At 65.3% G+C, this 56,341-nt stretch carries 53 protein-coding genes (2 of these 53 cut by a window edge); 26 read left to right on the top strand and 27 right to left on the bottom strand.

The window, feature by feature from the left end; all coding sequences use genetic code 11:
- The 5 genes from J8I26_RS11345 to J8I26_RS11365 form a co-directional block, all read left to right on the top strand.
- Positions 1-615: the 3' portion of an aldose 1-epimerase gene (locus tag J8I26_RS11345; RefSeq protein ID WP_209607205.1), read on the top strand. 312 nt of this gene lie to the left of the window's left edge; only the last 615 of its 927 coding nucleotides appear in the window; its start codon lies beyond the left edge, outside the window; it ends in the stop codon at positions 613-615.
- Between the two features lie 49 nt (positions 616-664).
- Entirely contained in the window at positions 665-1,627 is a 963-nt protein-coding gene (locus J8I26_RS11350; protein WP_209607207.1) for a 2-dehydro-3-deoxygalactonokinase, read from the top strand.
- A 33-nt stretch (positions 1,628-1,660) separates the two neighbouring features.
- Positions 1,661-2,299 carry a 2-dehydro-3-deoxy-6-phosphogalactonate aldolase gene (locus J8I26_RS11355; RefSeq protein WP_209607208.1) on the top strand — a complete coding sequence of 213 codons (639 nt, stop codon included), beginning with the start codon at positions 1,661-1,663 and terminating at the stop codon, positions 2,297-2,299.
- A gap of 65 nt (positions 2,300-2,364) precedes the next feature.
- Positions 2,365-3,513 carry a galactonate dehydratase gene (gene dgoD, locus J8I26_RS11360; protein ID WP_209607211.1) on the top strand — a complete coding sequence of 383 codons (1,149 nt, stop codon included), beginning with the start codon at positions 2,365-2,367 and terminating at the stop codon, positions 3,511-3,513.
- A gap of 318 nt (positions 3,514-3,831) precedes the next feature.
- Positions 3,832-5,034 (top strand): MFS transporter, encoded by a 1,203-nt coding sequence (locus tag J8I26_RS11365; RefSeq protein WP_209607213.1) that lies wholly within the window; start codon positions 3,832-3,834, stop codon positions 5,032-5,034.
- Between the two features lie 42 nt (positions 5,035-5,076).
- Here the strand turns inward: J8I26_RS11365 and J8I26_RS11370 are convergent, their stop codons facing one another.
- A complete protein-coding gene (locus J8I26_RS11370) occupies positions 5,077-6,030 on the bottom strand; it encodes a LysR substrate-binding domain-containing protein (RefSeq protein ID WP_209607215.1) in 954 nt (317 codons plus the stop codon).
- A 219-nt stretch (positions 6,031-6,249) separates the two neighbouring features.
- On the opposite strand from J8I26_RS11370, the gene J8I26_RS11375 reads away from it, so the two are divergent.
- The 6 genes from J8I26_RS11375 to groL all read left to right on the top strand — a co-directional run bounded on the left by J8I26_RS11375 (position 6,250) and on the right by groL (position 14,917).
- Positions 6,250-6,843: a cupin gene (locus J8I26_RS11375; RefSeq protein ID WP_209607217.1), complete on the top strand. Its 594-nt coding sequence runs from the start codon at positions 6,250-6,252 to the stop codon at positions 6,841-6,843.
- Between the two features lie 108 nt (positions 6,844-6,951).
- The gene (gene map, locus J8I26_RS11380; protein ID WP_209607219.1) at positions 6,952-7,749 is read left to right on the top strand and encodes a type I methionyl aminopeptidase; all 798 of its coding nucleotides are present in this window, start codon (positions 6,952-6,954) and stop codon (positions 7,747-7,749) included.
- 181 nt (positions 7,750-7,930) lie between these two features.
- A complete protein-coding gene (locus tag J8I26_RS11385; protein ID WP_209607221.1) occupies positions 7,931-9,454 on the top strand; it encodes a methyl-accepting chemotaxis protein in 1,524 nt (507 codons plus the stop codon).
- 794 nt (positions 9,455-10,248) lie between these two features.
- On the top strand, positions 10,249-12,525 hold the full coding sequence (locus tag J8I26_RS11390; protein ID WP_209607222.1) for an NADP-dependent malic enzyme: 2,277 nt from the start codon (positions 10,249-10,251) through the stop codon (positions 12,523-12,525).
- Between the two features lie 336 nt (positions 12,526-12,861).
- The gene (gene groES, locus J8I26_RS11395; protein ID WP_209607223.1) at positions 12,862-13,152 is read left to right on the top strand and encodes a co-chaperone GroES; all 291 of its coding nucleotides are present in this window, start codon (positions 12,862-12,864) and stop codon (positions 13,150-13,152) included.
- Positions 13,153-13,258: 106 nt separating this feature from the next.
- Entirely contained in the window at positions 13,259-14,917 is a 1,659-nt protein-coding gene (gene groL / locus J8I26_RS11400; RefSeq protein WP_209607224.1) for a chaperonin GroEL, read from the top strand.
- Positions 14,918-15,211: 294 nt separating this feature from the next.
- Here the strand turns inward: groL and J8I26_RS11405 are convergent, their stop codons facing one another.
- The 6 genes from J8I26_RS11405 to J8I26_RS11430 form a co-directional block, all read right to left on the bottom strand.
- Positions 15,212-15,637: a DUF6691 family protein gene (locus J8I26_RS11405; RefSeq protein WP_209607225.1), complete on the bottom strand. Its 426-nt coding sequence runs from the start codon at positions 15,635-15,637 to the stop codon at positions 15,212-15,214.
- A gap of 1 nt (position 15,638) precedes the next feature.
- Positions 15,639-16,073, bottom strand: a complete 435-nt coding sequence (locus J8I26_RS11410) for a YeeE/YedE family protein (protein WP_209607226.1) — start codon at positions 16,071-16,073, stop codon at positions 15,639-15,641.
- Between the two features lie 205 nt (positions 16,074-16,278).
- Positions 16,279-17,469, bottom strand: a complete 1,191-nt coding sequence (locus J8I26_RS11415) for a porin (protein ID WP_209607227.1) — start codon at positions 17,467-17,469, stop codon at positions 16,279-16,281.
- A 557-nt stretch (positions 17,470-18,026) separates the two neighbouring features.
- On the bottom strand, positions 18,027-18,281 hold the full coding sequence (locus tag J8I26_RS11420) for a type II toxin-antitoxin system YoeB family toxin (protein WP_209607228.1): 255 nt from the start codon (positions 18,279-18,281) through the stop codon (positions 18,027-18,029).
- On the bottom strand, positions 18,278-18,520 hold the full coding sequence (locus J8I26_RS11425; protein WP_209607229.1) for a type II toxin-antitoxin system Phd/YefM family antitoxin: 243 nt from the start codon (positions 18,518-18,520) through the stop codon (positions 18,278-18,280). The genes J8I26_RS11420 and J8I26_RS11425 overlap by 4 nt, the downstream gene beginning before the upstream one ends.
- Before the next feature lie 104 nt (positions 18,521-18,624).
- Positions 18,625-19,011: a DUF4148 domain-containing protein gene (locus tag J8I26_RS11430; RefSeq protein ID WP_209607230.1), complete on the bottom strand. Its 387-nt coding sequence runs from the start codon at positions 19,009-19,011 to the stop codon at positions 18,625-18,627.
- Positions 19,012-19,636: 625 nt separating this feature from the next.
- Here J8I26_RS11430 and J8I26_RS11435 point away from each other — a divergent pair.
- The 3 genes from J8I26_RS11435 to J8I26_RS11445 all read left to right on the top strand — a co-directional run bounded on the left by J8I26_RS11435 (position 19,637) and on the right by J8I26_RS11445 (position 22,188).
- Positions 19,637-20,674: a methionine ABC transporter ATP-binding protein gene (locus J8I26_RS11435; protein WP_209607231.1), complete on the top strand. Its 1,038-nt coding sequence runs from the start codon at positions 19,637-19,639 to the stop codon at positions 20,672-20,674.
- Complete coding sequence (locus tag J8I26_RS11440) at positions 20,664-21,317, top strand: methionine ABC transporter permease (RefSeq protein ID WP_209607232.1); 654 nt, start codon at positions 20,664-20,666, stop codon at positions 21,315-21,317. Before J8I26_RS11435 ends, J8I26_RS11440 begins: the two co-directional genes overlap by 11 nt.
- A 73-nt stretch (positions 21,318-21,390) precedes the next feature.
- Positions 21,391-22,188, top strand: coding sequence for a MetQ/NlpA family ABC transporter substrate-binding protein (locus J8I26_RS11445; protein ID WP_209607233.1), 798 nt, complete (start codon positions 21,391-21,393; stop codon positions 22,186-22,188).
- Positions 22,189-22,280: 92 nt separating this feature from the next.
- Here J8I26_RS11445 and ylqF read toward each other — a convergent pair whose 3' ends face one another.
- Positions 22,281-23,240 carry a ribosome biogenesis GTPase YlqF gene (gene ylqF, locus J8I26_RS11450; RefSeq protein WP_209607234.1) on the bottom strand — a complete coding sequence of 320 codons (960 nt, stop codon included), beginning with the start codon at positions 23,238-23,240 and terminating at the stop codon, positions 22,281-22,283.
- Positions 23,241-23,392: 152 nt separating this feature from the next.
- Entirely contained in the window at positions 23,393-24,814 is a 1,422-nt protein-coding gene (locus J8I26_RS11455; protein ID WP_209607235.1) for an MFS transporter, read from the bottom strand.
- 196 nt (positions 24,815-25,010) lie between these two features.
- Here J8I26_RS11455 and J8I26_RS11460 point away from each other — a divergent pair, with 196 nt between their 5' ends.
- Entirely contained in the window at positions 25,011-25,877 is an 867-nt protein-coding gene (locus tag J8I26_RS11460; RefSeq protein WP_209607380.1) for a LysR family transcriptional regulator, read from the top strand.
- A 43-nt stretch (positions 25,878-25,920) separates the two neighbouring features.
- Here the strand turns inward: J8I26_RS11460 and J8I26_RS11465 are convergent, their stop codons facing one another.
- Complete coding sequence (locus J8I26_RS11465; protein WP_209607236.1) at positions 25,921-26,862, bottom strand: histone deacetylase family protein; 942 nt, start codon at positions 26,860-26,862, stop codon at positions 25,921-25,923.
- Positions 26,863-27,051: 189 nt separating this feature from the next.
- Between J8I26_RS11465 and mltB the strand changes: the two genes are divergently transcribed.
- The 3 genes from mltB to J8I26_RS11480 are packed head-to-tail and all read left to right on the top strand — an operon-like array spanning position 27,052 to position 31,688.
- Positions 27,052-28,293: a lytic murein transglycosylase B gene (mltB, locus tag J8I26_RS11470; RefSeq protein ID WP_209607237.1), complete on the top strand. Its 1,242-nt coding sequence runs from the start codon at positions 27,052-27,054 to the stop codon at positions 28,291-28,293.
- Between the two features lie 51 nt (positions 28,294-28,344).
- Positions 28,345-30,516, top strand: a complete 2,172-nt coding sequence (locus tag J8I26_RS11475) for a TonB-dependent siderophore receptor (RefSeq protein ID WP_209607238.1) — start codon at positions 28,345-28,347, stop codon at positions 30,514-30,516.
- A gap of 5 nt (positions 30,517-30,521) precedes the next feature.
- On the top strand, positions 30,522-31,688 hold the full coding sequence (locus tag J8I26_RS11480; protein WP_209607239.1) for a phosphotransferase: 1,167 nt from the start codon (positions 30,522-30,524) through the stop codon (positions 31,686-31,688).
- Between the two features lie 287 nt (positions 31,689-31,975).
- Here J8I26_RS11480 and J8I26_RS11485 read toward each other — a convergent pair whose 3' ends face one another.
- Positions 31,976-32,518: a YaeQ family protein gene (locus tag J8I26_RS11485; protein ID WP_209607240.1), complete on the bottom strand. Its 543-nt coding sequence runs from the start codon at positions 32,516-32,518 to the stop codon at positions 31,976-31,978.
- A gap of 128 nt (positions 32,519-32,646) precedes the next feature.
- On the opposite strand from J8I26_RS11485, the gene J8I26_RS11490 reads away from it, so the two are divergent.
- Positions 32,647-33,234 (top strand): DUF1415 domain-containing protein, encoded by a 588-nt coding sequence (locus J8I26_RS11490; RefSeq protein ID WP_209607241.1) that lies wholly within the window; start codon positions 32,647-32,649, stop codon positions 33,232-33,234.
- 338 nt (positions 33,235-33,572) lie between these two features.
- On the top strand, positions 33,573-33,923 hold the full coding sequence (locus tag J8I26_RS11495; protein WP_209607242.1) for a hypothetical protein: 351 nt from the start codon (positions 33,573-33,575) through the stop codon (positions 33,921-33,923).
- 123 nt (positions 33,924-34,046) lie between these two features.
- On the opposite strand, the gene cysM is transcribed toward J8I26_RS11495, so the two are convergent.
- Positions 34,047-34,949 (bottom strand): cysteine synthase CysM, encoded by a 903-nt coding sequence (gene cysM / locus J8I26_RS11500; protein ID WP_209607243.1) that lies wholly within the window; start codon positions 34,947-34,949, stop codon positions 34,047-34,049.
- Positions 34,950-35,176: 227 nt separating this feature from the next.
- Here cysM and J8I26_RS11505 point away from each other — a divergent pair, with 227 nt between their 5' ends.
- Complete coding sequence (locus J8I26_RS11505; RefSeq protein ID WP_209607244.1) at positions 35,177-36,829, top strand: isovaleryl-CoA dehydrogenase; 1,653 nt, start codon at positions 35,177-35,179, stop codon at positions 36,827-36,829.
- Between the two features lie 16 nt (positions 36,830-36,845).
- Here the strand turns inward: J8I26_RS11505 and J8I26_RS11510 are convergent, their stop codons facing one another.
- Together J8I26_RS11510 and J8I26_RS11515 are read right to left on the bottom strand one after the other, a co-directional pair.
- Positions 36,846-37,793 (bottom strand): PDR/VanB family oxidoreductase, encoded by a 948-nt coding sequence (locus J8I26_RS11510; RefSeq protein WP_209607245.1) that lies wholly within the window; start codon positions 37,791-37,793, stop codon positions 36,846-36,848.
- A gap of 46 nt (positions 37,794-37,839) precedes the next feature.
- Positions 37,840-38,769: a pyridoxamine 5'-phosphate oxidase family protein gene (locus J8I26_RS11515; RefSeq protein ID WP_209607246.1), complete on the bottom strand. Its 930-nt coding sequence runs from the start codon at positions 38,767-38,769 to the stop codon at positions 37,840-37,842.
- A 133-nt stretch (positions 38,770-38,902) separates the two neighbouring features.
- On the opposite strand from J8I26_RS11515, the gene J8I26_RS11520 reads away from it, so the two are divergent.
- Positions 38,903-39,802 carry a LysR family transcriptional regulator gene (locus J8I26_RS11520; RefSeq protein ID WP_209607247.1) on the top strand — a complete coding sequence of 300 codons (900 nt, stop codon included), beginning with the start codon at positions 38,903-38,905 and terminating at the stop codon, positions 39,800-39,802.
- A 76-nt stretch (positions 39,803-39,878) separates the two neighbouring features.
- The gene (locus J8I26_RS11525; protein ID WP_209607248.1) at positions 39,879-40,250 is read left to right on the top strand and encodes a DsrE family protein; all 372 of its coding nucleotides are present in this window, start codon (positions 39,879-39,881) and stop codon (positions 40,248-40,250) included.
- A gap of 43 nt (positions 40,251-40,293) precedes the next feature.
- Here J8I26_RS11525 and J8I26_RS11530 read toward each other — a convergent pair whose 3' ends face one another.
- Genes J8I26_RS11530 through J8I26_RS11545 form a run of 4 tightly spaced genes read right to left on the bottom strand, consistent with a single transcriptional unit; the run spans position 40,294 to position 44,573 of the window.
- Positions 40,294-41,643 carry a four-carbon acid sugar kinase family protein gene (locus J8I26_RS11530; RefSeq protein ID WP_209607249.1) on the bottom strand — a complete coding sequence of 450 codons (1,350 nt, stop codon included), beginning with the start codon at positions 41,641-41,643 and terminating at the stop codon, positions 40,294-40,296.
- A gap of 27 nt (positions 41,644-41,670) precedes the next feature.
- On the bottom strand, positions 41,671-42,960 hold the full coding sequence (locus tag J8I26_RS11535; RefSeq protein WP_209607381.1) for a ribulose-bisphosphate carboxylase large subunit family protein: 1,290 nt from the start codon (positions 42,958-42,960) through the stop codon (positions 41,671-41,673).
- A gap of 2 nt (positions 42,961-42,962) precedes the next feature.
- On the bottom strand, positions 42,963-43,502 hold the full coding sequence (locus J8I26_RS11540; protein WP_209607250.1) for a VOC family protein: 540 nt from the start codon (positions 43,500-43,502) through the stop codon (positions 42,963-42,965).
- Positions 43,503-43,535: 33 nt separating this feature from the next.
- Positions 43,536-44,573: a TRAP transporter substrate-binding protein gene (locus J8I26_RS11545; RefSeq protein ID WP_209607251.1), complete on the bottom strand. Its 1,038-nt coding sequence runs from the start codon at positions 44,571-44,573 to the stop codon at positions 43,536-43,538.
- Between the two features lie 249 nt (positions 44,574-44,822).
- Here J8I26_RS11545 and J8I26_RS11550 point away from each other — a divergent pair, with 249 nt between their 5' ends.
- On the top strand, positions 44,823-45,917 hold the full coding sequence (locus J8I26_RS11550) for a LacI family DNA-binding transcriptional regulator (protein WP_209607252.1): 1,095 nt from the start codon (positions 44,823-44,825) through the stop codon (positions 45,915-45,917).
- Between the two features lie 9 nt (positions 45,918-45,926).
- Here J8I26_RS11550 and J8I26_RS11555 read toward each other — a convergent pair whose 3' ends face one another.
- The 8 genes from J8I26_RS11555 to J8I26_RS11590 form a co-directional block, all read right to left on the bottom strand.
- Positions 45,927-47,774, bottom strand: coding sequence for a hypothetical protein (locus tag J8I26_RS11555; protein WP_209607253.1), 1,848 nt, complete (start codon positions 47,772-47,774; stop codon positions 45,927-45,929).
- Positions 47,775-47,947: 173 nt separating this feature from the next.
- Positions 47,948-48,682 (bottom strand): amino acid ABC transporter ATP-binding protein, encoded by a 735-nt coding sequence (locus J8I26_RS11560; protein WP_209607254.1) that lies wholly within the window; start codon positions 48,680-48,682, stop codon positions 47,948-47,950.
- Positions 48,679-49,362, bottom strand: coding sequence for a glutamate/aspartate ABC transporter permease GltK (gene gltK / locus J8I26_RS11565; RefSeq protein WP_209607255.1), 684 nt, complete (start codon positions 49,360-49,362; stop codon positions 48,679-48,681). Before gltK ends, J8I26_RS11560 begins: the two co-directional genes overlap by 4 nt.
- A 10-nt stretch (positions 49,363-49,372) precedes the next feature.
- On the bottom strand, positions 49,373-50,098 hold the full coding sequence (locus J8I26_RS11570) for an amino acid ABC transporter permease (protein WP_209607256.1): 726 nt from the start codon (positions 50,096-50,098) through the stop codon (positions 49,373-49,375).
- A 28-nt stretch (positions 50,099-50,126) separates the two neighbouring features.
- On the bottom strand, positions 50,127-50,702 hold the full coding sequence (locus tag J8I26_RS11575; protein ID WP_209607257.1) for a carboxymuconolactone decarboxylase family protein: 576 nt from the start codon (positions 50,700-50,702) through the stop codon (positions 50,127-50,129).
- 46 nt (positions 50,703-50,748) lie between these two features.
- Positions 50,749-51,654, bottom strand: a complete 906-nt coding sequence (locus J8I26_RS11580; protein WP_209607258.1) for a transporter substrate-binding domain-containing protein — start codon at positions 51,652-51,654, stop codon at positions 50,749-50,751.
- A gap of 73 nt (positions 51,655-51,727) precedes the next feature.
- The gene (locus J8I26_RS11585) at positions 51,728-53,050 is read right to left on the bottom strand and encodes an aspartate aminotransferase family protein (protein ID WP_209607259.1); all 1,323 of its coding nucleotides are present in this window, start codon (positions 53,048-53,050) and stop codon (positions 51,728-51,730) included.
- 332 nt (positions 53,051-53,382) lie between these two features.
- Positions 53,383-54,282: a MurR/RpiR family transcriptional regulator gene (locus tag J8I26_RS11590; RefSeq protein WP_209607260.1), complete on the bottom strand. Its 900-nt coding sequence runs from the start codon at positions 54,280-54,282 to the stop codon at positions 53,383-53,385.
- A gap of 433 nt (positions 54,283-54,715) precedes the next feature.
- Here J8I26_RS11590 and J8I26_RS11595 point away from each other — a divergent pair, with 433 nt between their 5' ends.
- Positions 54,716-55,105: a hypothetical protein gene (locus J8I26_RS11595; RefSeq protein WP_245200269.1), complete on the top strand. Its 390-nt coding sequence runs from the start codon at positions 54,716-54,718 to the stop codon at positions 55,103-55,105.
- A gap of 26 nt (positions 55,106-55,131) precedes the next feature.
- On the opposite strand, the gene J8I26_RS11600 is transcribed toward J8I26_RS11595, so the two are convergent.
- Positions 55,132-55,965, bottom strand: a complete 834-nt coding sequence (locus tag J8I26_RS11600; RefSeq protein WP_209607262.1) for a helix-turn-helix transcriptional regulator — start codon at positions 55,963-55,965, stop codon at positions 55,132-55,134.
- Positions 55,966-56,050: 85 nt separating this feature from the next.
- Here J8I26_RS11600 and J8I26_RS11605 point away from each other — a divergent pair, with 85 nt between their 5' ends.
- Positions 56,051-56,341: the 5' end (the start) of an MFS transporter gene (locus J8I26_RS11605; RefSeq protein ID WP_209607263.1), read on the top strand. 951 nt of this gene lie beyond the right edge of the window; 291 of the gene's 1,242 nt are visible here — the first part of the coding sequence; it begins with the start codon at positions 56,051-56,053; its stop codon lies off the right edge, out of view.

Genomic DNA, 56,341 nt, shown 5'->3' on the forward strand with positions numbered 1-56,341 from the left:
CACGGCGACAGCTGGCAGCAGGCCTGGAGCGTCGCGGTGCAGGCGGATGACCGCATGACGCTGGAGCTGGAGTCGGCCCATTTCGACGGCAATCCTTATGTCTACAGCGCGCGCCAGCTGCTGACGCTGCGCGAGAACTCGCTGGAGATCGAGCTGCGCGTGACCAACACCGGCGACCAGACGCTGCCCTTCGGCCTCGGCCTGCATCCCTACTTCCTGCACGACGCCAGGACGCGCCTGCAGTTCCGCTCGCGCGGGGTGTGGCTGTCCGGCGCCGACCCGATTCCCACCGGCTTCGCGCGCAAGTTGCCGCTGAGCTGGGACTACAACCGCCCGGCGCCGCTGGAAGGCCCGCTGGTGGACAACTGCTTCGAGGGCTGGGACGGCCTGGCCATGATCGAAGATCCTTCGCGCGGCCTGCGCCTGCAGATGCACACCACCGACCGCAGCGGCTACACGCTGCTGTACCGCCCACCCGGCCTGGATTATTTCTGCCTGGAGCCGGTCACGCATCCGATCGATGCCTTCCACATGCCCAATCGCCCCGGCCTGATCGACCTGGCGCCCGGTGAGGACATGGTGCTGCTGACCCGCTTCTCGGTATGCGAAACCTGAGCGCCGGCGCCACGAACAAGCAATGACGCAGGCAACACGACACAAGAACATGAACCAAGAAACACACAACGACTGCGCGCTGATCGCGCTGGACTGGGGCACTTCCTCGCTGCGCTGCTACCGCTTCGGCACGCAGGGCGAAGTGCTGGAACGCCGCAGCCATCCCTGGGGCATCATGAACCTGCCGGTGGTGGAAGTGGGCAACGATCCCGAGGCGCCGTTCCGCCTGGCGCTGCAATCGGCCTGCGGTGACTGGATGGACGCGGCGCCCGACGCGCCGCTGATCGCCGCCGGCATGGTGGGCAGCAAACAGGGCTGGCGCGAGGCGCCCTACCTGGCCATCCCGCTGGCGCCGGACCGCATCGGCCGCAAGCTCACCCAAGTGGACACCGGCGCGGGCCGCCCGCTCTACATCGTGCCGGGACTGCTGCAGGTCTCCACCCTGCCCAACGTGATGCGCGGCGAGGAAACCCAGGTCATCGGCGCACTGCGCCAGTACCGCGACGACGAACTGCTGATCGGCCTGCCCGGCACGCACTCCAAATGGGTGCGCGTATCCAACGGCCGCCTGCAGCACTTCGACACCTTCATGACCGGCGAAGTCTACGGCGCGCTGTCGACCCACACCATCCTCGGGCGCACCATGCAAAAGCCGGATGCGCCCGACGACGCCGCCTTCATGCGCGGCGCGCGCGTGGCGCAGACGCCCGAGGGGCAGGCCGGGGTGCTGTCCAACATCTTCAGCAGCCGCACGCTGGGGCTGACCGGCGAACTCGACGGCAGCGCCCAACCGGACTATCTCTCGGGCCTGTTGATCGGCCACGAGATCGCCGCGCTCAAGTCGATCAACACGCTGCACCGCCAGCGCATCGTATTGATCGGCGACGCCGGCCTGTGCCGCCGCTACCGACTGGCGCTGGAACTCTACGGCATGGGCCCGGTGAGCGTGGCCGAGCAGGCCACCGAAGCCGGCCTGTGGCTGCTGGCCCAACACGCGGGGCTGGTCAGTTAAGCCGCCGCCATCAACACTGCAAGCAAGGAATTCATGAACAGCAATCCCAAACGACTCGAAGACGCGCTCGCCGCCACCGGCATGATCGCCATCCTGCGCGGCGTGCGCAACACCGAAGCCGAGGCCATCGGCGCGGCCCTGTATGAAAGCGGTTTCCGCATCATCGAAGTGCCGCTCAACTCGCCCGAACCGCTGGTGAGCATCGCAGCGCTGCGCCGCAGCCTGCCGGCCGACTGCGTGGTCGGCGCCGGCACCGTGTTGAAACCCGAACAGGTGGAACAGGTCAAGGCCGCCGGCGGCGAACTGATCGTCATGCCGCACAGCGATGGCGCGGTGATCCGCGCGGCGCGCGCGGCCGGCATGTACTGCGCGCCCGGCGTAGCCACCGTGACCGAGGCCTTCGCCGCGCTGGACGCCGGCGCCGACGTGTTGAAGATGTTCCCGGCCGAGCAGCTCGGCCCGCAGGTGGTCAAGGCCTGGCGCGCGGTGGTGCCGCGCGACATCGCCCTGCTGCCAGTGGGCGGCATCACGCCGCAGGGCATGGCGGTGTTCCGCCAGGCCGGCGCCTCCGGCTTCGGCCTGGGCTCGGCGCTGTATTCCCCGGGCCTCTCCGCCGACGACGTGCGCCAGCGCGCGCAGGCCTTCGTCGCCGCCTGGAAAGAGCTGGCCTGAGCGCAGGCGACGCCGCACTGAACAACCGATCCACATCACTGAATATTTCCAAGAACGGACAAGCAATGAAAATCACCAAGATCAGCACCTTCATCGTTCCACCGCGCTGGTGCTTCCTGAAGATCGAAACCGACGAAGGCGTCTTCGGCTGGGGCGAGCCGGTCGTTGAAGGCCGCGCCCACAGCGTGGCGGCAGCCGTGGACGAACTGGCCGACTACCTGATCGGCAAGGATCCGCGCAACATCGAAGACCACTGGACCATCCTCTATCGCGGCGGCTTCTATCGCGGCGGCGCGATCCACATGAGCGCGCTGGCCGGCATCGACCAGGCGCTGTGGGATATCAAGGGCAAGTCGCTGGGCGTGCCGGTACACCAGCTGCTGGGCGGTGCGGTGCGCAACTCGATCCGCGTGTACTCCTGGATCGGCGGCGACCGTCCGGCCGACACTGCAGCTGCCGCCAAGAATGCGGTGGCGCGCGGCTTTACCGCAGTGAAGATGAACGGCACCGAAGAGCTGCAATTCATCGACAGCTACGACAAGATCGAACTGACACTGGCCAACGTGCAGGCGGTGCGTGAGGCGGTCGGCCCCAACGTCGGCATCGGCGTGGACTTCCACGGCCGCGTGCACAAGCCCATGGCCAAGGTGCTGATCAAGGAACTGGAACCGTACAAGCTGATGTTCATCGAGGAGCCGGTGCTGTCGGAGAACTCGGAAGCGCTGAAGGAAATCGCGCACTTGACCTCGACCCCGATCGCGCTGGGCGAACGCCTGTACTCGCGCTGGGACTTCAAGCGCATCCTCTCCGAGGGCTACGTGGACATCATCCAGCCCGACGTCTCGCACGCCGGCGGCATCACTGAAACGCGCAAGATCGCCGCCATGGCCGAGGCCTACGACGTGGCGCTGGCGCTGCACTGCCCGCTGGGTCCGATCGCGCTGGCCTCCTGCCTGCAGGTCGACGCCGGCAGCTACAACGCCTTCATCCAGGAACAGAGCCTGGGTATCCACTACAACGAAAGCAACGACCTGCTCGACTACATCCGCGACAAGAACGTGTTCGCCTATGAAGACGGCTACGTGAAAATCCCGCAAGGCCCCGGCCTGGGCATCGAGATCAACGAGGAATACGTCAAGCAGCGCGCCGAGGTTGGCCACCGCTGGCGCAACCCGATCTGGCGCCACAAGGACGGCAGCTTCGCGGAATGGTGATCCCGCGCTTGACGCATTCCCCCGCACGACAACGATCTCCTCAGTAGTGCCTCCAGCCCGGATCCGACTTTGTCGGCCGGGCTTTTTTGTTGCCGGCGCGGTGCGGCGAACGATACTGGATCCCGGCCTGCGCCGGGACCCAGTGTCGTTTCGCTGAGAGGGCAACGACAGAGGAGCGATCAATATGCATGCGTGCAAGCTTGCGCGCCACCCTCACTCATCGGCCAAAAAGATCAGTCCCATCTGAATATTCCATTTAACGGATAGCCGGAAAGCTGGCAAAGTGGCAGCCTTTCGCACTTTTCGTCAGGATTCACCATGAGCCACGGCACCGACTGCAGCAACGCTGCCCAGCCCATCCGCATTGATCGACAGCCGCCGGGCATGCGCGGCGCCACCTGGGCCACCATGGCGCAGTTCTTCGTCAATGGCGCCACCTTCGCCACCTGGGGCGTGCTGATCCCCTCGGTGAAGGAGCGCTTCGCCCTGTCGGACGCGGTGCTGTCGCTGGCCATGCTGGCCGTGGCCGGCGGCGCGCTGCTGACCATGGGGCGCTCGGGCAAGTGGATCGCCCAGGTCGGCAGCGCGCGCGGGCTGATGCTGTCCGGCATCCTGTACGCCTTCACGCTGCTGGCCATTCCGCTGGCGCCGCAGTTCTGGATGCTGGTGGCGCTGCTGCTGGTGTTCGGCACCGCGATGGCGGCCTTCGATGTAGCCATGAGCGTGCAGGCCGCGCTGGTGGAAGGCGGTCGCAGCAAACCCATCATGTCGACCCTGCATGCCATGTTCAGCATCGGCGGCATCGCCGGATCCGCGCTGGGCGCGGTGCCCGGCCTGTCGCCGTTCGCGCATGCCTGCCTGGTGGGCGCGTGCACGCTGGGCGTGGCCCTGTTCGCCAAACGCTTCATGCTGCCCGACGCGGCGCACGACGACGCGACGGCCCAGACCGACGGACACGAGGCCGGCAAGCAGGGACGACGCATGGTGCTGGTGCTGGGCGCCATCGCTTTCCTGGCGCTGGCCTGCGAAGGCGGGATGTACGACTGGGCGGCGGTCTACATGCGCGACGTCGCCATGTCGCCGGCCGCGCTGGTGAGCTACAGCTATGCGGCGTTCTCCACCGGCATGGCCACCGGCCGACTGACCGGCGACCGCATCCGCGCGCGCATCGGCGGCGTGCGCACGCTGGCTTGGAGCGCGGCCACGGGCGCGGTCGGCATCGCCTTTGCGGCGGCCGTGCCGCTGCCGTTGGCGACCATCTTCGGCCTGTTCCTCTCGGGACTGGGCATCGCCAACCTGATGCCGATCTTCTTCCTGGCGGCCGCACGCGTACCGGGGATGAGCGCGGCAGAGAGCATCGCCGCCGTGGCGCGCTTCGCCTATGTGGGCATGCTGCTGGGGCCGGTGCTGATCGGCGGCGTGGCCGAACACCTGAGCCTGCGCGTGAGCTTCGTGCTGGTGGCGCTGATCATGGCCGGCATCGCGCTGTTCGGCGGCAAGCCGGTGCGCCGCTTCATCTGATCGCCCGCTTGCTCACCTTGTTCATCCTGCTCACCTGACAGCTCAGGCGGCCTTACGCCGCTTGCCCTGCTCCTTCTCTTTTTCACGGGCCGATTCGCCGGCCCGGGCCTGTGCCATCAGCAGCTCCAGAAATGCCGCCGGCGCCGCATCCAGCGCAGCGGCGCCGCTGCGCCCGGCGGCCTTGTGGGTGACGACCAGCTCCCAGCACAACTCGACGCCGCGCAGGTTGACGCAGGCCAGCTTGCCCTTGCGACCCAGCACCACGTCGCGCGGCAGCAACGCCACGCCCAGGCCATGGCCGACCAGGTCGAGCAGGGTTTCCAGGTCGCTCACCTCGAACGCCAGCCGGCGCCGCAGGCCGGCCTCGGCAAAGCCGCGGTCGACCAGCATGCGGGTGCCCCGCCCCTGCTCGAAGTCGACGAATTCCTCCGCCGCCAGCTGCTCCAGCGTCACCGAGCGCGCCGTGGCCAGCCGGTGCCCCTGGGTGCAGGCCAGCACCAGGTCTTCGCAGGCGATGATCTCGGTCTGCAGGCCTTCGCCGCTTTCTTCAATCGGCAGGATGGCGAGGTCGAGCTGGCGCGACGACACCTTCTCGTTCAACTCGCCCGCCGCGCCCTGGCACAGCCGCACCTCGACGCCGGGATGACGGCGGTGAAAGCGCGCCAGCACAGCCGGCAGGTCGACAAAGGACGGCAGGCTCTGCACCGTGCCGATGGCGAGCCGCCCGCGTCGCAGCGCGTTGACGTCGGCAACATCGGTGGCGCCTTGCTCCAGCACGCCCAGCGCGCGCCGCGCGCTTTCCAGGAAGGCGTGGCCGGCGGCGGTCAACGCGACGTTGCGGGTGGTGCGCACGAACAGCGGCGCACCCAGCTCGTCCTCCAGCAGGCGGATCGAGCTCGACAGCGCCGACTGCACGATATGGCAGCGCTGGGCCGCGCGGGTGAAACTCTTTTCTTCCGCCACCGCGACGAATTGGCGCAATTGCCTCAGTTCCATGGGAATCCTGTCAGTTCTTATTGATCGTTGGCACAGATGGATCGCTTCTGAATTATCCATTTTACCCAGTCGGCGCCGCGCGCCAAACTGCAATGCACGAGGATCATGCGGACGCGGCGGCAGGAACTATTGCGCGTCGCAGCAACCGTATCGACATGAACTTCACCCGCGCGCGTCCCACGATTTTTCCCGCGCGATATCAGCCTGCACGGAGCCACGATGGAAAAGATGAACCGGAGAAATTTCATGCACGCCCTGCTGGGCGCCTGGACACTGGCCGCGCTGCCCGGCGCGGCCTCGGCGGCAGCCGCCTCGAGCGCGCCCGAGCACTTCATTCTGGAACGCAACGACTGGGTGCCCAACAACGAGAGGCTGCCGGTCTTGCATTACCGCAACGTGATCGCCGAGGGCGACATCGCCAAGCGGCTGGAGGAGTTATTTGCCGCCAACGGCTGGCCGCCGCAATGGCGCGATGGCGTCTACGACTATCACCACTACCATTCCACCGCGCACGAGGTGCTGGGCATCGCGGCCGGACAGGCCAGCCTGATGCTGGGCGGCCCGGGCGGGCGCACGGTCGACGTTGCCCGTGGCGATGTGGTGCTGCTGCCTGCCGGCACCGGGCATTGCCGCCTCTCGGCCAGCCGCGACTTCCTGGTGGTGGGCGCGTATCCGGCCGGACAGAAATGGGACGTCTGCACCACCGCGCCGGATGAAAAGATGCTGCAGCGTATCCGCACCCTGCCCTTCCCCGACAACGATCCGGTGCGCGGCTCATCGCCGCCGCTGGCGCAGCTTTGGCCGCGCAGCTGATCAAGCGGGCGCAACTTGCCGCGGGCAATTTGCAGGCGGCGCGGCTAGAATAGATGCCTATCGTATGGCCGCAGCTCCCGCGTGCGGCAACCAGGGGAACCAGCAAGCATGAGAAAAGTAAAGCTGCGCAGCGCCGCAGAAATCGCCCAGGCGCGCGCCGCCGGGCAACTGGCGGCGGAAGTGCTGCACATCGTGGCCGAGCACGTCAAGGCCGGCGTCACCACCGATGAGCTGGACCGCATCTGTTTTGAACACATCACCAAGGTGCAGAAGGCCAAGCCGGCCAACATCGGCTACCACGGCTTTCCCAAGACCATCTGCAGCTCGGTCAACGAAGTGATCTGCCACGGCATTCCGTCCGGCCAAGTGCTGAAGGACGGCGACATCATCAACGTCGACGTGGCCGTGATCAAGGACGGCTGGTATGGCGACTGCAGCCGCATGTACTTCGTCGGCCAGCCCAGCGCCGCCGCGAAGAAACTGGTGGAAACCACGTATGAAGCGATGTGCGCCGGCATCCGCACCGTGCGCCCCGGCGCCACGCTGGGCGATGTCGGCCACGCGATCCAGTCGGTGGCGCATCGCGACGGCTTTTCGATCGTGCGGGAATATTGCGGCCACGGCATCGGCACCACCTACCACGACGAGCCGCAGGTGCTGCACTACGGCCAGCGCGGCGCCGGCCTACCGCTGAAGGAAGGCATGATCTTCACTATCGAACCCATGCTCAACGCCGGCAAGCGCCACTCGCGCCAGCTCGACGACGGCTGGACCGTGATCACCGCCGACGGCTCGCTGTCGGCGCAATGGGAACACATGGTGGTGGTGACCGCCAGCGGCTACGAAATCCTCACCCCCTGGCCGGAGCCGTTCGGCGACTATCCGACCATCGCGCAGCGTACTTAGGCCCCTTCGCTTAAGCTCCTTTGCACCATTGTCAGAATGGCAATGACTCTGCAAACGACCACAAGAAGCCTGTGAATACAGGCTTTTTCTGTTTTTACCCTCCCACTGCTTTCCGGTACATTCATGCGTTCAAATCAAATGAACACATGTTCAGTCATAGATATACAGGGGGATAGGGATAGTGAAGCTTCGTACCAAAATCATTTGGCTGTGCGCGACCACGCTGGTGGGGATCCTGGTGATCGCGATGGTCTCGCTCAATACCTTGAAGAAGACCATGCTGGAAGAGCGCGAGGCCCAGCTCTCGCTGCTGGTGACGCTGGCCAAGGCGGCTTCGGAAAAATCCTACGCGCTGGAACAGTCCGGCAAGCTCACGCGCGAGCAGGCGCAGGCGCAGGCCAAGCTGATCATCGGCAGCTACGCCAAGGAGCAGAATTACTTCTTCGTGCGCGGCTACAGCGACGACTTCAACTACGTCCACCCCAACCCCAAGCGTGTGGGCATCCAGGACAAGACCGCCAAGGAAGACGGCGACCGCTACCGCGCCGCACTGGCCGGCAAGGAGATCGGCCTGCTGACCGCCGAGGGCACCCGTCCCAACACCACCGAGAAGGTGCTGAAACTGTATGCCGTCACCAAGTTCGCGCCCTGGGACTGGACCATCGGTTTCGGCGCTTACATTGACGACATCAACCAGGCCTTCTATCGCAATGCGCTGATCCTGTTGCTGATCGGCGCAGTGCTGATGGCCGCCATCGCCAGCATGGCGGCGTTCATGCTGCGCTCCATCCTGCGCCAGCTGGGCGGCGAACCGGCTGCTGCCGTGGGTATCGTCGAACGCATCGCCCAGGGCGACCTGTCCACCGCCATCACCCTGCGCCGCGACGACCGCCATAGCCTGCTGCGCTCCATCGAGACCATGCGCGGCAGCCTGTCGGGTATTGTGGCGGGCGTACGTAACGGCACCGACACGATCACCACCGCCTCGGCCGAGATCGCCGCCGGCAACCTCGACCTGTCCTCCCGCACCGAAGAACAGGCCAGCGCGCTGGAAGAAACCGCCTCGTCGATGGAGGAGCTGACCTCGATCGTGCGCCAGAACGCCGACAACGCGCGCCAGGCCAACCAGCTGGCGATCTCCGCCTCGGGCGTGGCGGCCGACGGCGGCCAGGTGATCGAGCAGGTGGTCGGCACCATGGCCGACATCAACAGCGCCTCGACCAAGATCGCCGACATCATCGGCGTGATCGACGGCATCGCGTTCCAGACCAACATCCTGGCGCTCAACGCCGCGGTGGAAGCCGCGCGCGCCGGCGAGCAGGGCCGCGGCTTCGCAGTGGTGGCCTCCGAAGTGCGCTCGCTGGCCCAGCGCAGCGCCACCGCTGCGCGCGAGATCAAGGCCCTGATCGAGGATTCGGTCGCCAAGGTCGACACCGGCTCGCACCTGGTCGAGGCCGCCGGCAAGACCATGCAGGAGATCGTTTCCAGCGTCAAACACGTGGCCGATGTGGTGGCCGAGATCAGCGCCGCCAGCGTGGAGCAAAGCGCCGGCATTGAAGAGGTCAACCGCGCCATCACGCAGATGGACCAGGTCACCCAACAGAACGCCGCCCTGGTGGAAGAAGCCGCGGCCGCCGCCGCTTCGATGCAGGACCAGGCGGCGCAGCTGGCCCAGCTGGTGAGCGTGTTCCAGCTGCGCGGCTGAAGCGCCGCGCCCGGTCGCTCAGCTGCTCATTGCTTCGTTGTAGTGATCGATGGAAGAATGATCCAGCCGCAGCACAAGGCCGTCGATCACGAGTGAGGGGCAGGCGCGGCACACCCGGCTGCGCCGCCTGCGCGGCGATGCGCCTGCCGCGACAGGCCAACCGCCTCGTAGTGATGCAGCGGTGTCGCCAAAGCCAGCGCCGTGCTGGCCCCAATGCAATGGCAAGTGTTGCAGTCGTCGCGGAACAGGATGATGTTCGCCAAGAAATCCCCCATGAAAAGTGAGTCACCGGCGGTGCGTACGACGGCGGCGGCAAAACGCCCGATCCGTCCACAAGATTGACCTTATCGTTCAGGCGGTTCAGAATCCCGGGCTCGTCGCACCGTTCCGACTCGGTGGCGCTGGGCTCCCGGATCTCCCCCGATGGCCTTGTCCATCTGCCCATCCCCCGAACCGACCGCGTCCGACCTGACCGCCCGTTCTTTGGTACATTGCTGTCGGATCCTTCAAGTCCGGATCGCCCCGCCGCCTCAACCGGCCCTGGCCCAGAAAGCCCGCTCCCGAGGTTCGCCCGCCTCTCACACCCCTGAGAAGCGGACCGGCTGAACCGAAACACGCCGCCGATCGGCTCCCGCCACCCGCGAAAGCCTGGACGCCGGCCTGTTTCCCTGATGGATTCGATGTTGTGCAGCGCCCCGTTTCGGAGCGTCTCTATCATCGAAGCTGCGAGACAGATCGCGCTTCTCGTTTTTGAGCCTTACTCATCATTACGTTTCTTACCTCCTGCGAAGACCATGACACATCAACTTTCCGCCGCCGAGCAACTCCTGCGTGACGCCGCCCGCGAATACCACCGCACCCCGTCGCGCGGCAAGATCGAGGTCCGCGCGACCAAGCCCCTGTCCAACCAGCGCGACCTGTCGCTGGCCTATTCGCCGGGCGTGGCCTACCCCTGCCTGGACATCGAAGCCGACCCGCTGAAGGCCTTCGACTACACCTCGCGCGGCAACCTGGTGGCCGTGGTCTCCAATGGCACCGCCGTGCTGGGCCTGGGCAACATCGGCCCGCTGGCCTCCAAGCCGGTGATGGAAGGCAAGGGCTGCCTGTTCAAGAAATTCGCCGGCGTCGACGTGTTCGACATCGAGCTGGCCGAGACCGACCCGGACAAGCTGGTCGAGATCATCGCCGCGCTGGAGCCGACCCTGGGCGGCATCAACCTGGAAGACATCAAGGCGCCCGAGTGCTTCTACATCGAGCAAAAGCTGTCGGCCCGCATGAACATCCCGGTCTTCCACGACGACCAACACGGCACCGCCATCATCTCCTCGGCCGCCCTGCTGAACGGCCTGGAGCTGGTGGGCAAGGACATCGCCAAGGTCAAGATCGCCGTCTCCGGCGCCGGCGCGGCGGCGATCGCCTGCGTGGAAGTGATGATCGGCCTGGGCGTCAAGCGCGAGAACGTCTACATGGTCGACAGCAAGGGCGTGATCTATGAAGGCCGCCCGGGCGGCCTGGACGCCTCCAAGCAGCGCTACGCCATCAAGACCGAGGCGCGCACCCTGGCCGACGTGGTCAACGGCGCCGACGTGTTCCTGGGCTGCTCGGCCCCGGGCGTGCTGACCGCCGAGATGGTCAAGACCATGGCCGACAAGCCCATCATCCTGGCGCTGGCCAACCCGGAACCGGAAATCCGCCCCGAGCTGGCCAAGTCGGTGCGTCCGGACTGCATCATCGCCACCGGCCGTTCGGACTACCCGAACCAGGTCAACAATGTGCTGTGCTTCCCGTACATCTTCCGCGGCGCGCTGGACTGCGGCGCCACCAAGATCACCGAAGCCATGAAGCTGGCCTGCGTGCGCGAGATCGCCGACCTGGCCAAGGCCGAGACCAGCGATGAAGTCAGCGCCGCCTACCCGGGCAAGGAACTGGTGTTCGGCCCCGACTACCTGATCCCGACCCCGTTCGACTCGCGCCTGATCCTGAAGATCGCCCCGGCCGTGGCCAAGGCGGCGCAGGAGTCCGGCGTGGCGACCCGCCCGATCAAGGACTTCGACGCCTACCGCGAAGAGCTGACCCGCTTCATCTACCAGACCGGCATGTTCATGCAGCCGGTGTTCAACACCGCCAAGCTGTCCCCGCAACGCGTGGTCTACGCCGACGGCGAAGACGAGCGCGTGCTGCGCGCGGTGCAGTTCGTGGCCGATGAAAAACTGGCCGCGCCGATCCTGATCGGCCGCCCGGACGCCATCGAAGCCGGCATCAAGAAGGCCGGCCTGCGCCTGAAGCTGGGCCAGAACGTGCAGTGCTTCGATCCCGCCAACGACCCGCGCGTGGCCCGGTACGCCGCGCAATACCAGGGCGCTGAAGCCGACGTGCGCGCCAGCCGCAGCCTGCTGGCCACGCTGATGGTCAAGGCCGGCGACGCCGACGCCATGCTGTGCGGCCTGGACGGCAACTACGACGGCCACCTGGCCCACGTGCAGAACGTGATCGGCCTGAAGGACGGCGCGCAGGAATTCGCCGCCCTGAACGCCGTGCTGCTGCCGGAACAGACCCTGTTCATCACCGACACCTACGTCAACGACACCCCGGACGCCGAGCAACTGGCGCGCATCGCGCTGGCCGCGGCCGAGGAAGTGGCGCGCTTCGGCGTGCCGCCGAAGGTGGCCTTCCTGTCGCACTCCAACCACGGCAGCTCGTCGCGTCCGTCGGCGCGCAAGATGGCCGAGGCGCACCAGCACTTCAAGAAGCTGGCGCCGCAGATCGAGTCCGAAGGTGAGCTGCACGGCGACGCCGCGCTGTCTGAGGCCATCCGCGCCAAGGTCGGCCTGGGCGACAGCGGCCTGACCGGCTCGGCCAACGTGCTGGTCTGCCCCAATCTGGACGCCGCGAACATCCTGTTCAACGTGCTCAAGACCAGCGGCGGCCAAGGCACCACCATCGGCCCGATCCTGCTGGGCGCAGCCGCGCCGGTGCACGTGCTGACCCCGTCGAGCACTGTACGTCGCGTGATCAACATGACCGCACTGGCGGCCGCCAAGGCCACCGACGCGGGCAAGCGCAACGCCTGAGCCTGACGGTCTGCCTGCAGCCGGCCCGCCTTTGGGTCGGTTGCGGGACCTGCAACACCCCTTCTGCTCTACCTAAACGTCTGATTTCCCTGAAGTTTTTTCCTTTCCGGCAATTTTCCCCGGGAATTTGGACGTTTTCTCAGGCGCGCGCAGATCCCCCGCCTTGAAAAATCCAACCTCCATCCCTATACTTAGCACTCGTCACGGGAGAGTGCTAACAACCCGCCGTGGCTGAATCCCCCTTTTTCATGCGGTGAGGTTTGCTGCATTTGGAAGAAAAACCATTGCAGCCATCGCCGCAATCAAGACTAACTTATTGAAAACTAAGGAGTTCTCATGAATCTTCGCCCTTTGCACGATCGCGTTATCGTCAAGCGCCTCGACCAGGAAACCAAGACCGCTTCCGGTATCGTTCTGCCTGACGCAGCGACCGAAAAGCCGGACCAAGGCGAAGTCCTGGCCGTCGGCAATGGCAAGATCCTGGATGACGGCAAGGTCCGTCCGCTGTCCGTGAAGATCGGCGACCGCGTTCTGTTCGGCAAGTACTCCGGCCAGGCTGTGAAGATCGATGGCCAGGAACTGCTGGTCATGCGCGAAGAAGACCTGTTCGCCGTCGTCGAGAAGTAATTCGGCAAGCGGCCTTTGATCAGGCCGCCGGCAGCACGACATCGCGCCGAGGCGGCTCAAGCCGGCCCGGCGCCACGAATTCAACCGAATTTCTGGAGAATCCAACATGGCAGCAAAGCAAGTTATTTTCGGCGATGAAGCACGCGCCAAGATCGTCAACGGCGTCAACATCCTGGCCAACGCGGTCAAGGTGACCCTGGGCCCCAAGGGCCGCAACGTTGTGCTGGAGCGCAGCTTCGGCGCCCCGACCGTGACCAAGGACGGCGTGTCCGTGGCCAAGGAAATCGAACTGAAGGACAAGCTGGAAAACATGGGTGCCCAGCTGGTCAAGGAAGTTGCTTCCAAGACCTCCGACAACGCCGGTGACGGCACCACCACCGCGACCGTGCTGGCACAAGCCATCGTGCGCGAAGGCTTCAAGTACGTGGCCGCCGGTTTCAACCCGACCGACCTGAAGCGCGGCATCGACAAGGCTGTCTCCGCCATCGTCGGCGAAGTCAAGAACCTGTCCAAGCCCACCACCACCTCCAAGGAAATCGCTCAAGTCGGCTCGATCTCGGCCAACTCCGACGCTGATATCGGCGCCATCATCGCCCAAGCCATGGACAAGGTCGGCAAAGAAGGCGTGATCACCGTGGAAGACGGCAAGTCGCTGGAAAACGAACTGGAAATCGTGGAAGGCATGCAGTTCGACCGCGGCTACCTGTCGCCGTACTTCATCAACAACCAGGAAAAGCAGATCGTCGCTCTGGACAATCCGTTCATCCTGCTGTTCGACAAGAAGATCTCGAACATCCGTGATCTGCTGCCGGTGCTGGAACAAGTCGCCAAGGCTGGCCGTCCGCTGCTGATCGTGGCTGAAGACGTCGAAGGCGAAGCGCTGGCCACCCTGGTGGTCAACAACATCCGCGGCATCCTGAAGACCGCCGCCGTGAAGGCTCCTGGCTTCGGCGACCGCCGCAAGGCCATGCTGGAAGACATCGCCATCCTGACCGGCGGCCAAGTGATCGCCGAAGAAGTCGGCCTGACCCTGGAAAAGGCCGGTCTGGCTGAACTGGGCCAAGCCAAGCGCGTGGAAATCGGCAAGGAAAACACCACCATCATCGACGGCGCCGGCGAAGCCGTGACCATCGAAGCGCGCGTCAAGCAGATCCGTGCCCAGATCGAAGAAGCGACCTCCGACTACGACCGTGAAAAGCTGCAAGAACGCGTGGCCAAGCTGGCCGGCGGCGTTGCGCTGATCAAGGTTGGCGCTGCCACCGAAGTCGAAATGAAGGAAAAGAAGGCCCGCGTGGAAGATGCACTGCACGCTACCCGCGCCGCTGTTGAAGAAGGCGTCGTGCCTGGCGGCGGCGTTGCCCTGCTGCGCGCTCGCGCCAACGTCAAGGACCTGAAGGGCGACAACCCGGATCAGGAAGCCGGCATCAAGATCGTGCTGCGCGCGATCGAAGAGCCGCTGCGCCAGATCGTCTTCAACGCCGGCGACGAACCGTCGGTGGTGGTGAACAAGGTCCTGGAAGGCACCGGCAACTTCGGCTACAACGCCTCCAACGGCACCTACGGTGACCTGGTGGAACTGGGCGTGCTGGATCCAGCCAAGGTGACCCGTTCGGCCCTGCAGAACGCCGCTTCCGTGGCCTCGCTGATCCTGACCACCGACGCACTGGTGGCAGAAGTGGCTGACGACAAGCCGGCCGGCATGCCTGGCGGCATGGGTGGTATGGGCGGCATGGGCGGCATGGGCGGTATGGACGGCATGATGTAATTTGCCTTCCGGCCTGCCGGCCCCGGTTTGTTGGGGCTGCCAACCGAAAAGAAAAACCCGCGCCGGGAAACCGGCGCGGGTTTTTCTTTGGGCGCCGGCAGTCCAGCGCCCGAGCTCACAAGAGTGATCCCCATTCAAGGAGCCGCTATAGGCGCGCCGCCGCCACCCAATATGTCGCTGGCAGCCGCAAAGGTAATGAAAGATGTCGCCGTGCGCGGCCGCAACATTGCATTACAAATCAGGACGAAAAAAATCCGCCGTCACGGCGGATTGCACGGGAAGTCCAAGGCGGCGTCAGCGCCGACGCGCCTCCAGCCATTCGAACACGCCCATGCCGGCCAGCATCGCCAGCACGAAGCCCAGCGCCTTGGCCTCCCCCATCCCCAGCGCCACCAGCGCCGGCCCCGGGCAAAAGCCGGCCGCGCCCCAGCCGATGCCGAACAGCGCGCTGCCCAGCAACAGGCGCGGCGTGATGCCGGCCGCTCGCGGCAACTGCATAGCCAGTCCCAGCAGCGACACGCTGCGGCGACGCGCCAGTGCGAACGCCGCGACGCCCACGCCGATGGCGCCGGCCATCACAAAGGCCAGCGAGGGATCCCATACCCCGGCCAGATCCAGAAAACCCAGCACCTTGGCCGGATCGGCCATGCCGGAGAGCATCAGGCCCAGCCCGAACAGCAGACCGGCGATGAAGGAAATGATCGATGCGCGCACGCTCATCTCAGCCTCCCAGCACATGGCGCAGCACGAACACCGTCGCGAAACCGGCCGCCATGAAGGTGGCGGTGGCAACGATCGAACGCCATGCGCCGCGCGAGATGCCGCAGACGCCATGGCCGCTGGTGCAGCCGCCGGCGTAACGCGTGCCCAGCCCGACCAGGAAACCGGCCGCGATCACCGCCGGCCAGCCGGCGTCGATATGCAAGGCCATGCGCCATCCCCACAGCGATGCCAGCAGCGGCGCCGCCACCAGGCCGGCGATGAAGGCGGCGCGCCAGCCGCGCTCACCGGGGGCCGCGCGCAGCAAGCCGCCGACGATGCCGCTGATGCCGGCGATGCGGCCGTTGAACAGGATCATGATGGCGGCCGCCAGGCCGATGGCAATGCCGCCGGCCAGCGCGGGCCAGGGCGCGAAATGGGTCCAGTCGATGTGCATGGGAAATTCCGGTTCGGGTGGAAGCGCCATTATAGAAAGCGCGGCCCCAAACCAGAACGCCCGCATCCGGGAAGAATGCGGGCGTTGCAGGCCGGCCGGGGAAGGCGCGGCCTGCGGGTACTACAGGGGAAACGTGTTACGCAGGGCGGCGATGCTGCCGGCCGCCCTGTGTCGCGTCATGCGCGGCGTTGATCCATTCGAGCGATCAGAACGAGTGGATGATGCCGGCGTTGACGGCGTTCTGGCTGCTGTCCGAACCAGGAGCCTGGCCGTTGGTCACGCCCGGGTTGTAGGTGTCGGACGCGCGCAGATTGCGGTAGATCGCGTACAGGCTGGTGCGCTTGGACAGGGCGTACTTGGCGCCCAGGTTCAGTTGCAGCAGGTGGCCGTTGGAGGCGCCCACGAAGGTGGCCTTGGTGTACTGCACTGCGCCCAGCAGGGACAGGGCCGGGGTCAGGCCGTAGTTCACGCCGACGTCGAAGATGTCGTTCTTCTCGTTGTTCACGCCGCCGACCAGGAATTGGCCGGTGGTGTCAGCCGAGTAGCTGGCAGCCGACGCTGCGGAGAACGAGGAGGATGCGCCGGCGGTGGCCAGCGGCAGCTTCACGCGCGACCAGGAGCCGTACAGCTTGGCCGGGCCGAACTGGTACGAAGTCGCCAGGGTCCAGGTCTTCAGGCAGGTGTCGCCGGCCGAGCCGGTGGCGTTGGTGCACGAAGTGGCGTTGGTCGAAGCGACGTCGCTGGCGCCCGAGGTGCCGCCCTTCTTGGCCTGGAAGTAGGACACGCCGACGTTGAACGGACCGTTCGAGTAGGCGCCGCCGATGCCGAAGGACTGGCCGGCGGTGTTGGCGCCGGCTTGTTCGCCGAAGCCGTAGATCAGGCTGCCGTAGAAGCCGTTGTAGTTGTTGGTGTTGTAGCGGATCGAGTTGTTGACGCGTTCGCCGTTGGTGCGGTCCAGGTCACGTGCGTGCACCTGGCTGACCATGCCGCCGAAGTCGTTGATCGAGGTGAAGGCCGCGATATCGTCGGTGAAGTCCTTCTGACGACCCAGCAGCACGGTGCCGAAACCGCCCGACAGACCGACGGTGGAGGTACGGCCCCACAGGGTGCCGCCCTGGGCGGCAGCGCCGCTATCCAGGTTGAAACCGTTTTCCAGGTTGAACAGCGCCTTCATGCCGCCGCCCAGGTCTTCGCTGCCCTTGAAGCCGATGCGCGAACCCTTGATCGCACCGGAGTCGACGCCCATGCGGTTGCCGTTGCCGGTACCGGTGGTCGCCACCTTGCTGTTGTACGACAGGCTGGCGTCGATGATGCCGTAGATGGTGACCGAGCTTTGCGCGTGCGCCACGCCGGCGAAGGCGCCGAGCACTGCCAGTGCCAAGAGGGACTTTTTCATGAAGAACTCCAAAGTTGTTGAATTGCTGTTTGATTGTTGGCGGTTCGCTTGCCTATCCAGACCCATCGCCCCGCCCAAGCTTCCAGAGAGAAACATCAAGAAGACTTAATTTATTTAATCAAAATTTATTTTCACAAACAATTTAACTTTTTAATTTTTCCATTTAAAGACAGTTTATGTCTCTTTATTACAACTACAAATTAGAACTTAGAAAGCAATAAAAAATGCCGGCTCGCGATTTTCTGCGCACTGTTTGAAGCAACAACGATGCATATAAACAACACATTGTTGCTCCAACACGCATAGATCACGGCCGGCAAAAAATCCGCAACGTGACTCCGGCAGAACAAAGAAGACCGGAGGCGCCGCGGACGGACAAGCCTGTACTGGGGACATCTCTCACATGAACACCCGGCCCCGGACCGTGCGCGGCGAACCGCACGCGGCCGCCACAGGCTAGCCACTAGGAGCTGATGGCGACGGGCGCGAGCCCTCGCTTGTGCGTACGACTGACTACCGAGGAGGCGCAAGCACGGCCAGACGGCCGACCGCGCGGCTCAATAGTGGAAGCGACACTGGTGCACCACGATGCGGTCGCGCAAGCGCTCGAACACCAGCCTGTGCTCGGCCGTCAGGCGCACCGCGCACAGGCCCTGCAGGCGCAGCGGCAAGCTGGAAACCTGCTGCGGCGGCAGGCTGTCGCCGTCGCGCAGGCGCCGCAACAGGCGCGCGATGCGGCGCGCCAGGTCGCTGTCCTGGCGGCGCCAAAAGGCGAAGTCTTCCTGCGCCATCGGCGTCATGAACAGTTTCATTCGACCTCCGGCTGCGACAGGAACTCGGTGCGCAATTGCTGCAGGCTGCGCACCAGGCGGTCGGCGTTGACGTCGGTGGCGAACAGGTGAGCCGCGTCTTGCAGCGAGCGCCATACCGATTCCTTGACGATCACCAGGTTTTCACCGCTGTCGCGGGTGACGACCACTTCGTCGATATCGGCCAGCTCGAGGATGTCGGTGAGCTGGTCGCTTAGTTGATTGGCGTTGAAGGAGTACATGGTTCCTCTTATTGTTTTTTGCGATGCACGGGTAGCGGCGTGGCCCGCTCCGTGCTCAGGCAGGCGGGCAGGCGCCGGCCCGGCCGGCGCGCCGGCGAGAGCGATCAGGCGCCCTGGTAGAGGCCCTGCGGATCGGGATGCTTCTGGTACTCGACCAGCTCGGCTTGCACCTGGGCGCGGGTCTTGGTGGAGACGAAGACAGGCTCCTTGGGGAAGTCGGCGTCACCCACCGGCATCAGGCCGGCGGCGCGCGCCTGCTTCAGTTCTTCGATGACCTGGGCGCGGGTCTTGGTGGAGACGAAGGCCGGCAGCTTGGGATAGTCGGCATCGCCCACCGGCATCAGGCCGGCGGCGCGCGCCTGCTTCAGTTCTTCGATGACCTGGGCGCGGGTCTTGCCGGGAGCGTTGACGGATTGGGCGTAGGTTTCTGCGGTCACCGCGCTGCTTGTGACAGCCAGGGCGAGGGCAATGAGGAGATGACGGGTGTTCATGATGGACTTTCTTACGGTGCTGCGAATGCAAATTTTGACTGGTCGGCGCCCGGCTGCATTTGCATGGAAACGGCATCAGGCGCTGGTAGCCGCGGAAGAACTGATGTGTCTTTCGGGCCGCAGATGAACTTTAATCTTTACGAAAACATAGAAAAATAACGACACCCGCAAGTGATAATTTCCAAAAGGGGAATAATCAGGGTATTGACGCGCTTTGCTCGCGTTTTTTGAAAAGCAGAGACCGTTGCGCAGGAACGGACGTTCATGCGTGAGGAGAAATGCGCAGGGAAATGGCCAAGCCGGACGAAGGCCTGCGCGTCGACATGGCAGTCATCCCATGTGCCGGGAATCCTGCAAGGTGAGGGCAAGCGCTGTGTCCGCGCATCAACCCCGTCGCCGCAAACCCGCTCCACAGGCGGCTTGGCGGCCGTCCATCAGATGCTCTGGTTATATGCATAGGCGAAAATTTATTTTCCCCTTATAACCGAGCCGACTTAAAATAGCGCCTTCTTATAAAAATATCGATGGCAGTGGAGACTTGTGGTTTTGTTCTCGCCCGCAGCGTCTCCCGATGCCTGCGGCGGCGGATCGAAAAGCACGGGCCCGCTGCCATTTCTATTCCATCATGATCGAAATCCAAGCTGTTACCCAGCGCTTCGGCAGTGTCGAAGCGGTGCGCAACGTCGAGCTGTCGATTCGCAAAGGCGAGATCTTCGGCATCATCGGCCGCAGCGGCGCCGGCAAGAGCACGCTGGTGCGCACCCTGAACCTGCTGAACCGCCCGACCTCCGGCCGCATCATCCTGGACGGCCAGGACCTGACGGCGCTGTCGTCCGACCAGTTGCGCGAAGCGCGCCGCGGCATCGGCATGATCTTCCAGCACTTCAACCTGCTGTCTTCGCGCACCGTGTACGACAACATCGCGCTGCCGCTGGAGCTGGCCGGCAAATCCAAGGCCGAGATCGCCGCCAAGGTCGAGCCGCTGCTGGAACTGGTGGGCCTGACCAAGCTGAAGGACCGCTATCCGGCGCAGATCTCCGGCGGCCAGAAGCAACGCGTGGGCATCGCCCGCGCGCTGGCCAACGATCCCAAGGTGCTGCTGTCCGACGAAGCCACCTCAGCGCTGGACCCGGAAACCACCCGTTCCATCCTCGACCTGCTGCGCCAGATCAACAAGGAACTGGGCCTGACCATCGTGCTGATCACCCACCAGATGGAAGTGATCAAGGACATCTGCGACCGCGTGGCCGTGATGGAAGCCGGCCAGGTCATCGAACAGGGCGAGGTGCTGGAGGTGTTCCGCCAGCCCAGGCATGAGGTCACCCGCGCGCTGATCGGCGACGTGATCGCCCACGAGCTGCCCAAGGGCGTGCTGGCGCGCCTGCGCGAACGCCTGGCCAAGGCCGAAGCTGGCCAGGGCACCGACCACCTGTTCCGCTTCGCCTTCACCGGCTCGGGCGTGGACCAGCCGCACCTGTCGGAAGCGGTGCGCCGCTACAACCTGGATTTCAACATCCTGCACGGCCAGATCGACGAGATCCAGGGCCAGGCCTTCGGCTCGCTGGCGATCCTCGCCAACGGCACCCAGGAAAACATCAACAATGCAATGCAATACCTGCGCTCGCAGGGCGTCGTCGTGGAGGAGCTGAACCATGTCATCTGAACTGATTGATCTGTTCGTCAGCTCCTTCGGCGAAACCCTGATGATGGTGCTGATCTCCGGCGTGGTCGGCTCGCTGCTGGGCATCCCGCTGGGCATCGCGCTGCACCTGACCGACCGCGGCGGCATCCTGCCCAACGTCGCCTTCAACCGCATCGCCGGCCTGCTGGTGAACGCGGTGCGCTCCACCCCCTTCATCATCCTGCTGGTGGCGGTGATCCCGATGACGCGCTTCTTCGTCGGCACCTCGATCGGCACCGCCGCGGCCATCGTGCCGCTGACGATTGCCGCCGCGCCCTTCATTGCGCGCCTGGTCGAAACCGCCCTGCGCGAAGTCGACCGCGGCCTGGTGGAAGCCGCCCAGGCCATGGGCGCGACCACGTGGCAAATCATTTACAAGGTCTTGGTGCCCGAAGCATTTGCTGGTATCGTCGCCGGTCTCACGATCACGTTCGTCAGCCTGGTCGGCTACTCGGCCATGGCCGGCGCCATCGGCGGCGGCGGCCTGGGCGACCTGGGCATCCGTTACGGCTACCAGCGTTTCCTGCCGGAAGTGATGCTGGCCGTGGTGCTGATCCTGATCGTTTTCGTGCAGCTGGTGCAGTCCCTGGGAGACCTGCTGGTGCGCAAGCTCAGCCACCGTTGACAGCGCGCAGTACCGCAACAAACCGCGGCTATCCGCCGCGATTACTACAAAGACAAAGACCGAAAGGAAAGTCATGAACCGTCGTCAGTTGATTCAATTCTTCGCAGGTTTGGGCGTTGCCGCCAGCCTGATCTCCGCTCCCGTACTGGCCGCAGACCAGATCAAGATGGGCGTGACCGCAGGTCCGCACGCCGAGATCATGGAACAGGTCAAGAAGCTGCTCGCCAAGGACGGCGTGGACATGAAGATCATCGAGTTCACCGACTACATCCAGCCCAACGCCGCGCTGTCGGCCGGCGACCTGGACGCCAACTCCTACCAGCACCAGCCCTACTTGGATGCGCAGGTGAAGGACCGCGGCTACAAGTTCATCAGCGTGGGCACCACCATCACCTTCCCGATGGGCATTTACTCCAAGAAGGTCAAGTCGCTCAACGACCTGAAGCAAGGCGCCCGCATCGGCGTGCCCAACGACCCGACCAACGGCGGCCGCGCGCTGCTGGTGCTGCAAGCCAAGGGCGTGATCAAGCTGAAGGCCGACGCCGGCCTGAAGGCCACCCCGCTGGACATCGTCGAAAACCCGAAGAAGGTCAAGATCGTGGAACTGGACGCCGCCCAGCTGCCGCGCTCGCTGGATGACTTCGACGCCGCCGTGATCAACGGCAACTTCGCCGAATCCGCCGGCCTGTCGCCGACCAAGGACGCCATCTCGGTGGAAGCCTCGACCGGCCCCTACGCCAACGTGCTGGCCATCCGCGCCGTCGACAAGGACAAGCCCTGGGTCGCCAAGCTGGTCAAGGCTTACCACAGCCCGGAAGTGAAGAAGTTCGTGCTGGAAAAGTACAAGGGCTCCGTGATCACCTCCTGGTAATCGCCTCCCGCCATCCGGCTGCGGCCGGATACAGCGCATGAAAAAAGCCCACCGCATGGTGGGCTTTTTCTTTGGCGCTCAGGGTTCGGTCTTCAGTCGCGGCGCTCGCGATGATCCGGCGCATTGCGCCAGTCGTAGTCATCTTCCTCGTCCTCATCCTCGGGCGGCAAGGCGTCCGGGTTGTCGGTGGACTGGTAGCTGGCCAGCAACTCTGCGCGCGAAGCCGGCGTCTCCAGCGTGATGCGGCCCAGCGCGCCGCTGCGGTAATCCTGCAGGAACACGTGCGAGGCCTTCTCGAAGTCGTAGTCGCCGCCCTTCAGGCGGAAGCCGCGCTTGGCCGCCACGCCCTCCACCACCGCCACACCGTCCATGCCGTCGGTGTTGAAGCCGTAGCGCGCCTTCAGCAGCTGCGGATAACGCTGCAGCAGCAAGTCGGCCAGGAAGGTGGCGACTTCTTCCTCGATCAGCGCATTGCTGCCCACCGCGTGGCTGGCCGCCAGCATCAGGCCGTCGCTGGGATGCTCGATCTTGGGCCACAGCATGCCGGGGGTGTCGGTCAGCACCATGTTGTTGCCGAGGTAGAGGCGCTGCTGGGTCTTGGTCACGGCCGGCTCGTCGCCCACTGCGGCCACGCGCTTTTTCAGCAGCGCGTTCATCAGGGTGGACTTGCCGACGTTGGGAATGCCCATGATCATCACGCGCAGCGGCTTGAGGGCCGTGCCGCGGTGCGGCGCCACCTGGATCGCCAGCTTGGGGATGCGCGCGACGTCGGCCGGCTTCTTGCACGACAGCGCCACGGCGGTCACGCCCTTCTGGGCGTTGTAGTACTCGATCCAGGCTTGCGTGGCGACCGGGTCGGCCATGTCGGTCTTGTTGAGGATCTTCAGGCACGGACGCTGGCGCGCGTTGCGCAGCTGCTCGATCATGGGATTGCAGCTGGCCTGCGGCAGGCGCGCGTCGACCACTTCGATCACCATATCGACTTTTTCCATGGTCTCCGCCGCCTTGCGGCGGGCAGAGTTCATGTGGCCGGGGAACCATTGGATGGACATGCGGGAGTCTTCTTTCTGATGCGTATTTCGTTTAACCCGCTATTTTAAAGCCCCCGCCCGCCTTTCCCTAAAAAAACCGCCTGCCGCGCATCATGCGGGGCAGGCGCTTGGCTGCGCAACAACAGTTGCCGCCGGATCGAACGCCGATCGGCTCAGGCCTGGCGCGCCGTCATTTGCTTTTCAACAACCCCGACGAAGCGCCACACCAGCCACAGCGCAAGCGCATAGGCCAGCGCCATCATCCCGAAGGCCAGCGGATTGCGCAGGCCCCAGCCGTCAACGCTATGCAGCACCGCGCCCATCACCGCCACGCCCACCAGCGCGCCGATCTGGCGGTTGGCATTCAAGGCGGCGGCGGCGCTGTTGGCGTGGGCGCGGCCGGCCACCTGCATCACCACGGCGGTCATGGCCGGAATCGCGGTGCTCACGCCAAGGTTGGCGGCGGCGCACACCAGCGCCAGCATCCAGTACGGCGTCTGCGGGTGGAAGCCCATGGCCAGCGCAGTGAAGATCGCTCCCACCGACAGCCCCAGCAGCAGCGGCACGCGCGGCCCCCAGTGCGCCGACATGCGGCCCGACAAGAGGTTGCCGAAGAAGATCACCACCATTATCGGCACCAGTTGCAGGCCGGTGTGCAGCGCGTCGACGCCGCGCCCCTGCTGCAGGAACAGCGCCAGGTAGAACAAGTTGCCATACACGCCGAAATTGATCAGGAAACCGATGCCGTTGGCCGCCGCGAACTGCGGCGTGCTGAACAATGCGCGCGGCAACAGCGGCGCGATGCCGCGCAGCTCATGGCGCACCAGGGCCAGCGCCGCCAAGAGCGTAACCGCCAGGCCGGCCAGGATGCGCGGCGAAGTCCAGCCGTACACCGGCCCCTGGATCAGCACGAAGGACAGACCGGCCAGCATCAGCACGCCGGCCACGTGGCTGTACAGATTGAGCGCACGGGCATGGCGCGGCACCGCTGGAATCAGGCGGCGCGCCATCCACAGGCCGACGATGCCGACCGGCACGTTGATCAGGAACACGCTGCGCCAACCCATCCAGTGGATCAGCACGCCGCCGGCCAGCGGGCCGACCGCCGCCGCCGCGCCGACGGTGGCCGACCACACGCCCAGCATGCGGGCGCGCACGCGGTCGTCTTCATACACGTGGGTCAGCAGGCTGAGCGAGCTGGGCATGAAGAAGGCCGCGCCCAAACCCTGCAGCAGTCGCGCGGCGATGAGAAATTCTCCATTGGGCGCCATGCCGCACAGCGCCGACGCCAGCACGAACAGGAACAGGCCGAGCAGGTACAACCGGCGCCCGCCGAAGCGGTCGGCCAGCGCGCCGCCCACCATCAGCATGGCGGCGAAGGTAAGCGTATAGCCGTCCACGATCCAGACCAGGGTGGACAACGGCGCATCCAGGCTGGCGGCGATATTTGACAGGCCGACGTTGACCACGGTCACGTCCAGCATGGCCATGACGAAACCGACGGCCAGCGCCACCAGCGGCAGGATGCCAGCCTTGTGCGTGGCGGCCGGGACAGCGCCGGCAGTCGAAAGATTGGGACATTGTGCGGAAGACATGATGGGTTTCCTGTGCGATGAACAACGCCGGGCGGCCCAAAGTGATGGGCAGGCCGGCGACGATGAGCCGAATTGTAGGCGCCCGGCGCAATGCAATAAATAGGTATAAGATCGGCACCACGATGCAAATTTGCATCACCGATCCGGACCGGAGCCGGACCAAAGGCGACAGGAGCAAACCATGTCAAAAGCCGTGATGGACTGGGACAACGCGCGTATCTACCTCGCGCTCTACCGCGCCGGCACGCTGCGCGGCGCGGCCGAACAGCTGGACATCGACCAGGCCACGGTGGGCCGACGACTGACGGCGCTGGAAAAATCGCTGGGCGCGCGCCTGTTCCTGCGCACCCCGGCCGGCTACGTGCCCACGCCGGCCGGCGAGCTGGCGGCGGCCGCGGCCGAACGCATGGAGCAAGGGGCGGAACAGTTGCTGCGGCAGATGCAGGGCATCGACGAGCGCCTGTGCGGCGTGGTGCGGCTGGCCGCCACCGACAGCGTGGCGCGTCATTTCCTGGTGCCGGCGCTGCAGCAGCTGCGCGAGACCCATCCCGGCATCCGCGTGGTGCTCTCCACCTCCACCCAGCTCACCAACCTGACCAAGCGCGAGGCCGACATCGCCGTGCGCACCGTGCGTCCGGACAGCCCGGATCTGATCGCACGCCACCTGAAACGACTGCACACCGGCATCTTTGCATCGAAGAGTTACCTCAAAAAGCGCGGCCAGCCCGAGCCGGGCACGGCGCTGAAGGGACACGACGTGGTGGCCTATCAGCGCGCGCTGGCGCCGCACATGGTCGACCAGGTCTGCGGCGAATCGAGCGCCAACGCGGACGTGGTGATGGAAGTGAGCAACGGCCTGATCCTGGCCGACTGTGTGCAGGCCGGCATGGGCCTGGGCGAGTTGCCCGTGCATGTGGGCGAGAGCACGCCGGGACTGGTGCGCGTGTGGCCGGAGCGGGCTGAACCCTACGACATGTGGCTGGTGCTGCACAGCGACCTGAACCGCACGGCGCGCGTGCGGGCGGTGGCCGATGCGGTGATCGCGGCCTACGGGGCGCAGTGATGGTTGCGGCGCTGGTTGCGCGCCAGACCAGCCGGCAGAAAACTTACTCCAGGTCCGCCAGCACCTTGAGATGCGCCACCACGCTGCGTCCCAGCGCCGACAGGTTGTAGCCGCCCTCGAGGCAACTCACGATGCGTCCCTGCGCGTGCTCCTTGGCGACCTGCATGATCTGGCGCGTCATCCAGGCGTAGTCGGCCTCCACCAATCCCATCTGGCCCATGTCGTCCTCGCGGTGGGCATCGAACCCGGCCGAGATGAAGATCATTTGCGGCCGGTGCGCATGCAGCGCCGGCAGCCATTTTTCCGTCACCAGCTGGCGCACCGCGTTGCCGTCGGTGAAGGCCGGCACCGGCAGGTTGACGATGTGCCCCTCGGTGGGGCCGTCCCCCGAAAACGGATAGAAGGGATGCTGGAAAAAGCTCACCATCAGCACCCGCGGATCGTGGGCGAAGGCGTCTTCGGTGCCGTTGCCGTGATGGACGTCGAAGTCCACCACCGCCACCCGCTCCAGCCCGTGCACGTCGATCGCGTGGCGCGCGGCGATGGCGACGTTGTTGAACAGGCAAAAGCCCATCGCCTTGTCAGGCGTGGCGTGATGGCCGGGCGGGCGCACCGAGCAGAAGGCGTTGTCGAGCTCGCCGGCAATCACCGCATCGGTCGCCGCCACCGCCGCTCCGGCCGCGCGCAGCGCCGCCTTCCAGCTGTGGCTGTTCAACAGCGTGTCGCCGTCGATGGAGTAATACGGCTCGCCCGACAGCGACAGCGCATGGCTGTGCTCGCGGATGCGGTCAATGGCGGCGGCGCTGTGGATGCGCTCCAGTTCGGCCGGGTCGGCCAGCGGCGCGTCGCGGCGGTCAAGGAACTGGTCGATGCGACTGGAGATCAGTTGGTCTTCGATCGCCTGCAGGCGGGTCGGCGTCTCGGGGTGCCAGTCGCCCATTTCATGGCGCTGGCAATCGGCGTGCGTATAGAAGGCGGTGGTCATTGTTGCTCTTATTGCAAACGGGCAAGCCGCATACGGCCGCCCAGGATGGTCTCGATCGGCTAGTGTACATCCGCCGCAGGCGCTGCGCGCACGCGTAAAGGCGACCGCCATGCACCAGCACAGGGCATACAGCCCATGCGGTATACTTGCAGGCTGTTTTGCCCAAGCCCTCAGCGACCGAAGCCCCTCATGCCGATCACACTGTCTCGCCTGACCTCCCTGCCTTGCGCCTTGCCTGTTGCCCTGCTGTTCTGCTCCCTGTGCGCGCTGCCGCCGGCCGCGCATGCCCAAGATACGCAGACGGGCAAGGCCCCGTCCAAGAACGCCCCGGCGAACAAGACGGCCAAGGACAAGAAGACGGAAAAGAAGTCGGACAAGAAAAGCGGCCAAAAAACCGGCAAAAACACCGACAAGAAAGACAAGAAGCCCCAGGCCAAAAAGAAGGTCGCCCCGGAAGACCAGGGCGAATTCGTCAACTTCAACGAGTGGAAGGAAGTCGCCCGCTTCATCGATGAAATGGTGGAGCGCAACGGCTTCGAGCGCAGCAAGCTGAACGCGCTGTTCGCGCAGACGCGCTACCTCGACACCGCGATCCAGCTGATCAAACCCGCGCCCAGCACCAAGCCCAAGAACTGGGCCGCCTACCGCGCGCGCTTCATCGACGCCACCCGCATCAACGCCGGCGTGGAGTTCTGGAACACCTACGGCGTGGCGCTGGCGCGCGCCGAGGCGCAATACGGCGTGCCGATGGAAATCATCGTCGGCATCATCGGCGTGGAAACGGTCTATGGCCGCAACACCGGCAGCTTCCGCGTGATGGACGCCATCACCACCCTGGCCTTTGACTACCCCAACACCCCCACGCGCGAGGCGCGCATGGCGTTCTTCCGCGGCGAGCTCGAAAACACCCTGCTGCTGGCGCGCGACGAGAACATCGACCCGATGTCGCTGCGCGGCTCCTACGCCGGCGCCGTCGGCTGGCCGCAGTTCATGCCGGGCAGCATCCGCGAATACGCGGTGGACTTCGACGGCGACGGCAAGATCGACCTGCGCAATTCGCCGGTTGACGCCATCGGCAGCGTGGCCCACTACCTGGCCGTGCACGGCTGGCAACGCGGCGAGCCGGTGGCCTTCCCGGTCACGGTCTCGGCCGATAACCAGCAATGGCAGGGCATGCTCAATCAGGGACTGGAAGCCAAGTACACCCAGGACCAGATGCAAGCCGCCGGCATCAGCGGACCGGCGCTGCCGGCCGGCATGCGCTTCGGCCTGGTCGACCTGCAGAACGGCACCGCCCCGACCGAGTACTGGATGGCGACCAACAACTTCTACGCCATCACGCAGTACAATCGCAGCTACTTCTATGCGATGTCGGTGGCCGAACTGGGCCGCGCCGTCGCTGCCGCGCGCAATCGCCAACCGGCGCAATAAACTTCCGCGCGGCCTGCCCGCGCACGTGATCCGCCACCTTTAGACGCAACAATGAAACGCATTGCACCCTTGGCCTCGACGCTGATGCTGACGCTGGCCGGCACCTCCCTTGGCCTTTCCAACGTCGCGCGCGCCGCCGACGGCCGCGAAGAATCGGGCGACAGCCTGCCCACCGTCAATGTCACCGCCAGCGGCGTCGGCGCAAAGGAAGCGCGCGCCCGCTCTTCCTCGGTGGCCGGCTTCGACGACGCGCCGCTGCTGGACACACCGGCCTCGGTGGCAGTGGTCACACGCGAGCAGATGAGCGACCAGCAGTCGCGCCTGCTGTCGGACGTGGTCAAGAACGACGCCTCCATCGGCGAGAACTACGCGCCGGTCGGCTATTACGAAAACTTCAGTATCCGCGGTTTCGCGCTGGATCCCGCCAGCGCCTATCGCATCGACGGCCTCACCGCGGCCGGCGAACAGAACATCGCGCTGGAAAACAAGGAGCGCGTGGAATTCCTGAAGGGCGTGGCCGGCCTGCAAGCCGGCGTGGTCGCCGCCGGCGGCATCGTCAACTACGTCACCAAGCGCCCGGCCGACGTGCGCTCGGTCACGCTGGGCACCGACTCCAACGGCTCGCGCTACCTCGCCACCGACCTCGGCGCGCTGTTCGGCGAACACAAGCAGTTCGGCCTGCGCATCAACGCCGCGCATGAAGACATCCATTCCTACGTGAACAACGGCGACGGCTGGCGCGACTTCGCCTCGCTGGCCGCGAGCTGGGCCATCACCTCCAAAACGCTGCTGCAGTTCGACGCCGAATACCAGCAAAAGGCGCAGCACTCGGTCGCCGGCTACCAGCTGCTGGGCGGCACCACGATCCCGTCGGGCGTCTCGCCTTCGACCATGCTCACGCCGCAATCCTGGGCGCAACCGGTGCGCAATACCTCGCTGAACTATCGCCTGCGCCTGGACACCGAATTCAACAGCGACTGGCGCGGCTATATCCAGGCCGGGCGCAGCCGGGCGGTGATTGATGACAACCTGGCCTTCCCCTACGGCAGCGGCAGCTTCGCCTCCACCTCGTTCGCCGCCAACGGCGACTTCGACGTCTTCGATTACCGCGTGCCCAACGACGAGCGTCGCAACGATGAAGTGCAGGCAGTCGCCACCGGCAAGTTCTCCACCGGTTTCATCAAGCATGAACTGAGCATGGGTGCGGCGATGTTCCGCCGCATCATCGACAAGCCGACCGGCGTCAACGAGCTGGTCGGCGAAGGCAACATCTATACCGGCACGCCGGCCCTGACGGCCTCGACCGCCACCGCCGGCCCTGCCTATCGCAACCTGGACAGCCGCCAGAAAGCGCTGTTCTTCAGCGACCGCGTGCAGTTCTCCGAACGCTGGCAGGTCATCGCGGGCGGGCGCCAGGTGTGGCTGAACGAAGACGCCTTCAACAGTGACGGCAGCGTCAATCGCCATACCGCGCGTAATTTGTTCCTGCCGCAACTGGCGCTGGTCTTCAAGCCGCAAGCAAACATGTCGATCTACGGCGGCTATGCCGAGACGCTCTCGCTGGGCAGCATCGCGCCGTTCTGGGTCAGCAATGCCAACGCCGTGTTGCCTCCCTCGGTGGCGCGCCAGCTGGAGACGGGCGTCAAGTACGACGTCACGCCGGACCTGAACCTCACCGCAGCGGTGTTCCGTATCCGCAAGGCCTACGAGTATCAGCAGCCTGACAGCAGCACGGCCGGTTTCACCTACGTACAGCAAGGCAAGCAGACCAACACCGGCATCGAGCTCGGCGCCAACGGCAAGCTGACCACGCGCCTGCAGGTCGGCGCCAGCGTGGCCGTCACGCGTGCGCGCGCCAGCGGCACAGGCACCAGCGCCTACGACAACCAGCAAGCCGTCAACGTGCCGCGCCTGCGCAGCGCCGTGTATGCCGACTACGCCATCCCCGGTGTGGACGGCCTGAACGTGATGGGCAGCTGGCTCTACAGCGGCAGCAAGCCGGTCACGCGCGACGGCAGCGTCAGCCTGCCGGCGGTGCATGTGTTCAATGCCGGTCTGCGCTACAAGCTGCGCCTGGGTGGCCACGAAGCCACGCTGCGCGCCAACGTGGACAACCTGTTCGACCGCCGCTACTGGAAGGATGCCGGCCAGTACCTGGGCGACAGCTACATCCACCTGGGCGCGCCGCGCACCGTGCGCCTGTCGCTGCAATACGATTTCTGAGCGACATGGAAGCGGCTTCCCATCACCTCACCCGCGTGATCAGTCACGGCATGGACTACGATGCCGTGATCTCCGACTGGCCGGCGCTGACCTCGGCCGAGGTGGCGCGCGTGCTGCGCCACTACCCGGAGGCCGGCAAGCCGCAGCGTCTGGAGTGGCACAGCCCGCGGCCGTTCTCGGCGGCCTGCGTGATGCAGACCGAGACCGGCGAGATCGTGGTCAAGCGTCATCACGTGCGCGTGCGCGACATTGCCGCCTTGCAGGAAGAACATCGTTTCATCGCCCATCTGCATGCGCGCGCGCTGCCGGTCAGCACCGCGCTGTCGACCGAAGACGGCGCCACCGCGCTGGCCGACGAGCATTGGACCTATGAAGTGTTCCGGCTGGCGCCGGGGGTGGACCTGTATCGCGACGCCATGTCGTGGACGCCCTTCACCAGCCGCGCGCACGCGCATTCGGCCGGACACATGCTGGCGCGCCTGCACCAGGCAGCGCAAGGCTATGAGGCGCCGGCGCGCGCGGCGCGCCCGCTGATTTCCAGCTTCACGATCTTTTCGCAGGAAGACCCGGTACGCCCGCTGCAAGCCTATATCGAGCAGCGCCCGGCGATCGCCGACTACCTGGCCGAGCGCGGCTGGCGCGGCGAAGTGGCGCAGCATTTGCTGCCCTTCCATGCGCAGCTGAAGCCCTATCTGGATGAAATGGTCCCGTTGTGGACCCACAATGACTGGCACGCCTCCAACCTGCTGTGGAGCGATGCCTCGCCGCAAGCCGGCGCGGTGAGCGTGCTGGACTTCGGCCTGTCCGACCGCACCTGCGCGCTGCATGACCTGGCCACTGCGATCGAACGCAACATGGTGGAATGGCTGGCCATCCCGCACCGGGCGGAACAGCTGATCCACCTCGACCTGCTCGACGCCATGCTGGACGGCTATGCCTCGCTGCTGCCGCTGACCGCCCGCCAGCTACGTGCGCTGGCCGCGCTGTTGCCACTGGTGCACGCCGAGTTCGCGCTGGCCGAACTGGATTACTTCCACGGCGTCACGCAGTCGCAGCAGAATGCTGCACTGGCCTACGACACTTACTTCCTGGGCCACGCGGCCTGGTTCAACACGCCGGAGGGGCAGCGCCTGCTGGATCATTTGCGCCGGCGCGCCGATGCAGCGGCTTGAACCGGACGTTGCCCCGCCGACGTCGCGGCGCGGCGAATGCCACTGGGCTCCTGCTTTCGCAGGAGCGACGGGGATTGAGTGATAGCTAAGAAGCTGTTGTCGCGACCGCCGCAGCAACGGCAGCGAGGCGATGACATCAGCGACAAGGATTCGGACGTGCGTCGCGGGTCAAGCCCGCGGTAACCAGGAAGTCATGCCCCCGAAGTCGTCCCTGACCTGTCGTTCTTGCGAAAGCAGGAACCCTGCGTCGTTGAACTGCGCAAACCGGCTGGCTGGGCATCAGCCGCTCAGCCGAAATCCTTGATCGTCTCCGGCTCGATGAGCACCATGTTCTCATTGGCGCCCAGCCATACCTGCCCGTCCTGGATCGTGCATTGCAGCTGCATGGTGCGCTGGGCCAGCGCCGCCAGCGCTTGGCTGGCGGCGGCGGGAATGTTGACGACCTTCAGGTTCTTGGCGCGTTCGACACGGCTGCCGGTCTGGTTCCACCAGATGTTGGACACGCTGCTGTAGCTGTACACCAGCACCTTGTCGGCACGGCCACAGGCCTTGAGGATGGCGCGGTCGTCCGGCTGGCCGACTTCAACCCACAGGTCGATGGCACCGGTCAGGTCCTTCTGCCACAGGTCAGGCTCTTCCACGTCGGACAGGCCCTTGCCGAAGGCCAGCGCCTCGCTGGCGTTGAGCGCGAAGGCCAGCACGCGGATCATCATGCGTTCGTCGGTTTCCGACGGGTGGCGCGCGATGGTCAGCGCATGGTTGTCGTAATAGTGCCGATCCATGTCGGAGATCTGCAGTTCGGCCTTGAAGATGGTGGATTTGAGCGCCATGAAAAAATCGTGATGAATCTGATGGATGCCGGTGAGGGCGATGGCGGCTGCGCCGCCGAAGGTTCGCAAGCATAGCCGATCTGCGCCGCGGCGTCGCGCCTGCCATGGCGGCCATGCGACAATGACGCATGAGCAACGCATCCCCGACATCCCCTTCCCGCAGCGACGACGAGGTCATCAATCTCACCCGCGCCTGGCTGGAACAAGCCGTGATCGGCCTGAACCTGTGCCCGTTCGCCAAGTCCGTGCACGTCAAACAGCAAATCCGCTACAAGGTCAGTCACGGCCTCGAATGGGATGCGCTGGCGCAAGACCTGGAGCAGGAGCTGGCGCTGCTGGCCGCCGGCGATGCCGATGAGATCGACACCACGCTGCTGATCATCCCGCTCGCATTAGGCGATTTTCTCGAGTACAACGATTTCCTGGAGTGGGCCGACCGCATCCTGGAACGCATGGGTCTGCAAGGGGAGCTGCAGATCGCGAGTTTCCACCCGGCATACCAGTTCGCCGACGCCGAACCCGACGATATCGAGAATTACAGCAACCGCTCGCCTTTTCCCATCCTGCATCTGTTGCGAGAAAGCAGCATCGACCGGGCGGTCGCCGCCTATCCCGACGCCAGTGCCATCTTCGAGAAAAACATGGCTACCTTGCGGAAATTGGGCCTAACAGGCTGGAATGCGCTGCCATTTGTCGTGTCAGACCGACAAGCCTAGCAAAAATCGAAAAAATACTGTTAATATCTGTTACAAATTCGAAAATGGGTTTCTGCAACTATTGTGGAAATGAATTTTCTGACGAGATGAAAAATGTGCAATTATTTCTATCTAGACATAGAATTAGTTCTAATGCGCATTACATCAACGTGCATCAGGTCAGAGAACCCCATACCGCTTTTTGAAGTCGTTCTTTGATAGGGCTAGTCGCTATCAGGCAGAAAAAGGGCTCACAGCTCTGCTCTCCGATAGAGTTAGTCGCGTTTTGCAGTTTTACCAACAATTAATGCTTAGGCGCTCAGCCTTCACAAACATCTGCATAATGGAACGTCCCGATCATGACTACCACTACCGATATCGCTGAATCCAATTCCATTTCCGATCAGGTCAACTACGATCCGAACCACCTGCTGGACGCCCTGATCGAGAAGCTGCACCTGAAGAACGACGCCGCGCTGTCGCGCGCCCTGGAAGTCGCTCCTCCGGTCATCAGCAAGATCCGCCACCGCCGCCTGCCGGTCGGTGCGTCGCTGCTGATCCGCATGCATGAAGTGAGCGAGCTGTCGATTCGCGAACTGCGCGAACTGATGGGCGATCGCCGCGAAAAATTCCGCATCAGCGACAAGCAGTTCAAGCCGAAGCCCGCCGGTGCGCCGTCCACCGCGCCCACTTCCGGCAGCGCCGAATAAGCCCGGGCCGCAAGGCAGCACTGATGCAGCAACAAAAAACGGAGCCCACGGCTCCGTTTTTCATTTGATACACACCCGCCGGCCCCGCCCGCTGCCTTAACCTGCGCGGGCCAGGCCCCGGGCTCAGGCCGGGAACACGCCGGTCGACAAGTAACGGTCGCCGCGGTCGCACACCACGAACACGATGGTGGCGTTCTCCACCTGGTGCGACAGGCGCACCGCCACCTCGCAGGCGCCGGCGGCCGAGATGCCGCAGAACAGGCCCTCGGTCACGGCCAGCTTGCGCGCCATGTTCTCGGCATCGGCCTGGCTGACCGACTCGGTCTGGTCCACGCGCGACTTGTCGAAGATCTTGGGCAAGTACGCTTCCGGCCATTTGCGGATGCCGGGAATGGATGAGCCTTCCTCCGGCTGCGCGCCGACGATCTGCACGTTCGGATTTTTTTCCTTCAGGTACTGCGACACGCCCATGATGGTGCCGGTGGTGCCCATGGCGCTGACGAAGTGGGTGACGGCGCCCTTGGTGTCGCGCCAGATTTCCGGGCCGGTGGTCTCGTAGTGGGCCAGCGGGTTGTCCGCATTGGCGAACTGGTCGAGGATCAGGCCCTCGCCGTTCTTCTGCATCTGGTCGGCCAGGTCGCGCGCGTATTCCATGCCGCCGCTCTTGGGCGTGAGGATGATCCTGGCGCCGTAGGCGGCCATGCTCTGGCGGCGCTCTTCGGACAGGTTCTCAGGCATCAGCAGCACCATCTTGTAGCCGCGCATGGCGGCCACCATCGCCAGCGCAATGCCGGTGTTGCCGCTGGTGGCTTCGATCAGGGTGTCGCCGGGCTTGATCTGGCCGCGCGCCTCGGCACGGGTGATCATGGAATAAGCGGCGCGGTCCTTGACCGAACCGGCCGGGTTGTTGCCCTCGAGCTTGCCCAGGATGATGTTGTTGCGGCGCTTGGCTTCTTCGCCGCCGATGCGCGGCAGCTGGATCAGCGGGGTATTGCCGATGGTCGATTCGATGGTCGGATAGGACATCTGCTTTAGCTTTCCTTGCGCGATCGTGGTGGATCGTTCTTTGGTCGAAAGGGTCATTTTAATATGACTCTTTATCATGTGCTGCCACGCCAACCTAACAAGATGCTTATATAGATATAGCCAATTCGTTTAAAGCCGATGATGGCCTACACTGGCAGCAACAAGGGCGCCCACACGACAAATACAAACGCCGCGCCTCCCCCCCTGCGCAAGCCCACGGAGACAGCATGCACACCCATCAGATCACCAACCAGGTTCCCGACCTGAAGGACACCAACCTCTTCTCTACCGACCTTGCGCTGAGCGAAGGCGTGCAACGCGAAGGCGCCGGCTGGCACGCCTGCACGCTCTCCAGCCAAGGCGCCGAACTGGGCAGCGCCGAAGTGATCGGGCTGGCCGAACTGGCCAACCGCCACACGCCCGAACTGCGCACGCACGACCGCACCGGCCACCGCATCGACGTGGTCGACTTCCATCCGTCCTGGCATGCCCTGCTGGAGCTGCTGCGCCGCGCCGGCCTGCATGCGCTGCCGTGGATGCAGCCCGGCGACGGCGCCCACGTCGCGCGCGCCGCCGGCTACTTCATGCACGGCCAGATCGAGGCCGGCTCACTGTGTCCCACCACCATGACCTTCGCCGCCATCCCGGTGCTGCGCGAGGAGCCGGCGCTGTTCGCGCAACTGCGCACGCGCCTGTTCGCGCGCGAGCACGACGGCCGCGACCTGCCGATCCAGCAGAAGCGCTCGATCCTGATCGGCATGGGCATGACCGAAAAACAAGGCGGCTCCGACGTACGCAGCAACGCCTCCATCGCCATGCCGATGGACCCGTCGGCGCAGGGCCGCGGCACGCCCTATTTGCTGTCCGGCCACAAGTGGTTCTTCTCGGCCCCGATGTGCGATGCGCACATGATGCTGGCGCGCACCGAGAACGGCCCGTCCTGCTTCTTCGTGCCGCGCTGGTTGCCCGACGGCGCGCGCAACCCGATCCTGATCCAGCGCCTGAAGGACAAGCTCGGCAATCGCTCCAACTCCAGCAGCGAAGTCGAGTTCGACGAGGCCATGGGCATCATGGTCGGCGACGAAGGCCGCGGCATTCCCACCATCATCGAGATGGCCAACCACACCCGCCTGGATTGCGTGATCGGTAGTGCCGCGCTGATGCGCCAGGCGCTGGTGCAGGCGCTGCACCATGCGCGCCATCGCAGCGCATTCGGCAAGGCGCTGGCCGAGCAGCCGCTGATGCGCAACGTGCTGGCCGACCTGGCGCTGGAGAGCGAAGCCGCCACCGTGCTGATGCTACGCCTGGCGCATGCATTCGACGCGCCGGACGATCCGCTGCAGCGCGCCTGGAAGCGCATCGTCACGCCCGCCGCCAAGTTCTGGATATGCAAGCGCGCGCTGGAGTTCGCCGGCGAATGCATGGAAGTCTGGGGCGGCAACGGCTATGTGGAAACCGGGCCGATGGCGCGCCTGTATCGCGAGGCGCCGGTCAACTCGATCTGGGAAGGGTCGGGCAACGTGATGTGCCTGGATGTGCTGCGCGCGGTCGAGCGCGAGGCGCAGGGCTTTGCGCTGTTGCTGCAGCAGCTGGAGCAAGCCGCCGCCGGTCATGCTTTGCTGGCGCAGCGCGTCGACGATCTCAAGCGCATGCTAGCCACGCCGCCCGAGCAGCGCGAAGCGCTGGCCCGCCGCTTCGTGCAGCAACTGGTGCTGGCGCTGCAAGGCATGCTGATGCTGCAGCATGCCCCGGCGCCCAGCGCCGACGCCTTCATCGCCGCGCGCAGCGACGCCGACGGCGGCCGCGTCTACGGCACGCTGGGCGGCGCCAGCATCGCCGCCCAGCAAGGCATCCTGCTGCGCGCCTGGCCGATGAAGTGAGGCGCCATCAGCGCCGTTACAGCTCCAGCACCAGCCGCTCCTGCCCGGCCCAGGACACGCAGGTGCACATGCCCTGCGCGCGCATCGCCGGCGTCAGGCAGACGTCGCGATGCAGCGGTTCGCCTTCCACTACCTGGGCATAGCAACTGCCGCATTCCCCGCGCTTGCATTCGTAGGAGACGAATACGTCGGCCGCAATCAACGCATCGAGAATCGAGGTGCCGGGCGCGACTTCCACCGTCATCTGCGACAGGCTCAACTCCACCGTCAGCGGCGCATCCCCTGCCTGCGCGCGCGCGCCGAAACTCTCGAAGTGCAGCGCCTGCGCCAGCCAGCCCAGCCGCGCCCCGGCCTCGGCCAGCGCCTGCAACAGCGTCGCGGGGCCGCAGGCATAACAATGGTCGCCGGCACGATACTCGCCCAGCAACTGCGCCGGATCGGCCCTCCCCGCTTCGGCGGAGAGGTGCTGCAGCAGCGTCGCCGCCGGCAATGTCTGCAAGTCTTTCTGCAGCACCAGCCGCTCGGCGCTGCGCGCCAGGTAGTGCAGCGTGAATGCCCGCCCTTGCGCCTGCAATGCATGCGCCATCGAGACCATGGGCGTGATGCCGATGCCCCCGGCCACCAGCAGGGTGCGCCCGCCATCCCTGGCCGGCGCCAGCGGAAAACTGTCGAACGGGCCATCCACCTCCAGCGCGACGCCGACGGCAAACTCGTCGTGCAGGCTCACTGATCCGCCGCGGCCGCCTTCCTCGCGCTGCACGGCAATACGGTAGACCTGCGCCTCGCCGGGCGCCCCCACCAGTGAATAATGCTTCTCGTGCTCGCGGCCCTGGCTGTCGGCAAAGCGCAGCACGATATGCGAACCGGCGCGCCACGCGGCCAGCGCTGCGCCGTCGGCGCGGCGCAGCTGAAACTCCTTCACGGCCGCGCCGTGGTCGATGATGTTGTCGATGGTGTAGCGCATGATGAATCCTCGGGTGAAGTCAGATGGTTCGGACCATTCAAATCGGTCAGGCCGATACCGGCGGGTTGAAGGGAGAGGCGTCGAGGTATTCCCACTCGAGCGGCTGCAGCGCCTCGCGCAGGATCCACTGCTCTACCGTGAACTCGAAGAAGCGGCCGGTGCCGCCGGTGTCGTTGCCCGGATCGGGTTGATCCCACAGCACCGATCCCGTGCCGGTCAGCTGCAGCAAACGACCGCCGGCGAAATCGGGAATGCACAGGCCGGCGCGCGGATCGAGCCGGAAGTTGCCAAAGGTGTTGAACATGCTGTTGCCGTTGAAGTCGGGAATGCGCAAGGTGCTCTCGTCGACGATGTGGACGAAGCCCACGCCGCCGCCGCGATGCGAGGCATCGGCGCCGGCCCCTGCATGGCGGCTGGCCACGAAGAGCGTGTCGGCGCCGCGCACGATGTCTTCCACGCTGCCGCGCAGCACCCGGCCGCGCGCCGCCCGCGCCGGCAAACTCACCTCGCCCATCGAGCGCAGGTGGCGTCGCTGGATGTAGCGCGGGCAATTGGGATAGGCCTCCTGAATCGCCACCTCCATGCCGTCCTCATCCAGGCGACTCACGTTGCCGTTGACGCGGTAACGGCGACGACTGCCCAGCTCGATGAAGAGCATGCCGAGATCCTTGTTGTGCGCGATGTTGCTCCACAGTGGATCGTCCGGATCGCGCAGCGCTGCGGGAATGTCAAAGCTGATCGCGCTGCCGTCGCCGGTATGCATGAAGCCGGGCTTGCCGAACACCAGCGAGGCCCAGAGCCGCCCGGTCGCGTCGACGCTGCCCAGCGCCGCCATGAACTGCTTGGCAATAAAGGGGCGCGCGCCGGCAATCACGGTGGCGCTCACCATCGCCGCATTGCGCGCGGCAATCGACGCTTCGCCGGCGTTGTCTTGCGCCTCGCGCTCGCCGGGGTGAAAGATGTGTTGCTTGTCCATGCTGCTCTCCTGTGCTGCCGGCAACGACGCCGGAGGCGCCGCCCTGCGGTTTGCTGATGGACGGATTTTGCGAAATAATGCGGCGAACAAGAATAGGCGTCGATTGCAAATCAGTATTTCGCAGGGAGGAACAATGGATCAGATCCACTTGATGAACGTCTATGTTGCAGTCGGGGAAGAAGAGAGTTTCGCCGCTGCCGCACGGCGCCTGGATTTGTCGCCGGCCGCCGTGACGCGCGCCGTCTCGGCGCTGGAGGAACGACTGGGCGTGAAGCTGCTGGTGCGCACCACCCGCTACGTCAGGATGACCGAGGCCGGACGCCGCTACCTGGACGACACCCGCAACATCCTGGCCAGCATCGAGGAAGCCAACGAGGCCGCCGCCGGCATCAACGCCGCGCCGCGCGGCAACCTCACCGTCACTGCGCCGGTGCTGTTCGGCAAGTTGTTCGTCACGCCCAGCATCGTGCAGTTCCTCAAGCAATACCCCGAGGTCGAGGTCAGCGCGCTGTTCCTCGACCGTCTGGTCAACATGATGGACGAGGGAGTGGATGTGGCCGTGCGCATCGGCCACCTGCCCGACTCCAGCCTGAAGGCGCTGCGCGTGGGCCAGGTGCGCCGCATCCTGTGCGCCTCGCCCGAGTATCTGGCGCAACACGGCACGCCGCAGCATCCGGCCGACCTGCTGCGCCATACCGTCATCGCCGCCAGCGGCGTCTCACCGCGCGTGGAGTGGAAATTCGGCGCAGTCGACGACCCCACCATGGTGCGCATGAAGCCGCGCCTGACCGTCACCAGCAACGACGCCGCCATCGAGGCGGCGACCGCCGGCTTGGGCATCTGCCGCCTGCTGTCCTACCAGATCCCGCGCGAGCTCGACAGCGGACAACTCCAGGCCATCCTCTCCGACTACGAAGAGTCCCCCTGGCCGGTGCACGTGCTGCATCGCGAAAGCAAGTACGGTTCCTCCAAGGTGCGCATGTTCATCGACCTGCTCGTGCAGCAGCTGCGCAGCCATCCCCACCTGAACTGAGCTCTCGCCACAGCGTCGAGATGACGTGCCGTTAGGCTCCCTACGCGCCATTACGCGCCACGCAATAATCATCACCATGAAAGCAGCCATCATCATCCTGTCCGATCCGAAGGCCGGCGAAGAAGCGCTGGGCCGCATGTTCAACGCCCTCGCCGCCGCTTACGACTTCAAGCAGAAAGGCACCGACGTCGGCATCTACTTCCAGGGCACCGGCACCCGCTGGCCGGGCGTGCTGGCCGATGCCAAGCATCCCATCCATGCCTTGTTCAAGGCGGTGGAAGACAAGATTGTGGGCGTGTCCTGCGGCTGCGCCGACGTGTTCGGCGCGCGCGAGGACGTAGAGAAAGTCGGCTTCGACCTGATCACCGACAACAGCGTGCCCGGCACCTCGGGCCTGCCCAGCATCGCCCAGATCGCGGCCGAAGGCTATACCGTCTTCAACTTCTGATCCGCAGCTACCCTCGCGCGGAACCGGGCAACGTAAGCCAGGTTCAGGTTCCGTGCAGCAGCAACTCGAACAGCTCGGCAGGGCCCATCTGCCCGCCCTTGAGCATCAATTCCACGCCATCAAGGTGCGGCTCTTGCGCATGGGCGCGGCACAGCGCCACGCCGGCCGATAGCTGGCCGACGTAAGACAGTCCCCAGATATCGAGCGCCCTGAGCGCATGGCTGGAGGTGTCGCCGCCGGCCACGCCCACGCGCGACAGCGGCGTTGCTTGCAATACCCGGCGCAACAACTCGCCACAGGCCATCGCCAGGCGCTGCGCTGCGCCCTCCCCCGCCAGCAGCTGCCGTTCCTCCACGGGAGCGGAGGTGCAGGCCAGCATGTTGCGCCCGCTGCGCAGGCCTTGCGCAATACGTGTGACGGTGGCGGCAAGATAGGCCTCATCGCCTTCGCACAAACGCTGCGCATCGAGCAACAACCGGTCGTAAGCCTGCGCCGCACTGACCTGCTGCTCGGTGATCGGCGAGAGGCTGCCGGCCAACACGAACACCGGCCCGCGCGCAGGCGCAATGCGTGCCTCCTGTGATGCCTGTTCCGCCTGCTCCCCCTCCTGCCCCAACCACCCCTCGCCGTGCCAGTACGCCGCCAGGCTTTGCACCACGCTGCTGGCGCCGATGGCCAGCAAATCCTGCTGCTCGGCGCTACGCCAGATGGCGCGGCCGATGGCGTTCAGGTCGGCCGCCGCGGAGACGTCGAACAACACAGCATCGGAATGCGCCTCCAGCGCCGCGTCGATCTGCGCCTGCAGCGCCTGCGCATCGGCGTAGCACGGATAGTGCAGGCCGGCGACCTGCAGCCCCTGGCGTTGCAGATGAATGCGCAGGTCGGCCTCGTCCATGGGCGTGACGGGATGCTGACGCATGGTCGGATGGCGGTCGATGCGCACCACCTCGCCACCGGCCTTTTCGGCGGCGTACAGCTGGCTGAACAGGCAATAGCGGCGCAGGTTGGGCTGGCCGCCGACGATGGGCACGAAGCGGTTGGCGATGCGCGCGCGCCAGATGCGCAGCGCGGCGCCGATGTTGCCGATGTGGGGCGCGCTGTCGAAGGTGGAGCAGATCTTGTAGTGCGTGACCGGCGCGCGCAGGCTGGAGAAGAAGGCCGACACCGGCTCCAGCTCGGCACGCATCTGCGCCTCATCCATGGAACGTGCCGCGCCCGCGATGCCCAGGCAATCCAGCCGGCCGGCCGCGCTCAGCTGCGCCGCATCCGGCACATGCAGGAACAGCAAACTGCGCAAGCCGGCCAGCGTGGCCGTGGCCAGCGTATCGGTGGCGCCGGTGAAGTCGTCGCCGTAGAAGGCGATCTTGGGACGACCGTCGAGGAAGGAAGACATCACGTCGGCTGGCTCACGGCGACGCCATCACTTCAGCCTGGCGCCATAGAAGGCGATGGCGCGCTGCAGCTCCGGCGCCTGCTTGGCGTACTCGTCCAGCGCGATGCCGGCGCGCGCCGCTTCCCAGGCCTGGCGCAGGCTGGCCACGCCAGCGGCGGCGCCGTCCGGATGCGCGAGGATGCCGCCGCCGGAAAGGAAGATCACGTCACTGCTGTTGATCGCGTCGAAGGTGGGGCGCACGGTGCCGGCCCACTGGCCGTTGGAAAACACCGGCATCACGGAGTCGCCGTCGGACATCTCCGCCAGGCAGGCGCGCGCCGACTCCACCACCTCGTCATTGCCTTCGGAGAACTTGCCGTTCAAGCCGTGCACATGCAGGTGATCCACGCCAGCCAGCCGCCACAGCGCCTGATAGGCCGGATAGGAAATCCCCAGCAAGGGCTCGCGCGACATCATGCCGAAACCATTGCGATGGCCGTGCAGCGCCAGCGAAGTGCTACGACGCAAACTTTGCACCGCGGAGTAGCCGCACCAGTTCAAGCTGACCATGGCGCAACTGCCGCCCTCGCGCTCGATCAGTTCGGCATGGCGGCGCATGCTGTCGAGGTCGTCGCTGATGTTGAAAGCCACCATGACGTTGCGCCCGCTTTTTTCGCGATACGCGCGCACCTGCCGCATCACCGCGCGCACCCGCTGCTCCAGCGGCGCATGCGCGGGATTGGCGCAGACCTCGTCATCCTTGATGAAGTCGACCCCGGCCTCGCACAGGCGCGCCACCAGCTCGCCGGTCTCGTCCGGCGACAGGCCGACATTGGGCTTGATGATGGTGCCCAGCAGCGGCACGTCAGCCACGCCGGTCAATCTGCGGGTGCCGGCGATGCCATGCCGCGGCAGGTCAAACTGGCGGCGATAGGCGGGCGGCAATTTCACATCCAGCAGGCGCAGCCCGGTGACTTCGCCCAGGTCGAACAGGTTGCCGGCGACGGTGGCAGCCAGCGTCGGCAAATTGGGACCGACGTTATCCACCGGGAAGGAAATGCGGATGCGCGCGCGACGATACGGCCCGGCGATGCGCTGGCGCTGCTGCCAGGCATTGGGCAGACTCGCTTCGGCCACGCTCTCCAGTTCGTCGATGGCCTCCACCACCGCACGCGCGCGGTCGCGCAGCTGGTCGGTCTCGCCCTGCACGCGCACGAAGGTGCCGCAGGACTGCTCGCCGGCCATCACCTCGGCCACGGCGGCCGGGTCCAGCGGCGTCTCGATCAGGTAGTCGGCGCTGAAGCGACTGCCGTCCGTCGGCAGGATGGCGGGGCCCATCATCACAGCGTGCTCAGGTCGGGGAAGGCGCGCACCGGATCGCTGCCGTCCCAGCCCTCGGACGACTCGCGGATGATGCGAAACACCTTGCCCTTGGGGCCGGCCACTTCCGACAACTCGATCACGGTGCCGGGGTGGTACTCGGTCTCGAAGTAGACGAAGCGCCCGCGCTCGCCGACTTCGCCGCTCATGCCCACCTTCCAGCCGCGCGCCAGCAGCAGCTGCAGGTCGCGATCGAAATCCTCGGTCCAATAGGCCACGTGCTGCAGGCCGGTCTGGCCGCCCTTCATGAAATCGCGATACATCGACGGCGTGTCGCTGCGCGCCTGGATCAGCTCGACCTGCACGCCGCCCGAGTTGGCCAGCGCCACCGAGTTGTGGATCTCGTAGGGCTGATCCTTATAGCGGTAGTTCTTCAGCGGCACCCGCTCCATGTAATAGAACGGGCCGACGCCCAATACCTCGGTCCAGTACTTCATCGCGGCTTCGATATCGGCCACGACGTAGCCCAGCTGTTTGATCTCTCCGAGAAAGCGGCTCATGGTTTTCCTTGTGATGTGGACGGGACAGGCGTGTTACGCCAGCTTTCCGGTGTATTTCTCCAGCAGCCCCCAGGCCTCGTCGCCGAACTTCTTGTGCCACTCGGCGTAGAAGCCGGCCGAGCGCAGCTTGGCGCGGAAGGCGGCATTGTCGATCTCGTTGAACTGCAGGCCCTTGGCCTTCATGTCGGCCACCAGCGATTCGTTCAACGCCTTGACGTCGACCCGCTGCTTCACGCCGGCCTCGTTGATGTTGCGCGTGACGATCTCCTGCAGGTCCTTGGGCATGCGCTCGAAGGACTTCTTGTTACCCATGAACCAGAAGCCGCTCCAGACGTGGTTGGTCATCGAGCAGAACTTTTGCACCTCGTAGAACTTGACGGTGGCGATTACCGCCAGCGGATTTTCCTGGCCTTCCACGATCTTGGTCTGCAGCGCCGAATACACCTCGGCGAAGTTGATGCTGGTGGGCGAAGCGTCGAAGCCGCGGAAGAGCGAGGTCGCCAGCGGACTGGGCGGCACGCGCAGCTTCATGCCCTTGAAGTCTTCCGGCTTGGCGATGGCGCGCGTGCTGGTGGTGACCTGTCGATAACCGTTGTCCCAGCATTTCTCGAACGCGAACAGGCTGGTCTTGGCCGCGATCTCGCGCCGCACGTAGGCGCCGAGCTCACCGTCCATGGCCGCCCACACCTGGCTGTAATCCTTGAAGGCGAAGCCCACGCCGCTGATCTGCCCGGCCGACACCAGCGTGCCCAGCACCTCCGGCGAGATGGTGAAGAAATCGATGGCGCCCGAACGCACCTGCGACAGCATGTCGGTGTCGGTGCCGAGCTGGCCGTTGGAATACACCTGCAGCTCGACCCGGCCCTTGGATTCGGCTGAGATCTTCTCGGCCATTTCCTTGGCGCGCACGTTCATCGGGTGCGACATCGGCAGGTTGTTGGCGTACTTCAGCGTGAATTCGGCGGCATGCGCCTGCGTGCCGTACAGGCCCGTGGCCGCAGCGGCGGAAACCAGCGTCGCCTTCTTCAGAAAATCGCGGCGGCTGGAAAAGTTGTCATCCGGCTGGTTCATCGTCGTCTCCCAATGATGTTGTGTGGGCGGATGGCCTGCCGGCTCTTTTTTCCGCCTTTGCTGATGATGTTTTCTGATTCGATTTGATTTAGACTTTGCCGGCACACCACATGCCGCAACGTCGCCGTTTTCATGCAGTTTCTGTCTCATCGCATCTGAAGCAAGGCGCAGAATATCGCCGCCTGATCGCACCGGTCAAAGTCCGTTTCTGATGGTTTTTGATGGTTTCATGTTTTCAGCAGACAGGCCATGTCCGAACAGAAAAAGCCGCCGCACACCGGCAATTCCAACAGCACCCGCGCCCGCGTGAGCGACATCGCGACCGCGGCCGGCGTCTCCACTGCGACCGTCGACCGCGTGTTGAACGGCCGTCCCGGCGTGCGCGCGGCGACCTTGCAAAAGGTGATGAAGGCGGCCGCCGCACTCGACTACCTGCCCGAGTCCGATCTCTACAAGGCGATGCGCCCGCGCCCGATGCAACTGGTGTTCCTGCTGCCGCCGCGCAGCAACCGCTACATGCAGATGCTGGGCGACTACATCGGCTTCGCCGAGGAGCACCTCGCGCCCTTCAACGTGCGCTGCAAATATCATCACATCGAAGGCTTCAATCCGCGCGTACTGGCGCAACGCCTGCTGCACTATGGCCGCCAGGCCGACGGCGTGGCCTGCATGGCGCTGGAGCATCCGCTGGTGCGCGAGGCGGTCAACACGCTGGCCGACGAAGGCGTGCATGTGGTGACGCTGATCTCGGATCTCTCCAACTCGCGTCGCGCCGCCTATGTCGGCATGGACAACCGTGCTGCCGGTCGCACCGCCGGTTACCTGCTGGCGCGCTTCCTGGGGCGCGACGTCACGCATCCTGCGGCCGGCCGCAAGCCCGGCAAGATTGCCATGATCGCCGGTAGCCTGAGCTATCGCGGCCACGAGGAAAGGGAGATGGGATTCCAGCACGTGCTGGAGGAGATCTGCCCGCAGGTGCAGGTGGTGGGCCTGCGCGAAGGGCATGACGATGCCGACACCAACTACAAGCAGGCGCGCATCCTGCTGGAGCAGTATCCCGACCTGGCGGGCATGTACAACATCGGCGGCGCCTCCGATGGCGTGGGTCGCGCACTGAGGGAAAGCGGGCGCGACCAGAAGGTGGTCTTCATCGGCCACGGCCTCACGCCCGACACCCGCGGCCTGCTGATCGACGGCACCATGGACGCGGTGCTGACCCAGCATCCGCAGAACATGATCATGAATTGCGTGCGCATCTTCACCAACCTGCGCGAGCGACGCGATGCATTGTCCGGCGTGGAGGCGGTGCGGATCAGCGTGATCCTGCGCGAGAACCTCCCCTGAAGCGCAGGCTCAGGTCGGCAACGACGGCATCAAGGCACTGCGCACGCCCCATGCCACGAACAGTTTGCCGCGACGCGGGCGGGCGCGGCGACGGCGCAGGCTGGCGTAGACCAGCTCGGCCAGCGTGCGTTGCTCGACGTCGCTCATCTTCAGCGACAAGCGATACATCTTCAGCAGCATCAGCGCATTGTTCATGAAAGCCAGGTCGGTGGCATCGCTGCGCGCCAACGCCGCCATCTGCGCGGCCAGCGTGAGGGTGCGCGCGCCGTCTGCGGGAGCGGCGGCGTGGTTCTCCGGTGCGTCCTGCAGGCCGATGCGATACAGCGCGTAGCGGTAGGCCGGCTCCAGTTCCTCGTCGCTGCCGGCGCGTTCTTCCATATTCACGCCGGCCAGTGCGGCCAACAGCTTTTCCAGCGCGGAGAAAGAGACCGCGTGGCCGCTCATCCCGGTCTCGCTCCAGCCGCCGCCGCCGGGGTCGAGCAGCCAGGCCAGGAAACCGTGGTCGAGTCGGGAATCGCGCGCGGCGCGGCTGACCAGCAAGCGCTGGGCGGTAGCCGTGTCTTCGGCGCTCATGCGGTAGTACTGCGGCGTCGAGGGCGACGGCATCCCGGCAGAAGCGTCGCGGCGCGCGTCGCGGCCATCGCCGCCGCACGCCTTGCGATAGGCGGCGAGGTCGGCGGCCAGGGCGTCGACTTCTTCCAGCGGCAAGCCGTTGGCCTGCGCCCATGCATAGGCGTCGGCCAGGTAGCGGCGATCGCCGAAGCTGAGGTAGTCGCGCGCCTGCGCTGCGGCGGCGGCGCCTGCACGGCGCGCCACCTGCGGCTCATCCTCGCGCCGCGCCACGCCAAACACGCGCTGCAGCAGCACCAGGTAGGCGTCGTCCCGCACGCTGTGCGCCAGGTTGTTGGCCTGGATGAGGTCGGCCAAATGCGGTGCGGCGGCCATCAGCTCGGCCATCGACGGCATGCGCACCAGCACCAGCCCGCGGATCACGCCCCCGGCCAGCGCCAGCGGGCCGGACGGCAGCACCAGCGATTCCATCATGCGCACCAGGTCGGTCTGTTGTTGCGGCGGCAGCGGCGCCTGCGGCTGCAGGTTGTAGAGCTCCAGATACTGGCGCATCAGCTGAGCGTAGTTGGCCGGATAGGCGGTCTGCTCCAGCGGCGACAGGCCGGCGTAGAACACCAGCGCCGCCTCGATCACCGGACGCCAGTCGCCGCTGCTGACGGCGCGCTGGAACACCGGCGCCCAGAAACGCTGGTCCAGCTCGGTGCGCTGATTGGCGGCGGCATAGCGTTCGTTGACGGTGTAGGCGCCGCTCTCGTCATAGACGATGGCGGAGAGCTCGGCGCGCGAGAGGCCGCTGAAGGGATTGGCCGCCCGGCCATACAGCGAATCCGTCGCCTGGCGCGCCTGCTTGATGCGGGCCGGGTCGTCCGACGGCGGCAGTTCGCTGTCGGCGCGGGCGATGGCATCGGCGCCGCGGCGTGCGGCCACCAGTCGCGCCTCGATTGCGTACAAGGTGGCGCGGGTGACGGGCAGCGGCGCGCCCTGCACGTCCTGTGTTTTGGCCGTGTCTGCGACCTCGCCGGCAGCGGTCGCCGCAGCGCCTTGCGCAGCATCGGATGCGGTAGCGGCGGTCGCGGCTTCGGCTGCGGCATCGTCGACGATGCTGGCGAAGGCCGCCAGCAGCCGGCCCTGGGCCGACAGGGTGAGGGTGACGCCTTCTTCCGGCGTGCCGGGATTTGCGTTCTGCGCGACGGGCGCGGGGTCGACGTTTTCCTGCTGGCTGGAGGTCTGCGTGAAGAGCGACAACGCATCGCGCGCCGCCACCGCGATTTCCGTTTCGATGGCCATTCCATTCTCCTTTTTTGGAGCTCTCATGGCTGATTACGGTCGACCTGCGGCGATCTTTACAGCAGTAAAGGACTTCGACGTAAATTATTCGTCAGTTTTCAAGTCTTTGTTTCCATTGGGAATTTTCGATCCGTTGCGTATCGGAACAGTCCGTCTCGGAAGCTCCCCGGCCGTCAATGCGACAGGATCTTGGAGAGGAATTGCCGGCTGCGCTCGGAATGCCCGCTGCCGCCGCCGAAGAAATCGTCCTTGCTGCGATCCTCGACGATGCTGCCCTGGTCCATGAAGATCACGCGATGCGCCACCTTGCGCGCAAAACCCATCTCGTGCGTGACGCAGATCATGGTCATGCCTTCCTGCGCCAGCTCCACCATCACGTCCAGCACCTCGTTGACCATTTCCGGGTCGAGCGCCGAGGTCGGCTCGTCGAACAGCATGCAGATCGGATCCATAGCCAGCGCGCGGGCGATCGCCACGCGCTGCTGCTGGCCGCCGGACAACTGGCCGGGATACTTGGCCGCATGCGCCTTCAGGCCCACCCGCTCCAGGTACTTCATGCCATGCGCATGCGCCTCTTCCTTGCCGCGACCAAGCACCTTGATCTGCGCCAGCGCCAGGTTGTCAGCGATAGAAAGGTGCGGGAACAACTCGAAATGCTGGAACACCATGCCCACCCGCGAGCGCAGCCTGGGCAGATTAGTGGCGCGGTCGTTGACCTGGATGCCGTCGACGGTGATGCGGCCTTCCTGGATCGGCTCCAGCGCGTTGATGGTCTTGATCAGCGTCGACTTGCCCGAGCCCGAGGGGCCGCACACCACCACCACTTCGCCCTTGGCGATGGCCGCGCTGCAATCGGACAGTACCTTGAAGCTGCCGTAATACTTGGAGACGTTTTCCAGCGTGATCATGCCGCCACTTTCTTCCGATAGCGCTTGACCATGAGCGACATGGAAAAGCAGATGATGAAATACACGGCGCCGGCCACGAACAGCAGTTCGATGATGCGGCCATTGCGTTCGCCGATGCTGTAAGCGCGGCCAAAGAAGTCGGCCAGCGCGCTGACGTACACCAGCGAGGTGTCCTGGAACAGCACGATGCCTTGCGTGAGCAACAGCGGCACCATGTTGCGAAAGGCCTGCGGCAGCACCACCATGCCCATCGCTTGCGGGTAAGTCAGGCCCAGCGCGTAGGCCGCGGCCATCTGCCCGCGCGAGACGCTGTTGATGCCGGCGCGGATGATCTCGGCGTAGTAGGCGGCCTCGAACAGCGCGAAGGCCACCAGCGCCGAAGTCATGCGCAGGTCGTTGGCCGGCGACAGGCCGAACAGCTTTTGCAGCAGCTGCGGCACGATCAGGAAGAACCACAGCAGCACCATCACCAGCGGGATGGAGCGAAACAGGTTCACATAGCCGGCTGCGAACCATTGCAACGGACGATGGCGCGACAGGCGCATCATCGCCAACAGCGTGCCCCAGGCCATGCCGAAGACGATCGCCACCAGCGTGATCTTGAGCGAGACCAGCATGCCGTCGCCCAGCACCTTGAGCGCGGCGGGCGTGACCGCGCTGAAATCGAATTCGTAAGCCACCGCCGTCTGCTTATTTGCCGGCCATGCCGGGCAGGCTGGTCTTGTGTTCGAGCAGGCGCATGCCCGCCATGACGCTGATGTTGATCAGCATGTAGGCCAGCGTGACGGCGATGAAGGCCTCATACGGCTGGGCCGTGTAGTCGACCAGCTGGCGTCCTTGCGCAGCCAGTTCCAGCAGGCCGATGGTGGAGGCCACGGCGGAGTTCTTGAAGATGTTGAGGAACTCGGACGTCAGCGGCGGCAGCACGATGCGCATGGCCATCGGCAGCAGCACGAAGCGATAGGTCTGCGGCAGCGTCAGCCCCAGCGCCAGGCCGGCGCCCTTCTGCCCGCGCGGCAGCGACTCGATGCCGGAGCGCACCTGCTCGCACACGCGGGCGGCGGTGAACATGCCCAGGCACAGCATGGCCATCACGAACTGCTGCGTCATCGGCGGCATGGCCTTGATGGCGTCGCCCCAGGGCAGCAGCTCGGGCATGGCGAAATACCAGATGAAGATCTGCACCAGCAGCGGCACATTGCGAAACAACTCTACATAGCAGGCGGCCAGTCCCGACAACAGCCGGTTGGGCAAGGTCCGCAAGATGCCCAGCAGCGTGCCCAGCGCCAGCGCCATGATCCAGGCCGACATGCCCAGCGCCACCGTCACGCCCAGCCCGGACAGGAGCCAGTCGAGGTAGGTCTGCCCGGCGCTGGGCGCCTGCAGGAAGACCGACCATTGCCATTGGTATGCCATCTCTTCACATCCTCATCGTGGCCGGCGCTCAGGGCGCCGGCTCGGCGAAGGGCAGGTCGCCCTCGCCTTGTCCTTCGGCGCGCATGCCGAAGGTGTTCAAGGTCATTGCCACCAGCGCGTAGTAGCCCAGCAAGCCCACCAGGTTGACCACCACCGGCAGGCCGAACAGTTCCACCGCCTGTGCATAGGTGGCCTGCGCGACGCGCTTGTCGCGGTACAGCTCGCTGGCGAAATTCCACACCACCTGCTCGTCGTGCTGCGTGAAGGACGGCGTCTGGCCGCGCCGGATCTGCTCGGCGACGTCGGCCGACAAACCCGCCGCTACCGCAATGGGCAGATGGATGTGCCACTCCGCCTGCGATTGCCAGGCCACTGCCGTGGCCAGGATCGCCAGCTCCGACAGGCGCAGCGACAAGCCGGTGTCGTAGCGGCAGAACGCGCCCAGCCGCTGCGCCAGCTCACCCAGTTGCGGGCTGTGGATCCAGGCCACGAAGGGACCGTTCAGGTTCTTGCGCGGCCCGGCCTGGATGGCGTCGAGCATGGCGGTCTGGTCGGGCGTCATCTGCGCGCGGCTGATCTGCGGCAGGCGGGATGGCTGGGTCATGCGGGTCTCCTCTTTCCTCTGGTCGGTCGAGCGTCAGATCATGCGCTCAATCCATGGGCTTGTCGCTGGGCGCGGCATACAGCTTGGAGACCGTGTCCGACATCGGGAAGTTGAAGCTCACGTTCTTCGGCGGAATCGGGAAGGTGAACCACTTGGCGTAGATCTTCTTGATCTCGCCGCTCTTCATCAGGCCCGACAAGGTGTCGTCGACCAGCTGCTTGAATTGCGGATCGTCGCGACGCACCATGAAGGCATAGGGCTCGGCGCCGAAGGGATTGCCGGTCAGCACCCAGTCGCCCGGCTTTTGCGCGGTGGTGCGCGCGCCGGCCAGCAGCACGTCATCCATCACGTAGGCGGCCACGCGGCCCGACTGCAGGATCAGGAAGGCTTCGCCGTAGTCCTTGGCGCTCTGGATCTGCATGTTCATCTTGCGATGTTCGTTCAGGTTGCGCAGCAGCTGCTCGGAGGTGGTGCCGGCGTTGGTCACCACCGCCTTGCCGGCCAGGTCCGGGAAGTCCTTGATGCCGCTGTCGCGCTTGGTCAGGATGCGGCTGCTGGCGACGAAGAAGTTGGTAGCGAAGGACACCTGCTGCCAGCGGTTCTTCAGGTTGCTGGTGACGCCGCATTCGAGGTCGATGGTGCCGTTCTGCAGCAGCGGCGTGCGGTTCTGCGAGGTCACCGGGACCATGCGCACTTCCAGTTTGGGCGCGCCCAGCTTGGCCTTCACTGCATCGATCACCTTGTTGCACAGGTCTTGCGAATAGCCGATCACCTGCTGGTTCTCATCGTAGTAGGAGAACGGAATGGAGCTGGTGCGGTGACCGATGGCGATCAGGTTGGCGTCCTTGATCTTTCCCAGCGTCGGACCCAATGCCGGGTCGGCGGCTTGCGCCGGCGATAGCGCTGCGAACATGAAGGACAGCATGGCGGCCGGTGCGGCCAGACGTTTCATTGCGTGCATCATTTACCCCTCCCTTGGAAATTCGGATCTGCGGATCTGCGTGGCGAATTGGCGTGCAGGCGGCTCAAGCCAGCGCGGCCGAGACAGCCTCGGCCAGCCGGCCGACGATGTCGGAAATGTCTTGCTGCGTGGCGATGAACGGCGGGGCCAGCAGGATGTGGTCGCCGCTGCGGCCGTCGATGGTGCCGCCCATCGGGTACACCAGCAGGCCGCGCTGCATGGCCTCGGACTTGACGCGGGCGTGGGTGCGCAACGCCGGATCGAGCGGCGCCTTGCTTGCACGGTCAGCCACCAGCTCGACGCCGACGAACAGGCCGCGCCCGCGCACGTCGCCCACATGCGCGTGCTGCGCAAACGCCTCGCGCAGTTCGGCGCGCAGCTGCTCGCCGCGCTGACGCACGTTGGCCAGCAGATTGTCTTCACGGATGGCGTCCTGCACGGCGAGCGCGGCGGCGCAGGCGGTGGCGTGACCGATGTAGGTGTGACCGTGCTGGAAGAAGCCGGAGCCCTGCAGCACCGCGCCGTAGATGCGATCGCTGCAGATCATGGCGCCGATCGGCTGGTAGCCGGCGCCCAGGCCCTTGGCGATGGCGACGATGTCGGGCTCGACGCCATCCTCCTCGCAAGCGAACAGATAGCCGGTGCGCCCCATGCCGGACATCACCTCATCCAGGATCAGCAGCACGCCGTATTTGTCGCACACCGCGCGCATCTTGCGGAAGTAGTCGCCCACCGGCGGCACTGCGCCGGCGGTGGCGCCGACCACGGTCTCGGCGACGAAGGCGGCGACCTGGTCGGCGCCCAGCGCGAGGATCTTTTGCTCCAGTTCATCGGCCAGGCGCTGCACGTATTGTGCGTCGCTCTCGCCGTCGCGGCGTTCGCGGTAGGCGTAGCACGGCGAGACGTGGTGCGCCTCGATCAGCAGCGGCATGAACATCTCGCGACGCCAGGCGTTGCCGCCGATGGCCAGCGCTCCCAGCGTGTTGCCGTGATAGCTCTGGCGGCGCGCGATGAAGTACTTGCGCTGCGCCTGGCCGGTCTCGACGTGGTACTGGCGCGCCAGCTTCAGCGCCGCCTCGACCGCTTCCGATCCGCCGGAGAGGAAGTAGACATGGTTCAGCGAACCCGGCGCCGCGTCGGCCAGCATCGCGGCCAGCCGCTCGGCGGGCTCGGTGGTGAAAAAGGACGTATGGGCGTAGGCCAGTTGGCCAACCTGCTTGCGGATCGCCTCGACCACGCGCGGATGGCCGTGCCCCAGGCAGGAGACGGCAGCGCCGCCGGATGCGTCTAGGTAGCGCTTGCCCTCGCTGTCGATCAGCGCCATGCCTTCGCCGGCCACGGCGACCGGAAGCTTGCTGCGGGGATTGCGGTGGAATACGTGCGTCATGCGATTGCCCTTTACGGTGTGCTGCAACGCGCTGTTGCCTGCGCTCACGACGCAGCAACATTCGTTGCAAATTCAACTTGAAGCGCAATATAAATGAACGCAACGCGGCTTGCAACATATGTTGCACATTATTTTTATATTGATTTTTTTGGTGCATTTGCAGCATTCTTTCGGTGCACCGTCGAACGCCAGGGCACGCCGATGGCGCACCGCAGCGCCTGCCGCCGTGCAGCACGAGGCAACGCAACAACATCGCGACGCGACCAGCCGAGGCACAAAAAGAAAGGGGCGCCGTGCGCCCCTGTGGATAAGAAAAGTGGGGGAAGCCCGCGCTAGCGCGCGACGTAGGCGCCGGTGCTGTGCAGGCCTTGCTCGGCCTGCTCCAGCCGTTTGACGGCGTGCTCGTCGTCGATAGAGATCACCAGTTCGATCAGGCTCTCGGCCACCGCCGTGGCGGCCGCCATCGACGGGAAGAAGGACGGGCTCTCATGCGAGAACAGCAGGCAGTGGTCGGCCTTGAGCGCGATCGGCGCCACCGCGCTGTCGGTCAGCGCGATCAGCTTGGCGCCGGCCGCAGTGGCCGCCTCGGCCACCCGCACGGCCTCGGCCGAATAGGGCGCGAAGCTGATCACCACCACCGCGTCCTGCGGCGCGAAGGCGCGCAGTTCGAGGTCGAGCGAGCCCTCGCTGCCGCGCACCAGCGACACCGAGCTGCGGAACAGGCGATACAGGTAATGCAGCAGGAAGGAGATCGAGAACGCCGCGCGGAAACCCGCGATATGCACCTGGCGCGCCTTGGCCAACGCGCGCGCGGCGGCCAGCATGCGGTCGGCGCTCTTGGGCTCGGAGGCATCGAGATTGGCGCGCTGCGCGGTGAACAACTCGGCCACCAGCTTGTCGCTGTTGCTGCGCCGGACGATGCTCTTGGCCTTGAAGGCGTAGGCCTTGGGGTCGCCCGCCAGGCGTTCGACAAACAGCGCGCGCAGCTCGGCCCAACCGGCGAAGCCGAGGTACTGCGCCAGGCGCACGAAGGTGGACGGCTGCACCTGCGCCTTTTGCGACAAGGCGCGCATGGTCGAGACCGCCACCTCGCCCGGATTGTCCAGCAGGAAGGCGGCGCCGGCCTGGAACTGCGGCCGCATGTCGGTGAAGCGCTCGCGAATCGCAGCGTCCAGTTCGGCGAAGGTGTGCGGCGCCGGGTCGGCGTTGCTGGTGTGGCTCGTAGTGCTCATGGGCGGCAGGCGTGATCGGGTGAAAACCCGAGCGATGGTAGCAAACAATCGTGCGCCTATCGCAACATTTGTTGCAATCGATGGATGAGGCGTTTCACGCCCATACGAATGGCGCGGCGGCCTTTTCTGCACACAACGGTCGGCGATACGCTTCGTTTCGCCCATCCTGATATGCGAGTCCGACGTAGAAAAAAAACCACGCCGCGCCGCAAAAAGATAAAAATAATTTACCCCGGATTGGCCTTGGGCAACCCGCCGCAAACCCTGTTGCAATCACACTTCCCCCAGTAAGAACGATCGTTCTCTTCCGCCTGCTCGCGGGCCGCGGGAGCGGATTCCCCCGGCTTGCGAATATTGCCGCACGGATTTCAGGATTTCTCCGATGCCCCACCGCCACGGGCCACTCTACAGTCGGCTCAAAGGGGGAATTAACATGAACAAAAAAGTCTTTGCAGCGGCCGTCGTGACTGCCGCCATCTTCAGCCAGGTCAACTGGGGCAGCGCCTTGCTGGCGGCGACCTCGGGCGCGCTTGCCATCTCGGTCACTGTCGCGGAGAAATGCCGCGTCGATTTCTCGGAAGGCAGCGCCGACTTCTTCCAGGTGTGCTCGGCCTCGGCCGGGGTGGCCAATGAGCGCTCGCAGAATGTGCTGGGGTCGGCGCTGGCGATCGACGCTGCGGCCGATCCCTACTTCCTCGACCGCGATCCGGACAATCCGGGCCGCGAAGCCGCCGCTCCACCCGGCAGCGCAGCCGCCACCGGGGTAGCCGCGCCGACGGCCGGCGCACGCCGCGGCCCGAAGGTGGTGGTCATCAATTATTGAGTCGCCTGTCGGGCAGCTGACGCCGCTCAGGCGTCGCCGCCCTCGCCCACCGCCACCCGGCGCTTTTCCTGGCGCTGCAGGTAGTGGTTGGGCGTGGTCTGCAAGGCCTTGCGAAACATGTTGGAAAACGCGCTCTGGCTCTTGTAGCCCAGCGCCTGCGCCACCACCCCCACCGCATCGCCCTTGGCCAGGCGCACCAGCGCTTCACTCAGATGCACCTGCTGTACCCAGTGGCGGAACTGCAGCCCGGTCTCCTTCGGAAACAAACGGATCACCGTGCGCACGCTGGCGCCGCCGACGCCGGCCCAGTCGGCCAGCGAGAACTGGCGCCCGGGATCGTCCAGGATCGCTTCGCAGATGGCCGCCAGGCGGCGGTCGCGCGGCCAGGGAATCTCGACCGGAATCGACGGCGCACGCGACAGTTCCGACATGATCAGCTCAGCCACATGGCCGGCACGGCTGTCGGGGCGATAGTCGTTCGATTCGTCCAGCAGCGCCAGGATCAGCTCGCGCAGCAGCACCGACACCTCCAGCAGGCGGCAGCGTTCGCCGATGTTGCGTCCTTCTTCTTCACCGATGTACAGCGTGCGCATGCTGACCTTGCTCAGCATGCGGATCTCATGCTCGACGAACGGCGGCACCCACAGCGCGCGTTGCGGCGGCACCAGCCACACGCCCTGAGGCGTGCGCACCTGCATCACGCCGTCCACCGCATACAGCAGCTGGCCGCGCTGGTGCGAATGGGCCGTCAGCAGGTCGCGGTAGCGCAGCTCGCGCGCAAACGCCACCACGGCGCAGTCGGCGCTTTGCAACGCCGCCACTTCGCGGCTGGGGCTGACCTGGCGGATCTGGGTGACCATGGCATTTATTCGGCAATAAGTGGCATAAGCAGGAATAGATGCCAATGATACGCTTGCTCCATCCTATCCACGTCAACAATCCACCATGACCAGCACCACCGACAGCGACGCCAGCGCGCCGCAAGCTTCCCCTTTGCCATCGGCTGCCGCATCGGCCGCCCAACCGCTGGTGATGAGCATCATCCTGGCCTGCGGCGGCGCCCACCTGATCAATGACATGATCCAGGCGCTGCTGCCGTCGATCTATCCGATGCTCAAGACCGGCTACGGCCTGACGTTCACCCAGGTCGGCCTGATCACGCTCACCTTCCAGGTCACGGCGTCGCTGCTGCAGCCGTGGATCGGCATGTACACCGACCGTCACCCCAAACCCTGG

The sequence above is a fragment of the Herbaspirillum sp. LeCh32-8 genome, from assembly GCF_017814915.1.
In the GTDB taxonomy this organism is placed as follows: Bacteria; Pseudomonadota; Gammaproteobacteria; order Burkholderiales; family Burkholderiaceae_D; genus Herbaspirillum.

Coding starts and splice junctions, on each gene's coding strand:
- J8I26_RS11350 (WP_209607207.1), top strand. CDS start 665: ATGAACCAAGAAACACACAACGACTGCGCGCTGATCGCGCTGGACTGG.
- J8I26_RS11355 (WP_209607208.1), top strand. CDS start 1,661: ATGAACAGCAATCCCAAACGACTCGAAGACGCGCTCGCCGCCACCGGC.
- dgoD (WP_209607211.1), top strand. CDS start 2,365: ATGAAAATCACCAAGATCAGCACCTTCATCGTTCCACCGCGCTGGTGC.
- J8I26_RS11365 (WP_209607213.1), top strand. CDS start 3,832: ATGAGCCACGGCACCGACTGCAGCAACGCTGCCCAGCCCATCCGCATT.
- J8I26_RS11370 (WP_209607215.1), bottom strand. CDS start 6,030: ATGGAACTGAGGCAATTGCGCCAATTCGTCGCGGTGGCGGAAGAAAAG.
- J8I26_RS11375 (WP_209607217.1), top strand. CDS start 6,250: ATGGAAAAGATGAACCGGAGAAATTTCATGCACGCCCTGCTGGGCGCC.
- map (WP_209607219.1), top strand. CDS start 6,952: ATGAGAAAAGTAAAGCTGCGCAGCGCCGCAGAAATCGCCCAGGCGCGC.
- J8I26_RS11390 (WP_209607222.1), top strand. CDS start 10,249: ATGACACATCAACTTTCCGCCGCCGAGCAACTCCTGCGTGACGCCGCC.
- groES (WP_209607223.1), top strand. CDS start 12,862: ATGAATCTTCGCCCTTTGCACGATCGCGTTATCGTCAAGCGCCTCGAC.
- groL (WP_209607224.1), top strand. CDS start 13,259: ATGGCAGCAAAGCAAGTTATTTTCGGCGATGAAGCACGCGCCAAGATC.
- J8I26_RS11405 (WP_209607225.1), bottom strand. CDS start 15,637: ATGAGCGTGCGCGCATCGATCATTTCCTTCATCGCCGGTCTGCTGTTC.
- J8I26_RS11410 (WP_209607226.1), bottom strand. CDS start 16,073: ATGCACATCGACTGGACCCATTTCGCGCCCTGGCCCGCGCTGGCCGGC.
- J8I26_RS11415 (WP_209607227.1), bottom strand. CDS start 17,469: ATGAAAAAGTCCCTCTTGGCACTGGCAGTGCTCGGCGCCTTCGCCGGC.
- J8I26_RS11420 (WP_209607228.1), bottom strand. CDS start 18,281: ATGAAACTGTTCATGACGCCGATGGCGCAGGAAGACTTCGCCTTTTGG.
- J8I26_RS11425 (WP_209607229.1), bottom strand. CDS start 18,520: ATGTACTCCTTCAACGCCAATCAACTAAGCGACCAGCTCACCGACATC.
- J8I26_RS11430 (WP_209607230.1), bottom strand. CDS start 19,011: ATGAACACCCGTCATCTCCTCATTGCCCTCGCCCTGGCTGTCACAAGC.
- J8I26_RS11435 (WP_209607231.1), top strand. CDS start 19,637: ATGATCGAAATCCAAGCTGTTACCCAGCGCTTCGGCAGTGTCGAAGCG.
- J8I26_RS11440 (WP_209607232.1), top strand. CDS start 20,664: ATGTCATCTGAACTGATTGATCTGTTCGTCAGCTCCTTCGGCGAAACC.
- J8I26_RS11445 (WP_209607233.1), top strand. CDS start 21,391: ATGAACCGTCGTCAGTTGATTCAATTCTTCGCAGGTTTGGGCGTTGCC.
- ylqF (WP_209607234.1), bottom strand. CDS start 23,240: ATGTCCATCCAATGGTTCCCCGGCCACATGAACTCTGCCCGCCGCAAG.
- J8I26_RS11455 (WP_209607235.1), bottom strand. CDS start 24,814: ATGTCTTCCGCACAATGTCCCAATCTTTCGACTGCCGGCGCTGTCCCG.
- J8I26_RS11460 (WP_209607380.1), top strand. CDS start 25,011: ATGGACTGGGACAACGCGCGTATCTACCTCGCGCTCTACCGCGCCGGC.
- J8I26_RS11465 (WP_209607236.1), bottom strand. CDS start 26,862: ATGACCACCGCCTTCTATACGCACGCCGATTGCCAGCGCCATGAAATG.
- mltB (WP_209607237.1), top strand. CDS start 27,052: ATGCCGATCACACTGTCTCGCCTGACCTCCCTGCCTTGCGCCTTGCCT.
- J8I26_RS11475 (WP_209607238.1), top strand. CDS start 28,345: ATGAAACGCATTGCACCCTTGGCCTCGACGCTGATGCTGACGCTGGCC.
- J8I26_RS11480 (WP_209607239.1), top strand. CDS start 30,522: ATGGAAGCGGCTTCCCATCACCTCACCCGCGTGATCAGTCACGGCATG.
- J8I26_RS11485 (WP_209607240.1), bottom strand. CDS start 32,518: ATGGCGCTCAAATCCACCATCTTCAAGGCCGAACTGCAGATCTCCGAC.
- J8I26_RS11490 (WP_209607241.1), top strand. CDS start 32,647: ATGAGCAACGCATCCCCGACATCCCCTTCCCGCAGCGACGACGAGGTC.
- J8I26_RS11495 (WP_209607242.1), top strand. CDS start 33,573: ATGACTACCACTACCGATATCGCTGAATCCAATTCCATTTCCGATCAG.
- cysM (WP_209607243.1), bottom strand. CDS start 34,949: ATGTCCTATCCGACCATCGAATCGACCATCGGCAATACCCCGCTGATC.
- J8I26_RS11505 (WP_209607244.1), top strand. CDS start 35,177: ATGCACACCCATCAGATCACCAACCAGGTTCCCGACCTGAAGGACACC.
- J8I26_RS11510 (WP_209607245.1), bottom strand. CDS start 37,793: ATGCGCTACACCATCGACAACATCATCGACCACGGCGCGGCCGTGAAG.
- J8I26_RS11515 (WP_209607246.1), bottom strand. CDS start 38,769: ATGGACAAGCAACACATCTTTCACCCCGGCGAGCGCGAGGCGCAAGAC.
- J8I26_RS11520 (WP_209607247.1), top strand. CDS start 38,903: ATGGATCAGATCCACTTGATGAACGTCTATGTTGCAGTCGGGGAAGAA.
- J8I26_RS11525 (WP_209607248.1), top strand. CDS start 39,879: ATGAAAGCAGCCATCATCATCCTGTCCGATCCGAAGGCCGGCGAAGAA.
- J8I26_RS11530 (WP_209607249.1), bottom strand. CDS start 41,643: ATGTCTTCCTTCCTCGACGGTCGTCCCAAGATCGCCTTCTACGGCGAC.
- J8I26_RS11535 (WP_209607381.1), bottom strand. CDS start 42,960: ATGGGCCCCGCCATCCTGCCGACGGACGGCAGTCGCTTCAGCGCCGAC.
- J8I26_RS11540 (WP_209607250.1), bottom strand. CDS start 43,502: ATGAGCCGCTTTCTCGGAGAGATCAAACAGCTGGGCTACGTCGTGGCC.
- J8I26_RS11545 (WP_209607251.1), bottom strand. CDS start 44,573: ATGAACCAGCCGGATGACAACTTTTCCAGCCGCCGCGATTTTCTGAAG.
- J8I26_RS11550 (WP_209607252.1), top strand. CDS start 44,823: ATGTCCGAACAGAAAAAGCCGCCGCACACCGGCAATTCCAACAGCACC.
- J8I26_RS11555 (WP_209607253.1), bottom strand. CDS start 47,774: ATGGCCATCGAAACGGAAATCGCGGTGGCGGCGCGCGATGCGTTGTCG.
- J8I26_RS11560 (WP_209607254.1), bottom strand. CDS start 48,682: ATGATCACGCTGGAAAACGTCTCCAAGTATTACGGCAGCTTCAAGGTA.
- J8I26_RS11570 (WP_209607256.1), bottom strand. CDS start 50,098: ATGGCATACCAATGGCAATGGTCGGTCTTCCTGCAGGCGCCCAGCGCC.
- J8I26_RS11575 (WP_209607257.1), bottom strand. CDS start 50,702: ATGACCCAGCCATCCCGCCTGCCGCAGATCAGCCGCGCGCAGATGACG.
- J8I26_RS11580 (WP_209607258.1), bottom strand. CDS start 51,654: ATGAAACGTCTGGCCGCACCGGCCGCCATGCTGTCCTTCATGTTCGCA.
- J8I26_RS11585 (WP_209607259.1), bottom strand. CDS start 53,050: ATGACGCACGTATTCCACCGCAATCCCCGCAGCAAGCTTCCGGTCGCC.
- J8I26_RS11590 (WP_209607260.1), bottom strand. CDS start 54,282: ATGAGCACTACGAGCCACACCAGCAACGCCGACCCGGCGCCGCACACC.
- J8I26_RS11595 (WP_245200269.1), top strand. CDS start 54,716: ATGAACAAAAAAGTCTTTGCAGCGGCCGTCGTGACTGCCGCCATCTTC.
- J8I26_RS11600 (WP_209607262.1), bottom strand. CDS start 55,965: ATGGTCACCCAGATCCGCCAGGTCAGCCCCAGCCGCGAAGTGGCGGCG.